General features: G+C 35.5%; 45 protein-coding genes, 1 tRNA gene and 2 pseudogenes (2 of these 48 only partly in view). 24 read left to right on the plus strand and 24 right to left on the minus strand.

Features of this window, described 5'->3' with window-relative positions:
• Positions 1–738 carry the 3' portion of an EI24 domain-containing protein gene (locus BST92_RS06965; RefSeq protein ID WP_105070795.1) on the plus strand. It extends 54 nt beyond the left edge of the window, so 738 of the gene's 792 nt are visible here — the last part of the coding sequence; the start codon falls outside the window, past its left edge; the stop codon is at positions 736–738.
• Complete coding sequence (gene hemF, locus BST92_RS06970; RefSeq protein ID WP_211292551.1) at positions 738–1,643, plus strand: oxygen-dependent coproporphyrinogen oxidase; 906 nt, start codon at positions 738–740, stop codon at positions 1,641–1,643. The genes BST92_RS06965 and hemF overlap by 1 nt, the downstream gene beginning before the upstream one ends.
• Before the next feature lie 84 nt (positions 1,644–1,727).
• Here hemF and BST92_RS06975 read toward each other — a convergent pair.
• Both BST92_RS06975 and BST92_RS06980 read right to left on the minus strand, forming a co-directional pair.
• A pseudogene (locus BST92_RS06975) lies at positions 1,728–2,176 on the minus strand (6-pyruvoyl trahydropterin synthase family protein).
• 217 nt (positions 2,177–2,393) lie between these two features.
• On the minus strand, positions 2,394–3,725 hold the full coding sequence (locus tag BST92_RS06980) for an MATE family efflux transporter (protein ID WP_105070797.1): 1,332 nt from the start codon (positions 3,723–3,725) through the stop codon (positions 2,394–2,396).
• A gap of 68 nt (positions 3,726–3,793) precedes the next feature.
• Between BST92_RS06980 and BST92_RS06985 the strand changes: the two genes are divergently transcribed.
• Positions 3,794–3,867: transfer RNA gene (locus tag BST92_RS06985), tRNA-Ala, on the plus strand.
• Positions 3,868–3,875: 8 nt separating this feature from the next.
• Here BST92_RS06985 and BST92_RS06990 read toward each other — a convergent pair.
• The 5 genes from BST92_RS06990 to BST92_RS07010 all read right to left on the minus strand — a co-directional run bounded on the left by BST92_RS06990 (position 3,876) and on the right by BST92_RS07010 (position 13,452).
• Positions 3,876–4,712, minus strand: coding sequence for an alpha/beta hydrolase family protein (locus BST92_RS06990; RefSeq protein WP_105070798.1), 837 nt, complete (start codon positions 4,710–4,712; stop codon positions 3,876–3,878).
• A gap of 1 nt (position 4,713) precedes the next feature.
• A complete protein-coding gene (locus BST92_RS06995) occupies positions 4,714–7,455 on the minus strand; it encodes a PD-(D/E)XK nuclease family protein (RefSeq protein ID WP_105070799.1) in 2,742 nt (913 codons plus the stop codon).
• 96 nt (positions 7,456–7,551) lie between these two features.
• Positions 7,552–8,925 carry an OmpA family protein gene (locus BST92_RS07000; RefSeq protein WP_105070800.1) on the minus strand — a complete coding sequence of 458 codons (1,374 nt, stop codon included), beginning with the start codon at positions 8,923–8,925 and terminating at the stop codon, positions 7,552–7,554.
• Between the two features lie 113 nt (positions 8,926–9,038).
• A complete protein-coding gene (gene kbl / locus BST92_RS07005) occupies positions 9,039–10,235 on the minus strand; it encodes a glycine C-acetyltransferase (protein WP_105070801.1) in 1,197 nt (398 codons plus the stop codon).
• A 46-nt stretch (positions 10,236–10,281) separates the two neighbouring features.
• Positions 10,282–13,452, minus strand: a complete 3,171-nt coding sequence (locus BST92_RS07010; protein WP_105070802.1) for a UvrD-helicase domain-containing protein — start codon at positions 13,450–13,452, stop codon at positions 10,282–10,284.
• Positions 13,453–13,688: 236 nt separating this feature from the next.
• On the opposite strand from BST92_RS07010, the gene BST92_RS07015 reads away from it, so the two are divergent.
• On the plus strand, positions 13,689–14,294 hold the full coding sequence (locus BST92_RS07015) for a superoxide dismutase (RefSeq protein ID WP_105070803.1): 606 nt from the start codon (positions 13,689–13,691) through the stop codon (positions 14,292–14,294).
• Positions 14,295–14,463: 169 nt separating this feature from the next.
• Here the strand turns inward: BST92_RS07015 and BST92_RS07020 are convergent, their stop codons facing one another.
• The 4 genes and pseudogenes from BST92_RS07020 to purN all read right to left on the minus strand — a co-directional run bounded on the left by BST92_RS07020 (position 14,464) and on the right by purN (position 18,535).
• Entirely contained in the window at positions 14,464–16,362 is a 1,899-nt protein-coding gene (locus BST92_RS07020; RefSeq protein WP_105070804.1) for an amidophosphoribosyltransferase, read from the minus strand.
• Positions 16,363–16,429: 67 nt separating this feature from the next.
• Complete coding sequence (locus BST92_RS07025; RefSeq protein ID WP_105070805.1) at positions 16,430–17,350, minus strand: PfkB family carbohydrate kinase; 921 nt, start codon at positions 17,348–17,350, stop codon at positions 16,430–16,432.
• 143 nt (positions 17,351–17,493) lie between these two features.
• The gene (rnhA, locus tag BST92_RS07030; RefSeq protein ID WP_036582809.1) at positions 17,494–17,973 is read right to left on the minus strand and encodes a ribonuclease HI; all 480 of its coding nucleotides are present in this window, start codon (positions 17,971–17,973) and stop codon (positions 17,494–17,496) included.
• Positions 17,973–18,535: pseudogene (gene purN / locus BST92_RS07035) on the minus strand (phosphoribosylglycinamide formyltransferase). Before purN ends, rnhA begins: the two are co-directional and overlap by 1 nt.
• Before the next feature lie 155 nt (positions 18,536–18,690).
• Here purN and BST92_RS07040 point away from each other — a divergent pair.
• The 5 genes from BST92_RS07040 to pyk all read left to right on the plus strand — a co-directional run bounded on the left by BST92_RS07040 (position 18,691) and on the right by pyk (position 23,003).
• A complete protein-coding gene (locus tag BST92_RS07040; RefSeq protein ID WP_015361896.1) occupies positions 18,691–18,927 on the plus strand; it encodes an acyl carrier protein in 237 nt (78 codons plus the stop codon).
• A 10-nt stretch (positions 18,928–18,937) separates the two neighbouring features.
• Positions 18,938–20,185: a beta-ketoacyl-ACP synthase II gene (gene fabF / locus BST92_RS07045; protein ID WP_105070806.1), complete on the plus strand. Its 1,248-nt coding sequence runs from the start codon at positions 18,938–18,940 to the stop codon at positions 20,183–20,185.
• A gap of 14 nt (positions 20,186–20,199) precedes the next feature.
• Positions 20,200–20,940 (plus strand): ribonuclease III, encoded by a 741-nt coding sequence (gene rnc, locus BST92_RS07050; RefSeq protein ID WP_105070807.1) that lies wholly within the window; start codon positions 20,200–20,202, stop codon positions 20,938–20,940.
• 144 nt (positions 20,941–21,084) lie between these two features.
• Positions 21,085–21,573: an IPExxxVDY family protein gene (locus BST92_RS07055; protein WP_105070808.1), complete on the plus strand. Its 489-nt coding sequence runs from the start codon at positions 21,085–21,087 to the stop codon at positions 21,571–21,573.
• Positions 21,573–23,003 carry a pyruvate kinase gene (gene pyk / locus BST92_RS07060; RefSeq protein WP_105070809.1) on the plus strand — a complete coding sequence of 477 codons (1,431 nt, stop codon included), beginning with the start codon at positions 21,573–21,575 and terminating at the stop codon, positions 23,001–23,003. Before BST92_RS07055 ends, pyk begins: the two co-directional genes overlap by 1 nt.
• On the opposite strand, the gene BST92_RS07065 is transcribed toward pyk, so the two are convergent.
• Together BST92_RS07065 and dinB are read right to left on the minus strand one after the other, a co-directional pair.
• Positions 23,004–23,507, minus strand: coding sequence for a PAS domain-containing protein (locus BST92_RS07065; RefSeq protein WP_105070810.1), 504 nt, complete (start codon positions 23,505–23,507; stop codon positions 23,004–23,006).
• 57 nt (positions 23,508–23,564) lie between these two features.
• Positions 23,565–24,650 (minus strand): DNA polymerase IV, encoded by a 1,086-nt coding sequence (gene dinB / locus BST92_RS07070; protein ID WP_105070811.1) that lies wholly within the window; start codon positions 24,648–24,650, stop codon positions 23,565–23,567.
• A 38-nt stretch (positions 24,651–24,688) separates the two neighbouring features.
• Between dinB and BST92_RS07075 the strand changes: the two genes are divergently transcribed.
• Entirely contained in the window at positions 24,689–25,348 is a 660-nt protein-coding gene (locus tag BST92_RS07075; protein WP_211292455.1) for an NAD-dependent epimerase/dehydratase family protein, read from the plus strand.
• A 191-nt stretch (positions 25,349–25,539) separates the two neighbouring features.
• Positions 25,540–26,004, plus strand: coding sequence for a CYTH domain-containing protein (locus tag BST92_RS07080; RefSeq protein ID WP_105070813.1), 465 nt, complete (start codon positions 25,540–25,542; stop codon positions 26,002–26,004).
• Here the strand turns inward: BST92_RS07080 and BST92_RS07085 are convergent, their stop codons facing one another.
• The 5 genes from BST92_RS07085 to BST92_RS07105 all read right to left on the minus strand — a co-directional run bounded on the left by BST92_RS07085 (position 26,005) and on the right by BST92_RS07105 (position 33,591).
• Positions 26,005–27,276, minus strand: coding sequence for an autotransporter domain-containing protein (locus tag BST92_RS07085; RefSeq protein ID WP_105070814.1), 1,272 nt, complete (start codon positions 27,274–27,276; stop codon positions 26,005–26,007).
• 87 nt (positions 27,277–27,363) lie between these two features.
• Positions 27,364–29,703 (minus strand): penicillin-binding protein 1C, encoded by a 2,340-nt coding sequence (gene pbpC, locus BST92_RS07090; RefSeq protein WP_105070815.1) that lies wholly within the window; start codon positions 29,701–29,703, stop codon positions 27,364–27,366.
• A 240-nt stretch (positions 29,704–29,943) separates the two neighbouring features.
• Positions 29,944–30,717, minus strand: a complete 774-nt coding sequence (locus tag BST92_RS07095; protein WP_105070816.1) for an NAD(P)H-binding protein — start codon at positions 30,715–30,717, stop codon at positions 29,944–29,946.
• Positions 30,710–33,115 (minus strand): M28 family peptidase, encoded by a 2,406-nt coding sequence (locus BST92_RS07100; protein ID WP_105070817.1) that lies wholly within the window; start codon positions 33,113–33,115, stop codon positions 30,710–30,712. Before BST92_RS07100 ends, BST92_RS07095 begins: the two co-directional genes overlap by 8 nt.
• Positions 33,116–33,234: 119 nt before the next feature.
• A complete protein-coding gene (locus BST92_RS07105; protein ID WP_105070818.1) occupies positions 33,235–33,591 on the minus strand; it encodes a hypothetical protein in 357 nt (118 codons plus the stop codon).
• A gap of 171 nt (positions 33,592–33,762) precedes the next feature.
• Between BST92_RS07105 and hemH the strand changes: the two genes are divergently transcribed.
• From hemH to BST92_RS07130, 5 genes are all read left to right on the plus strand, one after another.
• A complete protein-coding gene (gene hemH, locus BST92_RS07110) occupies positions 33,763–34,794 on the plus strand; it encodes a ferrochelatase (RefSeq protein ID WP_105070819.1) in 1,032 nt (343 codons plus the stop codon).
• 108 nt (positions 34,795–34,902) lie between these two features.
• Positions 34,903–36,255, plus strand: a complete 1,353-nt coding sequence (locus tag BST92_RS07115; protein ID WP_105070820.1) for an MATE family efflux transporter — start codon at positions 34,903–34,905, stop codon at positions 36,253–36,255.
• 79 nt (positions 36,256–36,334) lie between these two features.
• A complete protein-coding gene (locus tag BST92_RS07120; RefSeq protein WP_146105121.1) occupies positions 36,335–37,693 on the plus strand; it encodes a hypothetical protein in 1,359 nt (452 codons plus the stop codon).
• A gap of 104 nt (positions 37,694–37,797) precedes the next feature.
• A complete protein-coding gene (locus BST92_RS07125; RefSeq protein ID WP_105070822.1) occupies positions 37,798–38,271 on the plus strand; it encodes an acyl-CoA thioesterase in 474 nt (157 codons plus the stop codon).
• A 116-nt stretch (positions 38,272–38,387) separates the two neighbouring features.
• Positions 38,388–38,810 carry a hypothetical protein gene (locus tag BST92_RS07130; protein WP_105070823.1) on the plus strand — a complete coding sequence of 141 codons (423 nt, stop codon included), beginning with the start codon at positions 38,388–38,390 and terminating at the stop codon, positions 38,808–38,810.
• On the opposite strand, the gene BST92_RS07135 is transcribed toward BST92_RS07130, so the two are convergent.
• Both BST92_RS07135 and BST92_RS07140 read right to left on the minus strand, forming a co-directional pair.
• Positions 38,807–39,703 carry a DMT family transporter gene (locus BST92_RS07135; RefSeq protein WP_105070824.1) on the minus strand — a complete coding sequence of 299 codons (897 nt, stop codon included), beginning with the start codon at positions 39,701–39,703 and terminating at the stop codon, positions 38,807–38,809. The genes BST92_RS07130 and BST92_RS07135 overlap by 4 nt on opposite strands.
• On the minus strand, positions 39,703–40,056 hold the full coding sequence (locus BST92_RS07140; RefSeq protein ID WP_105070825.1) for an arsenate reductase family protein: 354 nt from the start codon (positions 40,054–40,056) through the stop codon (positions 39,703–39,705). Before BST92_RS07140 ends, BST92_RS07135 begins: the two co-directional genes overlap by 1 nt.
• Before the next feature lie 177 nt (positions 40,057–40,233).
• Here BST92_RS07140 and BST92_RS07145 point away from each other — a divergent pair, with 177 nt between their 5' ends.
• Entirely contained in the window at positions 40,234–41,382 is a 1,149-nt protein-coding gene (locus BST92_RS07145) for a trans-sulfuration enzyme family protein (protein ID WP_105072216.1), read from the plus strand.
• A gap of 65 nt (positions 41,383–41,447) precedes the next feature.
• Here the strand turns inward: BST92_RS07145 and BST92_RS07150 are convergent, their stop codons facing one another.
• Entirely contained in the window at positions 41,448–42,218 is a 771-nt protein-coding gene (locus tag BST92_RS07150) for a THC0290_0291 family protein (RefSeq protein ID WP_105070826.1), read from the minus strand.
• Positions 42,219–42,464: 246 nt separating this feature from the next.
• Here BST92_RS07150 and gdhA point away from each other — a divergent pair, with 246 nt between their 5' ends.
• The 6 genes from gdhA to BST92_RS07180 all read left to right on the plus strand — a co-directional run bounded on the left by gdhA (position 42,465) and on the right by BST92_RS07180 (position 50,891).
• Positions 42,465–43,796: an NADP-specific glutamate dehydrogenase gene (gene gdhA, locus BST92_RS07155; RefSeq protein WP_425437390.1), complete on the plus strand. Its 1,332-nt coding sequence runs from the start codon at positions 42,465–42,467 to the stop codon at positions 43,794–43,796.
• Positions 43,797–43,930: 134 nt separating this feature from the next.
• Positions 43,931–46,213, plus strand: coding sequence for a type IX secretion system anionic LPS delivery protein PorZ (porZ, locus tag BST92_RS07160; RefSeq protein WP_211292456.1), 2,283 nt, complete (start codon positions 43,931–43,933; stop codon positions 46,211–46,213).
• Positions 46,214–46,936: a DNA repair protein RecO gene (recO, locus tag BST92_RS07165; RefSeq protein WP_105070829.1), complete on the plus strand. Its 723-nt coding sequence runs from the start codon at positions 46,214–46,216 to the stop codon at positions 46,934–46,936.
• Positions 46,933–49,341 (plus strand): TonB-dependent receptor, encoded by a 2,409-nt coding sequence (locus BST92_RS07170; RefSeq protein ID WP_105070830.1) that lies wholly within the window; start codon positions 46,933–46,935, stop codon positions 49,339–49,341. Before recO ends, BST92_RS07170 begins: the two co-directional genes overlap by 4 nt.
• Before the next feature lie 17 nt (positions 49,342–49,358).
• The gene (gene pdeM / locus BST92_RS07175; RefSeq protein ID WP_245910882.1) at positions 49,359–49,895 is read left to right on the plus strand and encodes a ligase-associated DNA damage response endonuclease PdeM; all 537 of its coding nucleotides are present in this window, start codon (positions 49,359–49,361) and stop codon (positions 49,893–49,895) included.
• A 150-nt stretch (positions 49,896–50,045) separates the two neighbouring features.
• Positions 50,046–50,891: a hypothetical protein gene (locus tag BST92_RS07180; RefSeq protein WP_105070831.1), complete on the plus strand. Its 846-nt coding sequence runs from the start codon at positions 50,046–50,048 to the stop codon at positions 50,889–50,891.
• On the opposite strand, the gene BST92_RS07185 is transcribed toward BST92_RS07180, so the two are convergent.
• Positions 50,892–52,229 carry a dihydrolipoyl dehydrogenase family protein gene (locus BST92_RS07185; protein WP_105070832.1) on the minus strand — a complete coding sequence of 446 codons (1,338 nt, stop codon included), beginning with the start codon at positions 52,227–52,229 and terminating at the stop codon, positions 50,892–50,894.
• A 96-nt stretch (positions 52,230–52,325) separates the two neighbouring features.
• Here BST92_RS07185 and mfd point away from each other — a divergent pair, with 96 nt between their 5' ends.
• Positions 52,326–55,664: a transcription-repair coupling factor gene (mfd, locus tag BST92_RS07190; RefSeq protein WP_105070833.1), complete on the plus strand. Its 3,339-nt coding sequence runs from the start codon at positions 52,326–52,328 to the stop codon at positions 55,662–55,664.
• Positions 55,665–55,766: 102 nt separating this feature from the next.
• On the opposite strand, the gene BST92_RS07195 is transcribed toward mfd, so the two are convergent.
• Both BST92_RS07195 and BST92_RS07200 read right to left on the minus strand, forming a co-directional pair.
• Positions 55,767–56,198, minus strand: a complete 432-nt coding sequence (locus tag BST92_RS07195) for a hypothetical protein (RefSeq protein WP_105070834.1) — start codon at positions 56,196–56,198, stop codon at positions 55,767–55,769.
• A gap of 94 nt (positions 56,199–56,292) precedes the next feature.
• Positions 56,293–57,671, minus strand: the 3' portion of a protein-coding gene (locus BST92_RS07200) for a TonB-dependent receptor (protein WP_170061719.1). It continues 1,852 nt past the right edge of the window; the window shows 1,379 of its 3,231 coding nt (coding positions 1,853–3,231); the start codon falls outside the window, past its right edge — the gene reads right to left on this strand; the stop codon is at positions 56,293–56,295.

Here is a 57,671-nt window from a genome sequence, read left to right on the forward strand (position 1 = left end):
ATAGGTAAGTTAAAGCTATGGCAATTCTTTTTAGTTCCTATGGCGATTAGCTTTTTAATTGCTGGTCTAGTAGGATTAGCAGCATATGGACTGTCTGATAATTTGGCAAATCTTATATCTAAATTGTGGATATGGGAATGGGGAAAAGAAGGGTTTTATACTGTTGCAGAGTGGATAAGCGGTTTAAGCATTATTTTAATAGGTTTCATACTCTATAAACACCTTGTGATGGCATTGAGTGCTCCATTTATGTCGCCGGTTTCTGAACGTATTGAAAAACACTTTTATCCTCATGCACGTCATCATGTAAAACATCGTGATACTACTAATATGCAGCAATTATGGCGAGGTTTACGTATTAACCTACGTAATATTGCTTATGAATTTGCGATAACCATACCGTTACTTTTATTAAGTTTTATACCTGTTGTAGGTTTTGTATTTACTGTGATAGCATTTATAGTCCAGGCTTATTATGCAGGTTTTGGGAATATAGATTATACACTTGAAAGACATTTTACTTATCGGGATAGTGTCAATTTTGTAAAACGACATAGAGGTATTGCTATTGGAATAGGGATCGTATTTATGGGAATGCTTTTTATACCCATAATAGGTGTTATACTGGTCTTACCTTTTTCTGTGACAGCGGCATCTCGCGTCACCCTAGAACAAATGATTACAAAAGAGAATCTGGAACTGCCAGACACTCATAAGCCACAAATCAATGCTCAATGATTAAGACACAATTTTATAATTTTATTAAAGAACTTCAAGACACCATTACTAGTCGTCTAGAGAAAATTGATGCTAAAGCTAGTTTTCAAGAAGATCAATGGCATCGTGAGGAAGGTGGCGGTGGTTTTACAAGGGTTATTGAAAATGGATCAGTCTTTGAAAAAGGTGGAGTTAATATTAGTGAGGTTTATGGTGCTTTACCAGTTACAATGCAGTCTTACTTTAAAGTAGGTGATGTAGATTTTTATGCAACAGGATTAAGTCTGGTAATTCATCCTGTAAACCCATTTGTGCCTACCGTTCATGCAAATTTTAGGTACTTTGAGATGTATGATAAACAAGGAGTGGTTATAGATTCATGGTTCGGTGGTGGATTAGATTTGACACCCTATTATTTGTTTGAGGAGGACGCTACACACTTTCATCAAGTTTGTAAAACAGTTTGTGATCGTCATGATGTGGCAGACTATACTACTTTTAAAGATAAATGTGATCAATACTTTTATAACTCACATCGTGGAGAAGGTCGTGGTATAGGTGGTTTATTTTATGATTATTGTAAAGCTAGTGAAGAATACAGTATGGAAGATTGGCTTGTGTTTCAAAAAGATATGGCTTCTCATTTTCTAGATGCATATGTGCCTATCGTAGAAAAAAGAAAAAACATAGAGTATACTAAAGAGCAACGCGACTGGCAGGAAATACGTCGTGGGCGTTATGTAGAATTTAATTTGGTTCACGATAAAGGCACTTTGTTTGGATTAAAGACAAATGGCCGTATAGAAAGCATATTGATGAGTTTGCCACCACATGTTCAGTGGCGTTATGACTATCATCCAGAACCTAGTACACCAGAGGCAGCACTAATAGAGGTGTTGAAACAACCTAAAGATTGGGTACAGTGATAAGAGATAAGTGATGGTATATAAAAACCTCACAAATCATTGAGGTTTGTGAGGTTTTTATTTTTAAAGAAAGTCACTATATTTTTATTGATCACTAGCATGCCACTCTGCATAACTAGTCTCTGTCTCTCGTAACCTCAAAGAAAATAATTCTATGTTCTGAGGTAATCTATTTTTATTTTATCTGCAAAATCTAAAATCATCATTTCGCTAGTAGGCTGATAGTCTGCAAGAATAACTTCATGGCCACGTTCTCTTAGTTCTTGAGCGAGCTCAACGTGTGGTGTGTTTTTATTAAACACGGTCGCATGATCAAATGGATCTACAATTTCTTCCTTTACAATTTTTTTTAAATCTGTAAAGTCTATCACCATACCGTGTTTTACATTATTAGAATCGTTAATAGGCGAGCCTATAACTGTTACGGCCAATTTGTAACTATGTCCATGCACGTTGCGACATTTACCGTCATAGCCATAAAGGGCATGGCCAGTTTCAAAAGTAAATTCTTTAGTTATTCTTACTTTTTTCATCTTCTAGACTTCCATTTATTATATCCTACAACCACTAGTAGAATAATTGCTATCACTAAGAAAATCCCAGATCCACCCATGAATTGAGAGATTCTGATAAACCAATTATCTTCCATAATTAATTGAAATATTTAAAATTTATAGAGGCAAAGATATTAGAAATATTATGCTTTATGTGATTATGCTTTCGCGAAAGCGAGATATTATAAATCTCAATCTACATAGACTTTATCTTTAAATGAAACTTATATGCAAGAATGATTGCCCTACCTAGCATCCAAAGTCCAAATGCTATCCAAATTGCGTAGAGCTGAAAATCAAAATAATCTAGAATTAATAAAGCAGGAATGAAGACAAAGGCAGTAAGAAGGAATAGTAAATTGCGTAAGTAAGAAGCCTCGCCCCAACCTTTAAAGATGCCATCAAAAACAAATGCAACAGCATTAATGGGTTGCATGATTAGTACAATCCAAAATGTGCTGAGAAATAGATCAAAAACTATAGCACTATCTGTAAACTGAATTCCTATCGTGTTATAGAAAAAGCCACATAACACTACTAATATCAAGGCTACCATTACACCATATGTTGTTGTAGTTTTACCTAAATACTTGAGTCCTTGAGCGTCATTGGACCCTAATAGTTTACCACCTATTGCGTTACCAGCACTAGCAAATCCATCAATAAAAAAGGAGAAAAATAACCAAATATTCATGAGAATAGCATGCGTTGCACCATATTCATCACCATAACCTGATGCATAACGATACGATAAAAATATAGCTACGTTTATAGCTGCCGTACGTAGAAAAAAGTTAGCCGTTAGAGCAATATGTCTTTTAAGTTTGGGATGTGGATTCCATGATAATCGATGTAGTTGAAAAGGTGTTTTGTGATATAAAAAATATAGAGCTATAATAAGCATTACAATTTGTGCGGCTAGACTGGCATATGCAGCACCCATAATACCATAAGATGGGATTAAGTCACCTATTCCATAAACTAAGGTGTAATCTAGTATGACGTTTATTAAAGCGCCAGATATGCTTGCTATCATAGCCCAGGCAGTATTTTGTATTCCTCTAAAAACGCCAAATATGGCAAAGGCGCTAAGTGTAATAGGGAAACCTATAGCTCTAATCTGATAATATGAAATTGATAAAAACAGTGTCGTGCCTTTTGTGTTATATAATGTAAATATCCAAGTGGCTAAAGGTGCTGTGACTATATAGATCAATATGCCTAGAGTTATATTAATCCAAATGACTTGTGGTATAAGTGAATTAATTTTATTTAATTGATCACTTCCTAATGCATTAGATACTATACTGGATATAGACGTTTTAGTTTGTGCAAGTGTCCAAATAATAGCACTTAAAAAAGATCCAACCAGGCCTACGGCTAGTAGACCTTCTACAGCATTGTCTTTCATATTACCTATAACAGCGACATCTGTTAAACTTATAAGTGGTTCTGCAATGCCTGCTATGATAGCTGGAATGGCCAGACTTAGAATGCTTTGAGGTGTAATTGAATTTATAGCAGGCATTTTTTAAAAATAGAGCTTTGTTTTTTTATGAACGGCAATCATGTTGTTTTATATTTGAAATGAATTTTGGGGGATTAGCTCATTTGGCTAGAGCGCTTGCCTGGCAGGCAAGAGGTGACCGGTTCGAATCCGGTATTCTCCACTTTACATTTATTTTTTATAAAAGTTTATACTGCATTGAATGGCCTGCTTTAAATGTTTAGGTAAATAAATGGATGACCACGGATGTACGGCTCCTAGAGTGTGATTAGCCTCTCGTATAATATGTAATTGAGAATTTTTATTCCATTTGTGTAATTGACGTCCTTCTTGAAGGTTTACCGTCTCATCGTTTTGACCGTGAATAATCAGATGCGGTATCGTTAATTTTTGCGCAGCTATTTTAATGGTTAGTTTTTCTTCATTATAAATAAAGTCTTCAAAAAATTGATAATAATGAGGCATTTCTTGTTGAGTACGTCCATTTTTAACATAGAACACCTTATCAATTTCCCATTTATTTAAAGCTTTACCTGTAGGAAATCTAGTTTTATAATCACTAACTCCTGCTAGTGTAATTAGTTTTTTTACCTTATCATTTTGTGAAGCAACTAGGGTTGTTATTCCTCCAGCTCTCGAATGGCCTAGTAGAAATATATTGTTCACATCTATTAAATCTGACAATTGGTTTGTTGACCACTCAATTACATCGTTTAAATCTTGTACTTCCTTACTGTAATTATTATTGCCGAAAGATTCTAAATCTGGAAAATCGATAGGGTTATCTATAGTGCCGCCATTATGAGAAAAATTAAATTTGATAAAACAAAATCCCGCATTTGCAAAAGCCTGGCCCATTAAATCCCATGCGCCCCAATCTTTAAAACCTTTATAACCATGTGCAAAAATTACAACAGGTATTTTATTTGCAGGTTTTAAATGATAGTAATCTAATAAAATAGGCTTTTGAAGATTTCTATCGAGTATTTTATTTTTTACTATATTCATTTTAATGATCCTTTGTCGTTAGGACTTTATCCTTATCATAAAGCTCTAAAATTATTTGAACTAACTGTTCTTCAAATTTTTCTAATTCTTGTGTGTTTATTGGTTGTGGTATAAAAGACCTGCCTTTTTTGATAGAATAAGAAATAAAACCTTCTTTAAAATTTTTAAAGCTTATAATTCCAGCAGCACATTCTGTAAAACTGTTGTTTCTGGAGTACAAATAAGAGTACATTAATACTTGAAATGCTTTTGATTTTTCATAATCCGTAATGAGAGTTTCATAATCACCAGGTTGTAGACCAACATTTGATTTGTTCACCATTCCAGACTTGTAATCTATAATTCTTATTTGACCATTAAGTTCATCAATACGGTCTACCTCGCCATGAAGTTTTATACTTCCTATGGAATCTATTTCAATAGAGGTAGAGTAACGAGCTTCTAATTTTCTAATAATTAAAGTATTTCCTGTTTTTACTATATCCTCATCATATGCTATCATTTTACTTACGTAATGTCTGGCAACCTCATACATTATTGTATTTTTTCCTTGAGGATTATTAGCTGTGTGATAACTGTCTAGATATGCTGTGTGAATAGCATCGTTAATTTGCGCACGTATGTCTTTAAAATGATATTTATCTAGAACTTGATCTACATATGGTAGATATAAGGCTTCAAGCGTTTTATGAATCATTGTACCCATAGTGTTTGCAGCCATGTCTTCTTCTACTTCTTCTACGTCATTGATTTTTAAAATTTTAGATCTGTAAAAATCTATGGGATCATATATATAACTAGTAATACTTGATGGAGAAAAGCCTGATTTTGCGATTTGATTAAGTCTCTCAAAATAATAATCGTCTTTTTTTATAGAAAGTGGTTCTGTCTTTTCAGTGGTAATTTTATTTGCGTAAAGACGATGGTTGATCTTATGATTAGGTATATTATTAGTTTCAATTTGCATTAAGAATCTACTTTTCTCGCCGCCACCTAAACTATTTGTTTCTGAATTGTATATGAAGTTAGCATTCTTACTTCGCTGTAATAATCTATAAAAGTGATATGCGTATACACTGTCTTTATCTGTATATGTAGGTAATCCAAATTTAACCTTCATATCATATGGTATATATGATGCTGTGGATTTACCAGCAGGTAAAACGCCTTCATTTACAGAAAGCATTATGATGTTTTCATAATCTAACGCTCTAGTCTCAAGCAATCCCATAATTTGTAAACCTTTTACAGGTTCCCCTATAAAATCCAGTTTCTTTTGAGGTAAAAATTGTTTAAATAAGTATTGAATTGTTCTTAGATCTGTAATACCAGATTGTATATCAATAATGGACTTGATTTGTTCTAGAACGCTGTGAATTCCTAGCAGTTGCTCTAGTTCTAATCTTTTGTTACCACTTTGGATTAATTTTTCCTGTAGTATGTCAGATATCTCGCTTAAATAACTAATAAGATCTGATGTTGTTAGTATTTGTAATTTTAATAGATCTATGAATGAGCACTCTGATTTTTGATCGATTTCTATGAATGGTAGATAAACTAAATTTTCTTTATTTATATTATTAATTAGTTCTTTTACTGCACTGTTATCTAGTAGATTGCTAAAATGTGATTCTAAGACTGCAATAATGTTTTTATAGTAAAAACCTTGATCTGTAGCTTCTACTTTTAATTTAATTAGGTGGTTAAAAAAGCTAGCGATAGGTGTCTTATCCAGTGTTAGTCCCATAGTTATATTAAGGTGTTCTATACTTTCTGGAATTGCACTTAAAAGCGGTAACAATAAATTTTCATCTGCTAGGACTATGGCTGTAGTGTCTAGATTAGTTGTTTCTAAATTGAATTCATGAATAAGTTTTCCGGCAACTTGACACATGCCTATCGGACCAGGTGTTCCTATTATATTGATTTCTTTAGGTGAGTCAAAATTGTTGCTGGTAATGCTTAGTTTGTTGTGGTCAAAATATTTCCAATCATCTTTATATCGCCTTATAAAACGACCAGCTTCATGGTATTTGTTTTCTTGAAAATAGATGTCATTATCATAAAATATTTTTGCATGATTACTATCTAGAAATGTTTTGATAATTTCTTCTTCTGCAAGGTTAAGAGCATTAAGACCTAGGAAAATGACAGGAGTTTCTTTTGAGTAAAGAGAGGTTTGATATTCCGCTTTCGCGAAAGCGATTCTATAAGCAAGACCTTGATAAACGATACCATTTGCGGTACAATCGTCAGTAAATTGATTGTAATAAAGTTCTAATCGTTTCCAGAAATGTAGATACTTTTCAATCATATCTGTTTTGGGCTCTAGAATTGACCAGTGTCCTTGTTCTAATTCTTTGAGGTTACCTAGATAATTAAAGAAATCAGTAGGTGATACCAAGAATCGATCTATCTCATTAAAGTCTTTAAGAATTGTTGGTGCCCAGGTGATAAACTCATCTAATGAGTCTGCCGAGTTTTTATCTTCTACTTTTAAGTAGCTATTATAGAAGTCAAATAATAAGTCTACATCACTAGCTATCTCGACCTGTGCAGTATGACTAATAAAGTCTTCAACGCTATATATTATAGGTTCAAAAATGGGTTGTTCTAAAACAGTTGCAATCGTTTTATTAAGAAAAGTAGCAACTCTTCTACTAGGGACTACATAAGTAAGCTTACTAAGGTTAAGGCCTTCTTTTTGTAAATCTTGGATGATGTCTTGTAGGAATGTATTCATAAGTACAAGATATTGATAAACTATGATGTCTTAAAAAATAACGCATAAAAAAAGCGCCACTTTTAAGTGGCGCTTTTATTATAATTAAAAAATCAATTAGTTTACTAAGTTGATCTCTACACGTCTGTTTTGAGCACGACCTGCTTTAGTTTTATTGTCAGCAACTGGACGAGCTTCTCCATAACCTACTGAAGAAAGTCTGAATTCGTCAATTCCGTTAGCAACTAAGTAGTTTTTAACTTCGTTTGCACGAGAATCAGATAATCTTTGGTTCAATGTAGCAGATCCAACACTATCTGTGTGACCGTCAATTGAGAACTTTGCAGTTGGGTATTTCTTAAGGATTGCAGTGATATCAGCAAGAACTTTTGCAGACTCAGCCTTAATAGTAGCTTTACCTGTATCGAATAAGATTGTTTTTGCGTATTGATTTAATTTTTCTTGTTCTTCAACTGTAGGTGCAGCTGGCTTAGGACAACCTGCTAGAGAAGCAATACCAGGAGTATCTGGACACTTATCATCAGCATCTAGTACACCATCGTTATCTCTATCTGTAGGACAACCATTGTTAGAAGCAGGACCTTTAACTGTTTTACAGTTGTCTTTACTATCTACAACACCATCACCATCAGTATCAGGATCTGGACAACCATTGTTATAAGCTGGACCAGCTTCATTAACACAGTTATCATCTTTATCTAATGTACCATCGCCATCAGTGTCAGGACATCCCATAGACTCAGCAGGACCTGCTGCATTAGGACAGTTGTCTTTGCTATCTTCAATACCATCACCATCAGAGTCAGGACAACCCATAAATTGCTCTAATCCAGCAACAGATGGACATGCATCTTTATCATCATAGATACCATCGCCATCAGTGTCAGTACCACCCCATGTGAATTTTAAACCAGCTGTGTGCTGGAAGTGCTTTGGGTTAGCGTCTTCAAAAGCGTGTTTGTAAGTAGTTTGTAAGTTTATAGCAATACCTTCTGTAATATAAAAGTCAATTCCAGCAGTACCGTTAAAAGTACCAAATCCGTCGTTATCAACCCAGTTGTAACCACCACCAACTCCAACGAATGGAGCAATGATACCATCTTGCTTGATCATGTTACGAAAGTTGTATTCCAAACCACCATCTAATCCAAAGTATGAAATATCATCAATACTTGTGTCACCGATTTTGTCGATAGTATTTACAGAAAAAGCTCCTGTTGCTACAATACCGTCACCTACATAGTATCCTACCTGAACACGGCTAGGTGCTGGTAAAATATTATAATGATCTGTATTGAAAAAATCTTCAAAATAGTCTCCTAATCCTTGGTCAGCCTCACCAACTGGATATAGGTCAATTGCGTTTGTTCCAATTGCGATAGACCATCTGTTTCCTTCGTCTTGTGCATTAGCAGTTGATGCTCCTAAAAGAACAGCACATGCTACTAAAATTTTAAATATGTTTTTCATGTTGGGGTTTTTTATTAATCAACAGAACAAAATTACTCTGTTATTGTGCATTCACAAGACTTTAACCTATAAATTTTCGTGAAATTGCTGATTAATTGTTAATTTCTCTTAAATTATGCGATAACTCCTAGTTCAAGTCCTACTTTTTTGAAAGCATTGATAGCTTTGTCGAGGTGTTCTTTATCGTGAGCAGCACTTAATTGTACTCTAATTCTTGCTTTTTCTTTAGGTACAACAGGATAAAAGAACCCGATTACATAAATTCCTTCTTCTAAAAGTGCATCTGCCATCTGTTGTGATAATTTTGCATCGTATAGCATTACTGGCACTATTGCGCTTTCGCCATCAACAAAGTCAAAGCCTAATTCTTTCATGCCTTTTTTAAAGTAAGCTGTATTAGCTTGTACTTTATCAATTAAGTCTGTGCTAGAGTCAATAAGCTCTAAAGCTTTAATCGACGCACCTACAATGGATGGTGCTAATGAATTACTGAATAAATATGGTCTAGAGCGTTGTCTTAAAATTTCTATGATCTCTTTTTTTGCAACGGTATAACCACCCATTGCGCCACCTAAAGCTTTTCCTAAAGTACCTGTTATAATGTCTATCCTGCCTAAAACACCTTTAGCTTCTAGCGATCCACGACCAGTATCACCTAAAAATCCTGCGGCGTGACATTCATCTACCATTACTAGTGCGTCATACTTATCTGCTAGATCACAAATTTTATCTAATGGTGCTAGGATTCCATCCATAGAAAACACACCGTCAGTTACAATAACTTTAAACCTTGCTCCATCTTCATTTGCTTTGATCAATTGTTTTTCTAAATCAGTCATGTCTGCACTAGCGTATCTATATCTAGCAGCCTTACATAATCGGACTCCATCAATTATTGAAGCATGATTTAGTGAGTCAGAAATAATAGCATCTTCTTTACCCAATAAAGGTTCAAAAACGCCACCATTTGCATCAAAGCAAGCAGCGTATAGTATAGTGTCTTCACAGCCGTAAAACTCTGCAAGTTTTTGTTCTAGTTCCTTATGTATATCTTGAGTACCACAAATAAATCTTACAGAACTCATCCCAAAACCATGAGAGTCTAGGGTGTCTTTTGCAGCCTGAATTACTTCTGGGTGAGATGATAATCCTAGGTAATTATTTGCACAAAAGTTAATGACCTCACTACCATCATCTAGTGTAATTACTGCATCCTGTGGTGATGTGATAATACGCTCTTTTTTATATAATCCTTGCTCTTTAATTTCTTCAATTTCTTTTTGAAGATATTCTTTCATACTACCGTACATAGTTGCGATTTTTTTAGTGTTTCAAAGGTAATAAACTATACTTGTTTTAATTCCATATGAGTTCCTTAAGCTCATCTGTATATATAAGTACTTTTTCCTTTATTTTATAATTCATTTGCTGTAATAATACCGCATAGTAATCCAGTTGATCTCTATGCTTTTCTAGTTGGGCTCCTGTTTTATAATCTATAATAGTAACCTCTCGATCATTAATAATAAGTCTGTCTGGTATAAATTTCTTGCCATCAGGAGTGAGGATACCACGTTCATTAAGGATATTTAATTCTGGCAAATAATATTTTTCAAAATATGAAGGACTTATCATCAATTTAAGAGTGTCAATCAATTCCTGTTTTAAATGAGATGATATATAATCATCTCTTTCTATTTTGATAATTACCGCTGGTAGATCAATAATAGATTCTATTTGTGATATATAATCGTGCAGTAAATTACCTTTATTGATAGACTCTTGAACACCACTGGCCCACAACATTCCTCTACGGGTAGAGAAGTCTGCACGTGATGTTGAAGAATGCGTTTTATAATTCCCTAGTTCTTGTGCAGGTTTACCATGTGATAAAGAAGATAATTTATTAAGGGTTCCTTTTTGAAAAGATACTACTTCATCTGTATCTTGTTTATCCCATGATGTACTATTATCTAAAAATCGTTTTAATAATTGTCCATGTCTCAATGAGGATTCATCTTGATTTTTGGTCTCTGGATGGTCTATACAACAAACGTAAAGTTGTTCTACCGCACGAGTAAACGCTACATATAAACCATTAATATGGTCCATTTGTGTTTTCTGTAAGTGCGTGTTGTAAACCTCTTGAGCTTGATCTGGATAAAACAATGCATCTTTTGATAGAGACATATAAAGATTTTCAAAGCCTTCATATGCCGCTGGATTAACATTAACCCAATCAGTAGGTTTAAGTGAGGCATTCATTTTTGAATCAGAGTAAGGTACAATGACAACCGGGAATTCTAGACCTTTAGATTTATGAATAGTCATAATTTGTACTGCTTGTGGATCTGGAGTTGCCGGCACGCTTAATTTTTCTTTTTTCTTTTCCCAATGTTCTAAAAATCTTGATAGCGAAACATCTTGCCCGTTAGAAAACTCAAAAACTAATTCTAGAAAAGACTGCAATCTTAAATCTTGCTCATTAAAAAGTTCTAATGCTTGAGCTGTTTGTTCTGTGGCTTTAAATAATGGCGCTTTCGCGAAAGCAGATTCCATAGTGGCAGCATCATCACAAAATACAACTTTTAATAAATCATAAAGCGATAAATTTATGTGGCTAATGATAAACGTGTTTATTTGTTCAATGTTATGATATTGAACATATTCTAAGAGAAATCCTAGTTTAAGGGCTTGCTGATCTGGCTGATGAATCATTTTCATAAATTCAACCAATAATCTCACGCGTGGTGATGCCTCAACCAGTAGGCTGTCTCCAGAAACAACCGTGATGTCTTGTTTTACTAAATATTGAGCTAGTTCATGGCCTTGAGTATGCTTGCGTACTAAAATACAAATGTCGCCTAGTTCAAAACCTTGTGCAATGATGTTCTTAATTAACTGATGTACATGTGGTGGGTAAGGTGTAATTAAATCCTCATCATCACTTGATACAAAATCATTGTTATTTAAAAAATCAACTTGTATATAACCACCTTGTTTATGCGTCGTTTTTTGATGTAAATAATTTTGATATAAATTTTTATAGATATCGCTATGTAAATAGTCTCCATAAAATTTAAAAAACTCATTGTTAAATTCTATCACATTGTGGTAACTGCGCCAGTTAAATTCTAGTGTCTGATTGCTTTTCTCTAATTCAAATAATTGGTTTTTTTCTAATAATCCTAAAAATTGATTTGCATCACTACCACGCCATCTATAGATTGATTGCTTTGCATCTCCTACGAGCATTAGCGTACCGCTAGTGCCGTTATCATCAATGCTTTGTAAAGCGTTGCTTATTAATGGGATCATATTTTCCCATTGCATGCGTGACGTGTCTTGGAACTCATCAATAAAATAGTGACGATACTTTTCACCTAATCGCTCATAAACAAATGGAGCAGGCTGGTCTTTAATCTGGTTTCTTAAAAGACCATTAAACTCATAAATAGGAACAACCTGCTCTTCTTTTTTAATTAAATTAATTTCATGCATTAACTCGTTAAGTAGTGATAATGGGACAATACTTTTAATGATGTTTTCATGAAATTTTATATGCCCATAGGTTGCTCTATAGGCAATGCCAAAATCAGCGATGTCAACACGTAAAGCATCTATACCATCTTTAATATGTTGTTTTTGATTCTTTGCATATAAGTCGCCTGCGATAAAATCTCTTATTGAAGCTGTATTGGGTATTACCGATAGATCCTCTTGCGATGTTTTAATAATTGTATTAAATATACTGCGAGAACCACCTTTAAAATCTTTAGGTTCTAATCCTTGTTGTTTTGACTTTTCAATAAGTCCTATGGCTAGCTCTTTTAAATGTGTTTTTAGACCTCGATTTTTAAGCTTTAAATTTTGAGCTAATTTTTCAAAGTCTTCGCTAGATTTTTGTTCTAATGCTTTAAGGTATTCATAATGATTTTCATTTTTAATTAATGAAGATATTTGCATGAGATCAAAAGCGACATCCCAGCTTTTATTGTTGTCAATTTTAGATAATGAAAAATCTACTAACTTTTTAGTAAGCTTTTTATCATTGCCAGCACGAGCTAGTAAATTCTGGATTGCCTTATTGATTAAAGAATCTGTGTCTAATTCTACCTCAAATCCAGCGGGCAAATCAATATCTTTTGCAAAAGTGCGCAAGATGCGGTGATTAAATGCATCAATTGTAACTATGTCAAAAGCAGAGTAGTCATGTAAAAGGCGTTGATGGATTTTAATAGCTTTGTTTGCAAGATCTTTATCATCTAATCCAGTTATCTCTTTAATGTGATTAAAAATTCCTAGGCTATTATCTGGCACAGGTTGTTTCCCAAAATTATACAAGTGTTCGAGAACTCGTTCTTTCATTTCTGCAACTGCCTTGTTGGTAAAAGTTACTGCTAGAATCTTGCGGTAATGATTATTGAATTGCGATTGAAATAGTAGCGTGAGGTAGTCTCTCGCCAGTGTATAGGTTTTACCAGATCCAGCACTGGCGCTGTAAAATGTAGTAGGAGATGAGGTCATACTCAAAGGTATGATGAAAAACTGAAAAGCGATCGAACTACTTCTTAAATTTGAATCTAATTAAAATTTTGAAAGCGAATGTAAAATCTATTATGTATCGTCATTCGTTTTACTGATCATAGATTATTAATACTCATTAATAAGATTAAGTATATTATAACATCAATAATTTTAACATATCGCAGTTTGTGTTTAAATTTATACTTTATAAATAAAACTATTAAAACCAATATATTATGGCTTTTGAACTACCTAAATTAAACTATGCGTATGATGCGCTAGAACCACATATTGATGCTAGAACAATGGAGATTCACCATTCAAAGCACCACAACGGTTATACTAATAACTTAAACAATGCTATTGAAGGTACAGATTTAGAAGGAAAGTCTATTGAAGACATTCTTACAAATCTAGATATGGACAACAAAGCGGTTAGAAATAATGGTGGTGGATTTTACAATCACAGATTATTCTGGGAAGTAATGTCACCTAATGGTGGTGGAAAACCTACTGGAGATCTTGCTGCTGCAATTGATAAAGCTTTTGGTTCTTATGATGCATTTCAAGATAAATTTGCTACTGCGGCTAAAACTCAGTTTGGTTCTGGTTGGGCATTTTTATGTGTTAAAGATGGTGCTCTAGAAGTTTGTGGAACTCCTAATCAAGACAATCCATTAATGCCTGGTGTAGGATGTGGAGGAACTCCTATCCTAGGACTTGACGTATGGGAGCACGCATATTACCTAAACTATCAAAACCGCAGACCTGATTATGTAACTGCATTTTTTAATGTCATCAACTGGGACGCTGTGGCTGAGAAATATAACGCTGCTAAATAGTAGTTGTTATTAGTTGGTTAAAACCATCAGCTTATTTACAACTTAAAAGCCCTAAAGTATTCATTGAAAACTTTAGGGCTTTTTATATTTCACTAACTTTAATGTAAATAACTTAGTGTGAAGAGATGTAATACATTCACATCATAAAATATGCTAGATATGCTTTTAATTAATAAGCTCTCTCATCATTCTTCTCATAGAAGTTGATGTAGGCACGATTCACCACACGGTTACCTCCATCAGTAGGATAGTTGCCTGTAAAATACCAGTCGCCTAAGTTTTTAGGACAGGCTTTATGTAGATTATCCACTGTTTGATAGACTATTTTAACTTCTGCGTTTAAATCGTCATCAGACAGCAATTCACCTATTTTATCAGATATTTCTTGATCAGTAAATGGGTCGTAAAGCTCTTTTACGTAATTCACTACATCTTTATCTTTATACTCTATTTGAGCTTTACACTTCTTATAAATCTCTTCTACAATGTTATAAGTACCACGATCTTCATGTAAAGCTAGAGCAGCTCTAAAAGCAACTAACCCTTCTAGTCGTGCCATATCGATTCCATAACAATCAGGATATCTAATTTGTGGTGCACTAGAAACAACTACAATTTTCTTAGGCTTTAAACGATCCATCATTTTGAGAATGGACTTTTTAAGCGTTGTTCCTCGTACTATGGAATCATCTATAATCACAAGATTATCATTCTCTTTAACCACTCCATAAGTCACATCATATACGTGAGCCACTAAATCGTCTCGAGAAGAATCCTCTGTGATAAAGGTTCTTAACTTAGCATCTTTAATCGCAATCTTTTCAGTTCGCAGCTTTCGCGAAAGCGTATCCTCAACTTGTTGAGCGGTCAGTTTACCTTCTCCAGCAATAATAGCATCTCTTTTTTGCTCATTTAAAACGGCATGTGCCGCTTCTACCATACCATAGAATGAAGTTTCGGCAGTGTTAGGAATGTATGAAAAAACGGTATTATCGATATCATGGTCTATAAACTCCATGATTTTAGGGAATAGTAAATGTCCTAGTTTTTTACGTTCTTGATAAATCTCGGCATCGCTACCACGAGAGAAATAAATACGTTCAAAAGAACAGGCTTTACGTTCTAGTGGTTTCAGTATTTGTTCAATACTTACTTTACCATTCTTTTTAATGATAATAGCTTTACCTGGATCCAGTTCTTTTACTTCTTCAAACGGTGCGTTAAACGCAGTTTGAATTACAGGTCGTTCACTAGCTACAACAACTACTTCATCATCTTGATAGTAGTATGCAGGTCTAATACCAGATGGATCTCTTAAAAGGAAAGCGTCACCATGTCCCATAAGTCCACCCATGGCATAGCCACCATCCCAGTCTTTTGCACTTTTCTTAAGAACTTTAGCAACGTTAAGTTGTTCAGCTATTTTAGGAGAAGATTCCATTTTAGAAAGTCCTTCAGCCTTGAATTTTTTATATAATTTAGAAACCTCACGATCTTGAAAATGGCCTACCTTTTCCATAACGGTTACGGTGTCTGCCATGTCTTTAGGGTGCTGTCCTAATTCTACTAACTTGTCAAATAACTCAAACACGTTAGTCATGTTAAAATTACCAGCCATGATTAGGTTGCGATGCATCCAGTTGTTCTGACGTAAAAATGGATGTACAGATTCTATGCTGTTTTTTCCAAAAGTCCCATAACGCACGTGTCCCATCATCAACTCGCCTATGTATGGGATTTGAGCTTTTTGAGCCGCTACATCATCCTTTATTTGTGGATTTTCATCTAACTCAGCATTAATGCGTTCATTAATTTGAGCAAAAATATCTTGGATAGGTTGCGGTTCATTACTGCGTACTCTTGAAATATATCGTTGACCAGGTTTTACGTCAAGTTTAATACTTGCAAATCCAGCACCATCTTGTCCGCGATTGTGCTGTTTTTCCATCATCAGGTACATTTTATTAATACCATAAAATGCCGTGCCATATTTCTCTTTGTAATATTCAAGAGGTTTAAGAAGTCTTATAAGTGCTATACCACACTCGTGTTTTAATGGATCGCTCATGATGAATTCTAAAAGTCAAAAGTAAATAAAAAGCCCTCAAAAATTTTGAGGGCTCGATCATTTTTTATTATGCGTTTATTTCAAATTTAGTAAGCGCTTTAAACTGCTCTAAACGTGTATTGATTTCTTCTGGCGTGATGGATTGCATGCGTTCTGTTCCGAATTTTTCTACACAAAAAGAAGCAAAGTTAGATCCGTAAATTATAGCTCTTTTCATGTTTTCAAAACTATAATCTTCACTAGACGCTAAGAATCCTGCAAATCCACCTGCAAATGTGTCTCCAGCTCCAGTCGGGTCAAAAACTTCTTCTAGTGGTAATGCTGGAGCAAAAAAGATGTGTTCATCGTGGAATAATAATGCTCCGTGTTCACCTTTTTTAATGACCACATACTTAGGACCCATAGTATGAATCTTGCGTGCTGCTGCAACTAGTGAGTATTCACCAGACAATTGTCTAGCCTCTTCATCATTAATAGTAATGACATCTACCTTGGCAATGACCTCATGTAACATATCCAATGCGCTATCCATCCAAAAGTTCATGGTGTCGAGAATAATCAATTTAGCTGCAGGAGTTTGTTCTATAACACCTAATTGCACTGCTGGATGTAAGTTTCCTAGCATTACAACCTCTGCATCTTTAAAAGAATTAGGCACTACAGGATTGAAGTCTGCTAGCACATTTAATTCTGTAGCAAGAGTGTCGCGAGTATTCATGTCATTATGATACTTACCAGACCAGAAAAATGTTTTACCATCTTTAACAACATCAACACCTTCTATATTCATACCTCTATTAGAAAGCATGTCTAGGTATTCTTGTGGAAAATCACCACCTACTACACTTACTAATCCAACTTCAGTATTAAAGTGAGAAGCGCTTAGGCCTATAAAAGTGGCTGCACCACCTAATATTTTATCTGTTTTTCCAAAAGGTGTTTCGATAGCATCAAAAGCTACTGTACCTACAACTACGAGTTTGCTCATTCTTGATATTTTTTTGCAAAAGTACGGAATTAGTCAGTCCTTAAAGAAGAATAATTTTTAGTTAATTGAAGTCTGATTGTTGATATTTAATTAAGAAGTAAATAATTATTAGGTAGTCTATTATAGTTTGAATGGTGAGTAAATTAAAATAGCCCTTTCTCACTAGCTTCAAACCCTTCATCCACTAAATGATTACTTTTATTTAGAGCAGCACCTACAGCCAGTGCGTCACATCTTTCATTAATAGGGTGATCATTATGACCTTTAACCCATTGCATTTTAGGTTGTGTACGATTAAAGGCTTTGATAAAACGCTTCCATAAATCTGGGTTTTTGACATTTTTCCACTTGCGTTTGATCCAGCCAGCAATCCAGTTTTTATTAACGGCATCACTAACATATTTACTGTCTGTAAAAACGGTAATTTGCACTTGATCCATTTTAATCTTTTCTAGAGCCTCTATAACCGCGAGCAATTCCATCCTGTTATTAGTGGTGCGCCTATAGCCTTGAGAAAACTCTTTTTTATATTTTTTTCCTACCCATATCATCACAATCCCATAACCACCAGGTCCTGGATTGCCTCTTGAAGAGCCATCGGTGTATATGTGTACTTGCTCCATTAAGCAAGTAATTCTTCAATGACCATAGGAAAATGCAAATGTTCTAATTCATGAATGCGAGCCGCAAGATCATCTGCGGTATCATTTTGATAAATAGGACACGTAAACTGCTCTATAATGGCACCTTCATCATAATGTTCATTTACATAATGAATGGTAATACCACTTTTTTCTTCTTTATTTTCAATGATAGCGCGGTGCACATTCATCCCGTACATGCCTTTTCCGCCGTAATTTGGTAATAAAGCAGGATGAATGTTAATAATTTTTTTGGGAATAATTTTACGAGACTTTCTGGAATTTTCCATAAAAAGCCCGCCAGCACTATTAAATCTGGGTTTTCTGCCTTTAATAGAGATTCTACTTTTCCCGCTTTCGCGAAAGCGAATTTATTAAAACTCATCGCTGGAATATTATTTTTTTGCGCTCTTTCTAGTACATAGGCTTGTGGTTTATTAGATAAAACCAAAGAGATTACTACAGATTCATTTTTGCTAAAATGATTTATAATCGCCTGAGCATTAGTACCATTACCTGATGCTAGAATTACTATTTTTTTCATATTTTTTTATGGCAAGCTTGTTGTAAACCACCTGATAGAGTTGAACAAAATAACATTATCAAATGCGATGGCAAGTTAACTCAAATAACTAAAAAGTGGTTTTATCACAAAGTTTGTTATTTTTGCCATTCATTTAAAATTAAAATTAGAAAATTATGTCAGACATTGCATCAAGAGTAAAAGCGATAATCGTTGACAAATTAGGTGTTGACGAAAATGAAGTTGTAACAGAAGCAAGTTTCACAAACGACTTAGGCGCAGACTCACTAGATACAGTTGAGTTGATCATGGAATTCGAAAAAGAATTTGATATCCAGATACCAGATGATCAAGCAGAAAACATTGCGACTGTAGGTCAAGCTGTTTCATACATAGAAGAAGCAAAAGCTTAATTTACTTCACATGGAATTAAAGCGAGTAGTCATAACGGGAATGGGAGCTCTTACACCGATAGGTAATAATCTAGCGGAGTATTGGGATGCGTTAAAAGCAGGTAAGAGTGGTTGCGCTCCTATCACATATTTTGATACAGAACATTTCAAGACTAAGTTCGCTTGTGAAATCAAGAACTTTAACGTTACTGATTTTATAGACCGCAAGGAAGCTAGACGCATGGATCGTTTTGCCCAGTATGCACTGGTAGCAGGTGATGAGGCGATAGCAGACTCAGGATTAGATATCGACTCTATAGATAAATATAGAGTCGGTGTTATCTGGGGCGCAGGAATAGGTGGTCTAGAAACTTTTCAGGAAGAGGTTAAAGCGTTTGCTGCTGGAAATGGTATCCCACGTTTTAATCCTTTCTTTATTCCTAAAATGATTGCTGATATTGCTCCAGCTCATATTTCTATTAAATATGGGTTTATGGGACCTAACTATACTACAGTATCTGCTTGTGCCTCTAGTGCAAACGCGATGCTGGATGCAGTTAACTATATTAGATTAGGACATTGTGATGTGATTGTAACTGGTGGCTCTGAAGCAGCAGTTGCTCAAGCTGGAATGGGTGGTTTTAATGCCATGCATGCCTTATCAACACGTAATGAAAGTCCAGAAACCGCAAGTCGACCATTTGATGCGACACGTGACGGTTTTGTTCTAGGAGAAGGCGCTGGTGCGCTGGTTCTAGAAGATTATGAGTATGCAAAAGCTCGTGGAGCAAAAATCTATGCCGAGGTTATAGGTGGTGGTTTCTCTAGTGACGCATACCACATTACTGCACCAGATCCAGAAGGTCGTGGTGTTATTGCAGTAATGAAAAATACACTACAGAATGCAGGAATTAATCCTGAAGATGTTGACCATATTAATACACACGGTACATCGACACCACTAGGTGATGTGGCAGAGTTGAAGGCGATTAAAGCAGTCTTTGGCGATCATGCACCTAATATTAGTATTAATTCTACAAAATCTATGACGGGTCACCTATTAGGTGCAGCTGGAGCAATAGAGTCTATTGCAAGTGTAATGGCTATTAATGAAGGGATAATTCCTCCTACTATTAACCATACTACTGTAGATGAAAATATTGATCCATCGCTAAGACTAGTATTGAATCAACCTGAAAAACGAGAGGTAAACATAGCCTTGAGTAACACATTTGGTTTTGGTGGTCACAACTGCTGTATCGCATTTAGAAAAATCTAAGCGGTACTTTTTAAATGAATCGATTTAAAAAAATATTCACTTCTCGAATCTCTACAGATGACGAGGCACTATCGCGTGGAATAAAAAAAATCACAGGAATCACTCCTAAAAATATCGATATCTATCGCAAAGCGTTTACTCATAAATCCATGAGTTTAAAAGACGCAGATGGTAATCCTATAAGTTATGAGCGATTAGAATTTCTAGGTGATGCTATCCTAGGAAGTGTTATTGCTGAATATATTTATAACGAGGTGCCACATGGTGATGAAGGTTATTTAACTAAAATGCGGTCTAAGATTGTAAGTCGTGAGCATCTTAATGAGCTAGGAATGGATTTTGGCCTTATCGATTTTGCAAAAACCCAAGTTCCAGAACGTAATTTCGGAGCAAATGTTCATGGGAATCTTTTTGAGGCATTAGTGGGTGCTATTTATCTTGATAAGGGCTATAAGCGAACTCAAAACTTTATAAGTCGTCGTGTTATAGAGCCTTATGTGGATATAGAAAAACTAGAAGGTAAGGTAATTAGTTACAAAAGTCTTTTGATTGAATGGTGTCAGAAAAACAAGAAGACATTTAATTATCATACTTATGAAGATACAGGTGTAAATGAAATAAGACATTTCTCTGTAAAGTTATCTATTGATGATAGAGTTCTTGCCAAAGCTCGTGCAACATCTAAGAAAAAGGCTGAAGAAAAAGCGAGTAAAAGGGCCTTTTTTGCACTACAAGATAAAATGACTGTCAAATAATTACCTCAATCATCTAGTTCTACAAGCTTAAACCTACTCGTAACGCACAACGATAACCATTTCGTAGAAAATATCAATTTATTAAAGTTTTTTAAAGACTAATTTGTAGTTTGTCTTCTTAAATTTGTGGAGAAAGTTGAATATATGGCTACTTACAAATTAGATGGATGGGACTGTGATGATGAGCCCTATACTCTTGTAGGAATACATTCGACAATTGAGCCTTACAGAATGGCTTATATGGTAAATAAGTATCTAGGTTTATCTTTTAAAAGAACAGACGTAGATCAAGATGTAACCATGCCAGAATTTACAGTAAGATATCCGGTTTATAAGTATGAAGATGTTATTAATTATAATACTTATTACTTAACTCCTAATAAATTTTGGGCAACTCTCAATTCCGTTACCAGTAGTGGTGGACTTTTTGAGAGCCAAGAGCAAACAGAAATAAAAACAGTCTTAATTAAGGAATATACGAGAGTAGATTTTATAATAAAAATAGAGAAAGACCCAGAGCTTTTTCCATTAAAAAAATTAATTAACGACTTAAATAAAATACCACATGTGATAACTGCATACCAGTTAGATGATCATGTAATTAAACAAAAAGATTATTTAATTTTTGAATAATGCCAAAGACAAAAAAGACTAAAATAGTAGCTACGTTAGGACCTGCAACTTCTTCAAAAGAGGTGTTGTTAGGAATGATGAATGCTGGTGTGAATGTATTTAGAATTAATTTTTCTCATGCAGATCATGAAGATGTAAGAGAACGCGTTCAGATGATACGTGATCTTAATGAAGAGCACGGTTTTGCAACAGGGATTTTAGGAGACCTTCAAGGTCCTAAACTGCGTGTAGGCGTTATGAAAGAAGAAGTAGTTGTGCATCCTGGTGATGTTATAACTATTTCAACTGGTAAGCCTTTTAAAGGTACTGCAGAGCGTGTTTACATGAATTATGAACATTTTCCGAGAGATGTAAAAGCAGGTGAGCGCATTCTTCTTGATGATGGTAAATTGATGTTTGAAGTAATTTCAACTGATGGTGAAAAAGATGTGGTCACAAAGGTTATTCAAGGTGGTCCACTGCGTTCTAAAAAAGGAGTCAATCTACCACAAACAGATATTTCATTACCAGCTCTTACAGAAAAAGACGTGGTAGATGCCATATTTGCTTGTGAGTTACAAGTAGACTGGATGGCACTTTCTTTTGTCCGTCATAGTCGTGATTTGATGGAGTTACAAGATTTGATCAAAGAACACTCAGAGCATAAAATTCCTATTATCGCAAAAATTGAAAAGCCTGAAGCTGTCACTAACATCGATAAAATTGTAGCTTATTGCGACGGTTTAATGGTGGCTCGTGGTGATTTAGGTGTTGAGGTACCTGCACATGAAGTACCTCTTATTCAAAAACAATTAGTCTTAAAAGCAAAACAAGCACGTATTCCAGTTATCATCGCTACACAAATGATGGAAACAATGATTACTAGCCTTACACCTACACGTGCAGAGGTAAATGACGTTGCAAATTCTGTGATGGATGGTGCAGATGCGGTAATGCTATCTGGTGAAACATCAGTAGGTCAGTATCCTATTCAAGTAATAGAAAAAATGACCAGCATTTGTTTATCTGTTGAAAACAGTGACTTGATTAATGTGCCACATAGCGCACCGCATATCAAAACAAAGAGATATATCACTAAATCAATATGTTATCATGCGGCAAAAATGGCTGACGAGATCGATGCAAAAGCCATCACGACAATGACTAATAGTGGTTATACAGCGTTTCAAATAAGCGCATGGAGACCAGATGCACACATTTTAACATTCACTAGTAACAAACGTATCCTTACACAATTGAGTTTATTATGGGGTGTTAAAGCCTTTTTATATGATCGTTTTGTAAGTACTGATGAAACCATTGAAGATGTGAATCAATTTGCAAAAGACAAAAAATTTGTCAAAAAAGGAGATTTCTTAATCAATCTTGCAGCAATGCCTGTTACAGATAAGGGAATGGTTAATACTTTAAGAGTATCTGAAATTGAATAACTAAACAAAATATTCCTTTTCAAAAGCAATGAAGTGAGATACTTCTAGCTTGCTATTGAAGATAGGAAAGGCATGGATTTCACAACCGTATATCTCACCATTTTTACGGTAATTAACTAGACGAGTATTAAAAGGCAATTCATTTTGAGTTGCCTTTTTTATAAGCATTTTTGAATTCTTATCTGTCTTAATACCTTGTAATAAAGCAGGTGTGTGACCTATCAATTCACGACTTTCATATCCAGTCATTTTAAAAATATTCTCAGAGCAACACTGGATTTTAAAATTATGATCTGTAATGACTATAGTATATCCATTATAGTGTGAAAAGCGATCTAGAAAATAATTAAAATGCCAGTTATGTTCATTTGCTAGACCATTCATTTGTTCTAATATATCTTTGTCCAGATCCCATAAAAGCTTCTTAATCAATTCCCATGATAACATAGGTAAGGATTTAATGTGGCTGTTGATAACAGTATATTGGGAGTTTTCTAAAGTCATATACTAACAAAATTATAAGAAAAAAGGCTTATATTCCTACAACTACTAGTTAATATTTTAGAACATAAATTTTAATTGAACTTCAACAAAATCATCTTCTTCAACATCAGTATTGAGATTAGATAGGGTGATACCTAGCAAGCGTACACTTTCACGGAAACCTTCTTGTTCCATTAATTCAATCGCAGTGGCCAGTATTAAATCTTTAGTTCTTATAAAATGAGATAGGGTTTTGCTACGTGTTTGCGTTTTAAAATCGCTGTATTTTATTTTTAAAGTAACCGTTTTACCAGCAACATCATTTTTTGCGAGTCGTTTTTCAATTTCCTCAGCGATTTGAGTAAGACGCTCTTTCATAAATATCTCGCTCGATATATTTTCGGCAAAAGTACGCTCTGCACCTAGGGATTTTCTAATACGATCTGGTTTTACCGGACTGTGGTGTATACCTCGCACAATGTTATAATAGTGAGCGCCACTTTTACCAAAATGCTCTTGTAAAAACTCTAGACTGCGTTCTTTTAAATGAGCTCCTGTAAATATGCCTTGCAAGTACATTTTCTCTGCAGTGACTTTTCCTATACCGTGAAACTTTCTAATCTCTAATTCTTCTAGAAACGGAATCACCTCTTCAGGTGTTATTGTTTTTTGTCCGTTAGGTTTGTTATAATCACTAGCAATTTTTGCAACAAATTTATTGATAGAAATCCCTGCGCTGGCAGTTAATCCAGTAGTTTCATAAATGCGTCTTCTTATATCATATGCAATAACAGTAGCACTAGGATAGTTCAACTTATTCTCTGTGACATCTAGGTAAGCCTCATCTAGTGATAAAGGCTCTACGAGGTCTGTATAGTCTAAGAATATATCTCTAATTTGTTGAGATACCTCTCGGTATTTATCAAATCTATGTTTCACAAAAATCAGATCTGGACATAGTTTTTTGGCCGTGACACTAGGCATGGCACTACGCACACCATATTTGCGCGCTTCATAACTTGCCGCTGCTACTACACCGCGATTATTTCCACCACCTACGGCAATAGGTTTTCCTTTTAATTCTGGAAAATCACGTTGCTCGACGCTCGCATAAAATGCGTCCATGTCTACATGTATAATTTTGCGATCATCCAATTCGTGCATGGTGCAAAATTACTACCTTTAACTCTAGAAATATGTTAATGAAATATACAGCTGTTGTTATCGGTGCCACAGGACTTACGGGAAGTAGGTTAGTGAATTTATTATTTGATAATGAACAATATGAGCGTGTGATTACGCTTTCGCGAAAGCGTACTAAACTCAACCACCGCAAACACGAATCACATATCGTGGATTTATTTGATCCGGCTACTTATACTGATTTCTTAAAAGCTGATCACTTATTTATATGTACTGGAACAACCCAAGCCAAAACACCAGATAAGGAGGAATACTATCGAATCGAACATGATTTACCAGTACAGGTTGCCGAGGTCGCTTTGCATAACGGCGTGCAAAAAGTCATTGCCATATCTGCACTAGGAGCAAATCCTGACAGTAAGTTTATGTACAATCGAGGCAAAGGAGAAATGGAACGTGATATTGAGAAACTAGCTTTTAAAGAAGCATACTTTGTCCAGCCGGCATTAATAGGTGGCGAGCGAGAAGAGCAACGCAAATTTGAAAGTGCCTGGAAAAAATTTCAAAAGCTTATTGATCCTTTACTCATAGGTTTTCTTAAAAAATATCGCACTATAGAACCAGAAACGATTGCTCAATCTATGATTTATGTAGCCATTAATGGTTATGAAAAATCTAGAATAGAAAGTGATGAGTTAAAGGTGATAGCGTCGCTTTAGGATATAGTCTCAATTTCAGTCTAATGGTTCGAAACGAAAAGCTGTAGTATGTCAGTTCGAGCGAGAGTCGAGAACGGTTTTAGTTTTTTACTTAAACTTAAACTTAAACTTAAACACTGAAATTCCAATCATAAGGATCAAATCATATACTTGTAACTAATTACTTATTATTACCTTTTCAATAAATAACCATGCTAGAAATAGAACGCAAGTACATAGTCAAAAATACAGATTTTTTAAAAGATCTCAAAGGAAAACGCATCACCCAAGGCTATCTTTCTACAGATCCAGCTCGTACCGTGCGAGTGCGTATTAAAGGAGCTCAAGGATTTATAACTATAAAAGGACAGTCTACAGACAGCGGCCTTACCCGATATGAATGGGAAAAAGAAATTACCATTGTAGAGGCAGAAGATTTACTAGAACTAGCACTACCAGGTGTAATTGATAAAACCAGATATGAAATTGCCATAGAAAAGCACACTTGGGAAGTAGATGTTTTTCATGGAACAAATAAGGGATTAATAATAGCCGAAATCGAACTTGAAACCGAAGATGAGCCGTTCTCTAAACCTGTTTGGATTACTCAAGAAGTCACAGGAGATCAACGTTATTACAATTCTTATTTGAGTGAGCGGCCTTTTGGTGAGTGGTAGTTAAAACTTAATACCAACTCCTATGCGTAACACGTTTCGTTTTCCATTTGTAAAACCTAGGAAGTCACTACCTATTTGTTCTGACAGACCTATTCCATATCGCGCCTCAATAAAGAAATCCTTTGGTAAATCATATTGTAAACCAAAATCTACGCCTAAACCTACGTTTCTTGTGACACTTGTTGTTTCATTGGTCACAAGTTGAGCTTTAGGTCCACCAAAAGCCCAAAAGTTATTTCCAACTTTTCTTTTAAATAATACAGGGATCTCTAAGAATAAAAATTCATCTGTAAATGAAAAGGTAGCTTCGTTTTGAAGATTCCAGTTTTCACTGATTCTAGTATCAATGAATAAACCACCATAAAGCTCTGTGCCAGCGTAACCACTATCTGCTCCAGATAGCTCATCTATCCCAGTAACATTTGAAAAGTTCACACCCATTTTATAACCGAATCTACTGCTGCCTATATTTTCATTGCGTTCTTTCTTCTCTTTAATGATTTTTTCTTTCTTTTCTTTTTTATCGGGATTTCCATTTCCAAATGGGAAAAAAGCTAAAGACACACCAGCTTGATGACCGTCAAATTCATACTCGCCATTTTGAGACTCGCCATTAATCTCATTTACATAGGTATACTCACCGAAATATTGTGGTGTAAAGGAATGGCTGTAAAAAGCTTGAGCTCTCACTGGAAGTGCTCCAAGTTTAAAATTGTAATTTAAGCCTAATAATAATGAAGGTCTCAATATTCTATTGCGCTCCGTATATTCATAACTTATGCTTTCTCCATCATTCCCTATTGTTAAACTTGAAAACCCAACATCATTGAAGGACCTAAAATTGATTTGTGGTGCAATGGCAATCCCTAAACTGTTTTTATCATTACCTAATAATTCATATTGGAAGGGAGCAGATATTATAAGATCAATATAGGAATTTGAAGAACTTTTAAGACCAAATGAGCTATCTAGTCCACTGTCGGAATTGATATAGGTCTCAGTTATTGATCTTATCCAGTCAATCTCAGCACTCGGAGATAATGTCCATTTCTCAGAAAGATTAAAATCGTAACCTAATCCTAGCCTGAAAGTGGCATTGGTAGGTACGTAGAATTCGTAACCTGTTACATTTAAATCTGATGAATAACTAAAGTTATCTGCATAACCTACTTTGACATGTAGGTTTTGATACCAATGAGAATTGTTTTCTTGAGCAGATAAAAATCCAACGCTTAATAAAGCGATGATTAAATTGAGTTTTAAGGACTTCATAAAAGTTGATTAGTGTAATAGCCCTAACTTTATTTCATTCCGATTGTTATTATACCTGAATATAATTAACAAAAATTTAACACGAAGTTACTTAAATCTCAAACTCAACTTCACATCATTGCCATCCTCATCAACTGCGGTAATGACATGTAAGCCAGCACTGGCACTTAGCGCTATTTCATGAAATTCTTTTGTACTGGTGATGTAGTCTTCATCGAGATACCAATAGACTGTCGTATTAGGAATTTTGTGGGCTAGTTCAAAAACCGTTTCATTCACTTTACCTTCTACATTTTTAGTGAGTGTAATGGTAGTTCGAGCATTAGGCCTTATAAAAGTCATGGCTTTTTCTACAGGTGATTCACAATCTGCTCGATAGGGTGGAAGTGGTTCATAATCGGGATATGTTCTACGGTAGTACCAGGCCATTACTGGTGGTAGGGTGAAATAAGATTTTGCAACCATGTTAGAAACTGGTTCACAGTCTGCATTTACCTGATAGGATTGTGCAGCGTCTAGCTGTATTATTTTGTGATAGGGACAAGAGTCATAGCGTTCTCCTACGGCTGGAATCCATTGTTTCTCGATCTCACATTCAGGTGTGGCGAGATAACCTGATTTTTTACAGATATCTATTTCAACCATATCATCATACGGTGGTGCAAACCATTCTTGTTGAGGTAGTCTATTGAACAAATCAAAAAGCACTGGTGCAGCACTTTTGATTCCAGTCATTTCAGCGCGTCCTTCACCATCGGCATTTCCAGTCCATACGCCTATGACATATCGTGGTGTGACGCCTATCGCCCAGGCATCTCGATTTCCATAGCTGGTTCCTGTTTTCCATGCCATATTATGGTTGGGATTAAAAAAGTGCCATATCTCCTCACCTTCGGGTCGGTTGACATTTTTCATAGCCTCAAAAGTGTGGTAAATACTTCCTGCACCATAGATATGAGGTGTTGTTTTTAAGTCCGCTTTCGCGAAAGCGTCTCCATCATCAGCCACATAGTGTAAACCATCCATGACGTTGTGATTATACTCACTACTCGTTTGAGTGTAGTCTTTTAAAATAGTAGCCATAGATAGATAAGCACGACTCATGTCCCATAAACTGCTTTCGCCACCACCTATAATCAAGCTCAATCCATAAGTTCCCGCACCACGATTGATGTGTGATTGACCTAAATCTTGCAATTTGTCATAGAATCGAGTAACACCATGATCGCGTAGCATGCGCACAGCAGGTACATTGAGTGATCGCGATAAGGCTTGTGAAGCCGGAACGGCACCACTGTAAGTCTTATCAAAATTTTGCGTGTTATAACCATTGATAACCGTAGGGATATCTTTTATTAAGCTATGTGGAAGTAGCTCACCATTATCGAGCATGGTCGCATATAAAAACGGTTTGAGGACACTACCAGTACTACGTGGAGCGGTAATAATGTCCACGTCTTTCTGGTGTTCTCTGGTAGTAGGAGCATTTCCCACATAAGCAGATACCGATTGGTTTTCAATGTCCAGAACTAACATGGCGAGGTTGTTAATACCGTTTTGCTTCAGGATATGATGATGATTTTGTACGATGCGATTGACCGTTTCTTGCATTTGATAATCAATTGTGGTTCTGATTTTTTGAGTGCCGTATTGCTTATTTGCTCTATTCAATAAATGTGGAGCCAGTTGCGGTACTCTAAAATCTCGAGTAGGAACAGATTCTGATATGGCGAGTTCATAATCCATATCATCTATAATTTTTTCTTGCTTTAATTTTAGCAGTAACGCATCCCTTTTTTCTCTAAGTTTACTTTCTCGTTTACCAGGATAAATTAATCCAGGAGCATTGGGCAATACTGCTAACGTAGCACTTTCTGCCCAACTGAGCTCGTGTGGTTTTCTTCCAAAATACCGCCACGACGCCATATCGAGTCCTATCACATTACCACCATAAGGTGCATGAGAAGCGTAGAGTTCTAAAATTTCTTCCTTGGAAAGTCTCAACTCTAGCCTTGTCGCCCAAATAAGTTCTATGAATTTCTCATAGTATTTTCGATCCTGTTTTCGCGCAAGCCGAATCACCTGCTGGGTAATGGTACTACCACCGCGAACTACTTTGCCAGCGCTTATATTTTCTTTAAAGGCTTTGGCTATAGAGACCGGATTAAATCCAGGATGACTATAAAAATGAGCGTCTTCAAACTGCAACAAGCATTTTTTATATTTATAGGGAACGCTATCTACCGCAGGAAATCGCCACTGGTCATCTCGAGCAATATGTGCATCAAGCAAACGACCATCCCTACTTTCTATAACCGTCGAGTACGGAACATCAAATAATTGCTCTGGCAAACAGAAGGCATACCAAACGAGCAGTATGAAAGTGATGCTTAATTTGATTTTATGTTTGAACAAGAATTTTTTCACTGTTGAAAGCTAAGGAATAGTTTGATAAATAAGTTGATCGCTCTTTATCAATTTGAAATTGTCATTCTGAATTTATTTCAGAATCTGCCCGTGATCGAAATCGATGATGGTTTTATCAAAATATTTGTAAAGTTTCCGTTCCCCAGCCATAAAGAGTGCGGAAACCGATAGCTTTAATACTTTTTAACCTGTCATTGCGAGTAGCGACAGCAACGAAGCAATCTGCAATTGATGGAAAGCCTAACGGTATAAGGACTCAATCCTTTTCCCAACCGACTTCTTACTTTCATCAAAATCAGGTGATTCGATATCAAATTCTAGGGCTTTTTGACAATAGTAAGTTTTTCTAGATTCATGTGGTTCGCTAATTGCGTGAACTATAGAAGTTTTTAATTCTTGAGTTATGAGCTTCTTTACTATATCAATTACATGTTGTCTATGAACAAGGTTTATGGGTGCAGCTGGATTTGAAACGCCCTTACGACCAGCGAGCATTTTTATAGGATGCCTATCGTCGCCTATTAAACCACATGGTCTTAAAATAGTCGTGTTGGCAAAGAAGTCTTGAACTAGCAACTCTGCTGCATAGATTTTTTTGCCATTACTACTCGTGCTGTTAGGTCTGCTGTTTTCATCATAAACTGGAATGTCTTGCACATCTTCAAAGACAGAAGTGCTCGACACAAAAATGACCTGTTCAACAGTTGCCGTATTTACAAATGTCATGAGCAATTTCATGCGCTGGGCAAAATCACTTTCTGGATTTTTACGCAATCCAGGTGGAATGTTGATGAATAGCACATCTATATTTCTTAGAAAATCGGCCACATCACCGTAGAGTTTATCTTCTTTTAAATCAAGGATATAACCATCTATTTCAACTTCTTTTAAGTTGGCTAGTTTATCTTTATGACGTACGGTTCCTTTTACGGGAAATCCTTCTAAAACAAGTTGTTTTCCTAACTCTAGACCGAGCCATCCACAAGCTAAGATACCGATTGTTTTCTTATTCATTTGACGGTATTGAATCGGTTACTATGGTAGGTCTATTAAGTGTTACATAGCGTTTTCTTAAAATAGCATCGTTAAGAACAAACGGCATACTCATTTGCTCTAATGGTCTAGGTTTTACATCTAGCGCCTTGGTTTTAAGTAAGTCAAATGACGCTGCATAGAACTGAAATTCAGGCTCGACATCAGCTTTAAAAGTAAGTTCTAGTTCTAGTGGTTCATTGTTAGTCACATAGTAGCTCAACATACGATTTCCCCATCGGTTGGGTAGCGCTTTTTTAGAGACTTTGGCCTTATAAACTTCTCTACCGTTTACTTTTCCGTCTTCAAATACATAAGTCGTATCGCAAAACACTTCTAGACGCTGGATGACAGATTCACTGTAGATTTTCATTTTTACTGTTCTTAAATCTGCGTGTAAACTATCAATTAATGTTTCTACCATTACAGGAGCTAATTCTTTATAAGGAGCTGTTGCTGCATAGCTGAAACCGGTTCCGTATTTTGAATCGATGGTGTTTTTATTAAGCTCGCTGGCTGCTGCTGGCGATTCTCCCAGTTTTGCTTTGGTCCAGTCTGTCAGGACTTCGTCGTATGTGGCCCATTGTGCGGTCTGGTCGTCTTGGTTTTGTATGTAGACTAGACTAGTTGATTGTGGTTGTGATGGTGTAAATTCCGCTTTCGCGAAAGCGTATCCCACACAAACTAACGTTGCTATCAATCCTATGAAGGATAGTAGGTCTTTCCTGCGATAATGCCCAATAATAGGAATCAATAAACCTATCAATAGTGTGGTGAGAATAGCGGCTACAAATAAAATCCCCATACCTAGTGCCACTGGAAATGCTTTTACAAAAGGTGTGAAAATGAACAAGGCAGGTAACGCGAGAATAACGAGTAAAATGTAACTAGGTCTGCGCTGGTTGATATTGAGCCATACCATAAGCAATCCTGCTATGAGCGGTACTAGAAAGAATCCGGCACCTGGTAAAAATACACCTGGTATTAAACCACCATCACCTACAGGGAATGCAATTAATAAACAAACCAGCCATAAAATAAATAATGGTGCGATACTTAAACTTGCTACATTATCCTTCTTATAATATTTATGATACAAAAAGAAACACAAGGTTGCTGCTGTCATTGCTGCTGCTGCGATAAGCCAGTAACCGTTGTAAGGAAAGCCATGTTGCTGATCGACATAAAAAGTACCACTTTTAATTCCTACCCAACCATAGTTACTTAATAAATAGCCTATGATCAAACTACCTAAAAACGGGACAAATCCTGCCATGATCTGACCAAAAGAAATGCGTCTTTTTTTAATACCATAAACAATGAGTACTACTAATAATAGACCGCTACCTATAATTAAAAATGGTAACCATTTAAATGGGAAACTTACCATTTTAATGATGGGCATAGGGAAATAAACGTAGTCATCACCTTCAGGAACTTTGAGCTCATCACTAAGGTCGATGTTTGATAAATGATTCATCAAAGGCATTAAATAGGCACCTTGATGAGCTAGCGTATTACGATCTAAGCGCTCATAATTATCTAATTCTGTATGGTAGTCATAATGATCACCTATAAAGGCAAAATTAAGTCCGTTGATATCGCCGTCTTTTCTAAAAACGGTGAGGTCAGTATCATTAGGAATCATTTTATAGATACTATAGGCGAGCGAATTTGCAACTGGATATTCTACTCCAGCAGCAGAGAATTCCTCGATAATTTTGCGATTTCCACCATTAGTTTCTACAAGCATATAACTAGGTCCACCGCTGCCGCGAGCTTCAAAATTTAGAACCATCGCAACATCTTGTGCCCATGGATGTTCATTCACAAAAAGTTCTGCACCGTTAAGGCCTAGTTCTTCGGCATCAGTGATACAGATTATAATGTCATTAATAGGTTGTTTATTTTGAGCAAGAAACGTGCGCACTCCTTCTAAAATGGTAGAGACACCACTAGCAGCATCGCTGGCACCTTTACTAGAATGTGGATCACTGTCATAATGACTTAAGACTAATAGGGCTTTGCTATTTTCTTGAGAACCTTTAATACGTGCTAGAATATTTTCTGGATTTGCTAGGTTTCCCCATGGATCCATGGTGTAGCCTTTTTGGGTAGTAACTTGCAATCCCATTGCTTGCAGTTGAGTAACAATATAGTCTCTTACATCATCATGGGCTGCACTACCAACATGGTGAGGCTGTACTGATATGGCTTTAACATGTTCTAGCGCTCTTGCCGTAGACCACTCAGTAGCTGGTAAATTATCCTCTACTGCTGCAGATGGTGTCTGACTATAGAATACATACCATATAATAGCAATAATTGTTAGAAACGATAATGCTGATGATAAATGGGATTTAGGTTTGAAGGATCTCATTTTTTATAATTTGGTGGTTTGTTGTATCTCACACTTTAAAAAGATAATGGATAAAGATACTTATATGGTTTTCAATTGAATAATCGCTGATACTTACTTAATGACGATGGTATAAAAAATCAAGTCTCTCTTTTCACAATTAAAAAGGTGTCATCATCCATAGGTAAGTAACCTTGATCATAAACAAAGTAATACACTGTACCTTTCTTTGTGGTGTAAATACTAGTAAATAAGGTGAAGTCAAAACCGTTTGCTAGTAACTTGTTGCGTGTAGTTTTAGTCTTGTCTTTAGGGTTAAGTTCACTGAGAATCCGCCAGTTTTTACGCAATCTATTGTTAATATTGCGCATAAGTGCATTACTGTCTCTGTTGAGTTTATTGTTTGCCACGTTACGGCAATAATCACTACAAAAGCGCTTGTCTGCACGACCTCTTATCTCTTCATCGCATTCAGGACATTTTCTTTGAGATGTCATAAAAATGGTTTTGTTAAAGGTACTAAATGTTTACAAATGGATAGTATGAGGTAGTTTTATAAGCTTGCAAACAGAGTTACTATCAATATCCTTTATTTTATTATTATAATTAGGTAATTATCTAACAGGTTTAACGACTATAAAACTTCTATTTTTGCACAAAGCAGTACTATGAAAAAAGGAGTTTTAATGGTAAATCTGGGATCGCCAGATAGTCCTAACCCTAAAGACGTTAAAAAATATCTAGACGAGTTCTTAATGGATGAACGTGTTATAGATCTACCATTTATTTTAAGAGCCATACTAGTTAAAGGAATTATCTTAAATACACGACCTAAAAAAAGTGCTGAGGCTTATGGTAAAATCTGGTGGGATGAAGGAAGTCCTTTAATTGTGCTATCAGAAAGGTTACAAGAAAAAATAGACGAGTTTACTAGTGTGCCTATTGCTTTAGGTATGCGCTATGGATCTATGTCTATAGAAAAAGGTCTGAAAGAGTTAAATGATAAAGGTGTGGATGAGGTTTTGATAATTCCATTATATCCTCAATTTGCTATGGCCACCACAGAAACTATATTGGTACTTGCCGAGGAATTGCGTCAACAACAATTTCCTCATATGTCTTTTACGACTATGCCACCTTTTTATAATCACCCAGATTATATAAGAGTACTGTCTGAATCTATCAAAGAGTCATTAGAAGGAAAGGATTATGAGCATTTATTGTTCTCATATCACGGTGTTCCTAAAAGACATATCAGAAAAAGCGACATTACAAAAAGCCATTGTAAAATGGATGGTAAATGTTGTTCAACTCCTTCACCAGCTCATCAATATTGTTATAGCCATCAATGTAAAGAAGTCACTCGATTAGTAGGTGAGTATCTAGGAATGGAGGATGGAACATATTCTACTAGTTTTCAATCGAGGTTAGGTTTTGATCCATGGTTAACACCTTATACAGACCGAACTATTGAAAAAATGGGTCTGGGCGGAACTAAAAAAATGGCTATTGTAACTCCAGCTTTTGTAAGTGATTGTCTTGAAACATTAGAAGAAATTGCTATGGAAGGTGAGGAGATTTTTCACGAGGTAAATGGAGAACAATTTCACGTTATCCCATGTTTGAACACGAGAGAAGATTGGGTTAAAGTTTTATCGCGATGGATTGATGAATGGGCGATGAGTGAAGCGATTGTGTAGGTATTTAATCTCGCTTTCGCGAAAGCGTGTCTTACATATTAATTGAAAAATTATTAAAAAAAGACCTTTAAAAATAAAGGTCTTTTTTTTGCCATACATTTACCCAATATGAATTCTAATCAACCTACAAAATCTCAAATATTAGGGACAGATTCTATACCAGCATTACTTATCCGTCAAGCTTTACCAGCTTCAATAGGTATTCTAGTGATGTCGTTAAACATATTAGTAGATACCATATTTGTAGGTAACTGGATAGGTTCTATCGCAATTGCTGCTATAAATGTGGTCTTGCCTGTTTCCTTTTTTATAGCAGCATTAGGAATGGCTATAGGTATAGGTGGTTCAAGTATTATATCTAGAGCTTTAGGGGCAAATAATTATGAGAAAGCGCGCAAGGTATTTGGCAATCAGATAGCGATTACTCAAGTTATTACTATTCTTTGTGTTGTGTTTGGGTTATGGTTTATGGATTCTTTAGTGTTTTCTTTTGGAGGTAAAGGAGCGATTTTTGAGCCAGCAAAAATTTACTATCGCATTGTACTATACGGCGTTCCTGTTTTAGCCTTGTGCATGATGGGTAATACGGTTATACGTGCCGAAGGTGCTCCTACACATGCAATGATTGCTATGTTGATACCTTCAGTGGGTAATTTACTATTAGATTATATACTTATCAATCAACTGGGTATGGGAATGGAAGGTGCTGCATGGGCAACGACGATAAGTTATGGGTTGTGCTTTGCTTATGTTGCATGGTTCTTTATTTCAGGTAAAAGTGAATTAGTAGGTAAATTAAAAGACCTTTTACCAGACTGGTATATATTAAAAGAAATAGGTGGACTGGGCTTTGTGACTTTGTCTAGACAAGCCATGAGTAGTGTTCTATATCTTATTTTAAATAATGTATTGTTTGAATTAGGTGGAGAAGAGAGTGTTTCAGTATTTGGGATCATTGGCAGGATGATGATGTTTGCATTGTTTCCTGTAATGGGTATAACACAAGGTTTCTTACCTATTGCAGGTTATAATTATGGAGCTCAAAAATGGGAACGTGTTCGAGAAGTGATTTTTACATCTATTAAATTTGCTTGTGGTTTAGGAGTACTCATATTTTTAGGTCTTTTCTTCTTTACGCGTGAAATCGCTGGTATTTTTACAGACAATACTGTGGTCATTGAGGAAACCTCGTTTGCACTGAAATTAGTGTTTATAGCGGTACCTATAATTTCTATTCAACTTATAGGAGCAGCATATTATCAGGCAATAGGGAAAGTGATTCCTGCATTACTACTTACACTGTTGCGCATGGGCTTTATTTTAATTCCGTTGATTTTAATTTTGCCTAATATCTATGGAGAATTAGGAGTTTGGATTAGTTTTCCAATTGCAGATATTCTATCCACTATTATCACAGCATGGTATTTATGGGTTGCAATGAAAAAGCTTAAGAACTCATAAAGTTGCAGATTGTTAGTTATTTACGCTTTTGGTCGATGAATTGTGAATAATTATATTAATTGATGTTAAAAACTACATATTGTCAATTATTCTTACTTTTTTTGCTCAAAATAATTTCCCTATGTTAAGAGCCTTATTTTGCCTACTAATGACTTCTGCCTTAAGCTTTGCACAAGTCGGAATTCAAACTAATGATCCACAGGCAGCTTTAGATATTGCTTCTTCAGATGCTGGTCTACTAGTGCCTAGAGTTGAATTAATAGATACCACGGATATTACAACAGTTACAAATCCAGATGGTAGTTCTTTAGTAAAATCTACTTTAGTTTATAACACGATAACTAGAAATGATGTGCTGCCGGCATTTTATTATTGGAATGGTGTCAACAAATGGTTAAGATTATTAGTAGCAGATGATAATGAGGATATCTGGAAAGCAAATCCAGCAAATGGACGTGTAGAAATAGATAAATTAAGTGATGGTGTCACCGACCGTCCTAATAATAATGTATACATCACAGATGAAAGCCAATTGATTATTGATCAGGTAACGACAAATAACGATAATGGTGGTTCTCGTAAAATACAAGTGTATAACGGTGATATAGCAAATTACTCAAATATTGATAATGGTGCTGCCTTTGGATACTTAGGGCATAAGTCTCGTGGTAGCATAAGCACGCCTACAACGGTACAGCCAAGTGATGCAGTAACAGCTTATTATTCATTGCCGCATAATGGTACAGGTTATGTTTTATCATCTTACTTTTTACAAGGTGTAGATCCATCTTGGGATGGTGTAGATTCACGAATTCCTGGTTACTTTTCCTGGCATACTACATCTCCAGGTATAGAAGGTGAGAAAATGAGACTTACTTCAAATGGTTTATTAGGTGTTAATACTTCTTCTCCTTCAGAAGTATTAGAGGTTCATGGTAATGCAGGAAACAATTGGGATGGAGATTTTGACGTTTACAGTTATAGTACAAATATTTCGTCATTTCATGTACGTAGTGCAAGTGGTAGCCGCTATGCACCTGGTAGTATGAATGGAAAGTCAAATGCAAATATCTATAACATGGAAGCCCAAGGCTATAATGGTAGTAATTATATAACCGCTAGTGCAATAAGATTAGGAGTTACCGCAACAGCAAATGTAACTGCTAGTGCCATGCCAGGAAGAATGGACTTTTTAACTACTGAAAGAGGTACCAATTCTTTGCGTAATAGAATGACCATTGATGATAATGGTAACATAGGGATCAACACGACAGCTGCTCTTACAGAAAAATTAGAGGTGAATGGTACCATTAAAGCTACGGATATAAACTTCACAGGATTACCTGTGTTTGCTAGTGATGCAGATGCTTCTGCAAATGCTTCCTTAGAAGTAGGATCTGTTTACATTGTAGGGAATACTTTGAAAATTAAAATGTAAAAGTTTTAATATTCGCTTTCGCGGAAGCGAAACGATTAAAGTTTCTTTAAACTTGTTTTTTGCTATGCGTGCATACAATATCTTTACTTTAAATAAAGATAGCAATGTATACTAAAGAATTTGACGTGCGCTGGAGTGATCTAGACGCAAATAGACATATGGCAAATAGTGCTTACCAAAACTTTATGAGTCATACACGTATGGCATTTCTAATAGATAATGATTTTGGACAGCGAGAAATGGCTCAGTATGAAACTGGACCTGTAATCTTCAATGAAAATATATTCTATTTTAAAGAAATTCATCAAGGGAAGCCTATCACTGTTAGTTGTGAAGTAACAGGTATGAGCGAGGATGGCAGTCTTTTCAGTTTTAGACACAACTTTTATGATTATAAAGGGCGTAATGTAGCGCGTGGTCTAATGACTGGTGCATGGATGAACTTGAGAGAGCGTAAAATCACCTCACTGCATCCAGAATTACATGAGAAGATTAAAAACTTTCCCATGGCAGCAGATTTTAAGGTACTCAGTAAATTAGATACAAGAGCACACGGAGAATTCCCTCAAGATCGATAATGCTATAGGACTCACAACAGTAGGTAAGTAATATTGAATTTAAAGCAGATGGTCGATTTTAAATAATTATTTTTTAAGTTAAATCCTTAGAGAACAATTATTTATTATCTTTAAGTATGAATTCAATTAGAGAATCTGTTTTCTATCCAGAGGTATTAAAGGAAATAAATATGCATTATGGCAATTTTTATTTCTTTGATGGTTTTATTGTCTCTGAGGTGTTCAAAAATGTAGTTTTTGGATGGGAAGAGGCTAAACCTATCATTAATGCAGCAACATCCTTTTATAATACAGATGGTAGCAAGTTGGTTTATATCTCAAATAGAATTAATAAATACTCTGTTAAACCAGTAGACTGGTTTCACTTTGCAAATTATTCTTTTAAATTGTTGGGGTATGGCGTAGTCAATTATACTGATCCAGGCTTAATAAATTCAAAGTTAGAATCCTTATTTGTTAAATCTAAGTTTAAGTCTTTCACAAATTTAATGGATGCCTTACAATGGGCTGCCGCATTAAAGAACACGATAAGAAGTTAACCGGCTTTTTTAGGTATACTGGTTATAAAAACTCCAGTAAAAATAAGTCCGCCTGCAATAAGTTTGTATAAAGTAATTTGATCCTTATCTAACCCTATTGCTATAAGTGTTGCGAGTAATGGTTGTAAATAAACAAAAACTGCAACGACACTAGGTTTAAGCGTTCTTATCGCTATAATATTAAGCATATAAGTGCCAAAAGTAGCAAAAAGTACTACATAGCCTATGTACCACAAAGTATCTGTATTTGCGGTGCCAAAGTCAAACGCTAGCCCTTCCATAATACCAAAAGGTGTAATAAATAACACGCCAAACAAGTACAACCACTTCATTAAGGTAAAAACATGATAGCGTGTGGTCAGTTTTTTTGCTAGAATGATGTAAAAAGAATATGAAACTGCGTTAATAAAAACCAAGAAATTACCTAATGCTGGATCTGTGGCATTTTCACTACTACCGTTATTTGATAAGAATATCAATAATGCCGCACCGCTAAAACCTATTAAAATTCCTAAAATACGACTTGCATACAATCGCTCTTTCAAAAAAATGGCGCTTAATACTAATACTATTATAGGAGTAGTTACCATAAGTACAGATGCACTTATAGGAGAGGTGAGAGATAAACCTTTCATAAAAGTCACCATGTTAAAACCTACTCCACAAAATGCTGCTAGAGCTAGTAATGGCAGTTCTTTTATAGGCACTTTTTCTTTAGGACCTACAAAGGTCGCAATTAACCAGAATATAGCGCACGTGACGAGAACCCTATACCAGGCAAGACCAAATGGTCCCACAAACTCTGGTGTAACTTCTTTTGCTGCCGTAAAATTATAAGCATAAAATAAAGCTACTAAAAAGCCACAAATGATGGCGACCGTTCTTTTGCTCATTATGAAATAGCTTCTTTAGCTGCGGCAATCACTTTTTTAGAATTACCAATAAATGCCTGATCAGTATAAATAAGAATAGGTCGTTTTATAAAAGTATAATGATCTAACAATAATTCTTTATAATCGTTTTCTGTGAGTTCTTTTTCATGCAAGCCGCGACCACGATAAAGCTGTGCACGTCTATTAAATAAAGCTTCATAAGAACCAGCTTGATCTTTTAAAAACTCTATTTGCTCCAGTGTGATCGGTTTCTCTTTTGTGTTCTGTAGCTCTACTGTTTCTGGTAGATTAAGTTCACTTTTAATACGTTGACAAGTGTTACAGCTGTCTAAATAGATAAATAGATTTTTCATATCACAAAATTACGATAGCTTTTTTGATAAGGAATATCTTTAGACTTATAATTAGCAGCTTTGTTTCGCTTTCGCGAAAGCGTATTCAAATAATCATCCATATTTTAAATAAACATGTGGATAAATATTTTAATTATCGCATCACAGGTTTATCTTTATTTAATGGAAAAGAAGCAATTGAATTTTAATACTAAGGCTATTCATGGTGGTCAAGAAAATATAGATCCAGCATATAACTCAGTAATGCCACCTATTTATCAAACCACCACATTTAAACAAAGCACACCACACGGGCATAAAGGCTTTGAATACTCACGTAGTGGTAATCCTACACGTGATGCTTTAGAAAAGTCTATGGCTAGTCTTGAGAATGGTGCTTATGGAATTGCATTCGGTTCTGGTCTAGCTGCTATTGATGCCGTACTTAAGTTGTTGAAGTCTGGTGATGAGGTGATTTCTACCAGCGATTTATATGGTGGTTCTTATCGCTTATTTACGCAGATTTTTCAAGATTTCGGTATTAAATTTCACTTTGTAGGAATGGAAAATGCGGGAAATATTGAGAACCTCATCAATGAGAATACAAAACTTATTTGGGTAGAAACGCCTACTAACCCTATGATGAATATTATTGATATAGAGGCAGTCTCAAAAATTTCTAAAAAGCATCAATTACTTCTAGCAGTAGATAATACGTTTGCTACTCCTTATTTGCAGCGACCTTTAGATTTAGGAGCAGATATTGTCATGCATAGTGCAACTAAATATTTAGGTGGTCATAGTGATGTCGTTATGGGCTCTTTAGTAGTTAAGGATGAAAATCTAGCTAACAGATTATACTTTATTCAAAATGCTAGTGGAGCAGTTCCAGGACCACAGGATTGTTTTTTAGTATTGAGAGGAATTAAGACGCTACATGTGCGCATGCAACGGCATTGTGAGAATGGTAAAGCTGTAGCTCATGCCTTAAGAAATAATGAATTAGTAGGTAAGGTATATTGGCCTGGTTTTGAAGACCACCCCAATCATGATATTGCGACTAGACAAATGAGTGATTACGGTGGTATGGTTTCATTTACTACAAAGGCAGGTACTCTCGAGAGCGCGGTTAGAGTAGTAGAAAATTTAAAAGTATTCACTCTAGGAGAATCTTTAGGTGGAGTAGAGTCTCTTGCAGGTCATCCAGCAAGTATGACCCATGCTAGTATACCTAAAATTGATCGTGAGAAAACGGGTGTGGTAGATTCATTAATCCGGTTAAGTATAGGTATTGAAGATGTTGATGACCTAATTGAAGATTTAAAACAAGCACTCGCTTCATCTTAAAAACCATTTATATAAAAAAAGGCAACCTAATGGCTGCCTTTTTTTATAAGTATTAAAACTATTACTTATAAATAATAAATATAGCCAACATTGAACCACCATATAAAATCAAAAGAGCGGTTGTTGACATTGCGAGGACTTAATCCATCTACATAATTGCTATCATAATAATGCCATGCGCTAGAAACTAAAAGGTCACTTAATTCACTTACCTTATATCTAAAACCTATATCACCTACTAATGCAAACGTACTACCTTGCGAGGTGTCTATACGATCGATAAATGTAGGATAAGTGGTCACTGGATTATTAAGTGGTCCTAAGGTAGAAGTAGCTTCTGGTCTAAAATTCACATAATGAGCTCCTATACCAAAATAAGGTGCAAACTTAGGTTGGCCTTCTTGAAAATCTCTAATACTTAAAGGAAACCATTCTAGGTGAGTTCCTATTTCAAAAACTTTTGCTTTACCAGTCATCGATCTTAATTGAAGACCAGCTAGACTAGGTCTGTCAGCGAGTTCACTTAAGTGCTCAAGACTGGTAACATGGTAAGCTAATTGATTTCTAATTTTAAAATGATCATTCCAGTATGTGTCTTGTGTATAACAATTACAATCTGCTCTATATGCAAAGTTAATATAATGCACTAGACCTATACCAGTTCCTACATTACCTTTATTAGTAGGCCAGTCATAACGCTCTCCATAATCTGATTGAAAAGCAACCGGTCCAGCAATTACACCTATTTCATGAGAGATACCTAACTGTGCATCTACCGTTTGTACAGTACAAATAACTGCTATTAAAAATCCAATAAAGCGTAGGGTCTTAATCATGATTATGGCATTGATAAAGCGACAAATATAATAAAATGTTAAGGATACTAATGATAGTATAACCTCTTTAAAACATGAAGTTTATATTAAACTCATTTTATATATAACGTAATATCAAAGCTACTATTCTTTAACTACTTAAATAAATGACAAAATTTATATCACTATTGTACATTAATATATATTTGCATTATCAACGAAAACGTTTTCTTTAAACGTAATTATTATTATAATAATGGAAAAAACATTGAAAGTTTTATCGATTTGATAAAAAGTAAGAACCCTAACGAGCCAGAATTCATTCAGGCAGTTAGTGAAGTGGCAGAAGCTGTAATACCTTTTATCGAGAACAATCCTCAATATGCTAGCGATAAATTGCTAGAGCGCATGGCAGAGCCAGAACGTGTAACTATGTTCCGTGTGCCATGGACAGATGATAATGGGGAAGTTCAAGTAAACCGCGGTTACCGTATACAAATGAACAGTGCCATAGGTCCTTACAAAGGTGGATTAAGATTTCACCCATCTGTAAATTTAAGTATACTTAAATTTCTTGCTTTTGAACAAGTGTTTAAAAACAGCTTAACAACACTGCCTATGGGTGGTGGTAAAGGTGGTGCTGACTTTAACCCTAAAGGTAAGTCTGATCGCGAGGTTATGCGTTTCTGTCAATCATTCATGGTTGAACTACAACGTGTTATCGGTGCAGATACGGATGTGCCTGCTGGTGATATAGGAGTAGGTGGCCGCGAGATAGGTTACTTATTTGGTTATTATAAAAAATTAAGAAATGAATTTACAGGTATTCTTACTGGTAAAGGACGTTCTTATGGAGGTTCTTTAATACGTCCAGAAGCAACAGGATACGGTAACGTATACTTTGCAGAAAATATGTTGAAGACCCGTGGAGAATCCATCAGTGGTAAAACAACAGTTATTTCAGGATCTGGAAATGTAGCACAGTATGCTGCAGAAAAGATTCTGCAACTAGGTGGTAAAGTAGTAACGATGTCAGATTCTGGTGGATACATTCACGATGCAGATGGTATTGATACAGATAAGCTAGCCTTTATTATGGATCTTAAAAATAATAAGCGTGGTCGTATTTCAGAATATGTATCACAATATCCTAGTGCAACATATCATGAAGGTGAACGTCCATGGTCCGTTAAATGTGATATAGCGCTACCATGTGCTACTCAAAATGAGTTGAACGGTGATGAGGCAAAAACCTTAGTTTCTAATGGCTGTATGTGTGTAAGTGAAGGGGCAAACATGCCTAGTACTCCAGAAGCAATTGAGCACTTTATCGATAATAAGATTTTATTTGCTCCAGGAAAAGCTTCTAATGCTGGTGGTGTAGCAACATCTGGTCTTGAAATGTCTCAAAACTCTATGCGATATAGCTGGACTGCAGAAGAGGTAGACAATAAATTACACGGTATCATGAACGATATTCACGAGGCATGTGTAGAATACGGTAAGGATAGTGATGGATTTGTAGACTATGTAAAAGGTGCAAACATTGCTGGATTTGTTAAAGTAGCAGATGCTATGCTAGCACAAGGAATTGTTTAGTATTGCTTTCGCGAAAGCGTAACCATAATTTTAAACCTCTGAATTAGATTTCAGGGGTTTTTTTATGACTCATTATTAAAGGTTATTTTTGACCTTAACGTATATTATATATCTTTAAAAGACGTTTGCTTTATATGAAGCGATTATTTCTAATATTATTAGTGTTATCCCAATGGTCATGGGCCCAAGATTTTTCTAATCAATGGGAAGCTTTTTTCTCATATTCAAATATTATTGATCTAGAGCAAAATGGTGACTTAATTTATGCCGCTAGTGATAATTCCATTTTTGTTTATGATACCTTGTTGGGGTCGTTTGAGACCATAACTACCGTTAATGGGCTAAGTGGTGAATCCATATCTCAGATTCATTATAGTGAAGCAAAGAATTTATTAATAATAGCCTTTAATAATGGTTTGATACAGGTAGTGCCAGAGACTGGTGATGTCATAAATGTGGTCGCTATAAGAGATAAGCAAACCATATCACCTGTGGAGAAAGGTGTTAACGAATTTCTTGAAAGAGGTGATTTATTATATATGGCAACTGATTTTGGTATCGCTATCTATAACTTAGAATTGCTAGAATTTGATGATACTTATTTTATAGGTGATAATGGAGCTCAACTTGCTATTAACTCTATTGATGTATCTGGCGGATTTATCTATGCCGCAACCAGTAATGGTGGTATGAGAAGAGCAAGTATATCTAATCCATTTTTACTGGATTTCATGAATTGGACTCAAATTAATAATGATAGTTGGGATGAAGTAACCACTTTTAATAACAGCGTGTATGCAGTTACTCAAGGAAGATTTGTGGGAACGCCTAATGGTTCTGGTTCTTTTAGCGGAATTGGGTTACAGTTGCCTGCAAGGTCTACAGATGCTCACGTAAATCAGGATTTTATTACATATGCCACTACAGATTTTGTTTTAGTATATGATACAAATTTTAATGAGATTTTCAGAGTAGATGATATTAATGGAGAGAGCTATAATTATACCAGTGCTATTTTATTTAATGACAATTTGTTTATAGGAACAGAGACTGCGGGAATGCTGCGAGTTAAGATCTCAAATCCTATTGACAATGAATTTATCATAGCAGATGGTCCAGCCTTTAACTCTGTTTTCTCTGTTCAAACATTGCCTAATGAACTATGGGTTACTTATGGTTCACATGATGTTTTTTATACTCCAGACAATGCTATTAGAGGTATAAGTCATCTTGTTGAAGAAGGATGGATCAATTATTCAAATACAGAAGTAAGTGGTCTACGCAGCATACCTAAGGTAACTATTAATCCAGACAACCCTAACGATCTAGTTGTTCATTCTATGAATAATGGATTGATAGATTTTATTGACGGTGTAGCCGGAACGCAATATGGTATTAATAACAGTACATTAGAGAGTATATTACCACCATCAGAGTTTTTTGTGAGAATTCCTGATGGCGCTTATGACTCTCAGGGAAATTTATGGGTAATACAGTCACAGGTAGATAATGCTTTACATAGAAGAAGTCCTTCTGGTCAATGGACCTCTTTTGATGTAGGATCAGTATATGAAGAGGTTTCTAGCAGCTCAAGTACTACTAAAATTCTGGTAACTAGAGATGATAAGATAATCTTTGGCTCTACAGATGGTGGACTTATAGGATATGATCCAGCTTTAGATCAATACTCTAGGCTTACAGAAGGTCTTCAAGAAGGTGATTTGATTAATAATTATATTAGTACGATAAGAATAGACCAGCGTGATCAATTGTGGATAGGATCTAATCTAGGATTAAGAGTTCTTACTAGTGTAAATAGTTTGTTCTCAGATGATATTCAAGATACTAGAGCTATCATTATAGAAGATGTAGATGATATCCCTAGAGAATTATTGAGAGATGAAGCTGTACTGGATATTGAAGTGGATGGAAATAATAATAAATGGGTAGCCACAGGAAGTTCTGGTGTTTTTCTTTTTAGCCCTAGCGGTAGTGAAACTATTTTTCAGTTTACAAAAAATAATTCTCCATTACCAGATAATGAAGTTAGGGACATCGCTATAGATGAGACAACTGGATTAATATACTTTGCCACTAAAAATGGATTAGTAGCCTTTAAAGGAGATAGAGCAAGTAAACCACAAGAAAATCTCGAGAATGTTTATGCTTTTCCTAATCCAGTGCGACCAGGATTTGATGGTAATGTAACTATTGATGGATTAACAAATAGAGCACGTGTGAAAATTACCGATATAGAAGGTAACTTAGTATTTGAAAAAGTTTCCCAAGGAGGAAGTATTCAATGGGATACACGTAGTTTTTCTGGGAATAAGGTCGCTAGTGGCGTATACATGTTATTTATTTCTACTGATGATAACATAGAGACCACGGTTTCTAAATTAATGATAGTTAGATAAATGCTTACTCGCACACCGGCTATAGTATTGTCTACTATTAAGTATGGCGAGGCAGATTTAATCGCTCGATTATATACTAGAGAGTTAGGAACTCAATCATACATGCTTAAAGGTGTGCGTAAATCACGCAAGGGAAAATTGCGCATATCTTATTTTCAGCCCTTAATACAATTAGATATTGTAACCCAACATAAAGGAAAAGGATCGCTAGAGTATATTAAAGAGGCTCATGTTACACCTGCCTATGATACCATTTATACGGATATTATAAAAAGTAGTGTAGTAATGTTTTTCTCTGAAATGTTAACGCAATTATTGACTGAGCAGCAACCAGACGCAAATCTATATGATTACCTCTCGAGCATATTTCAATTTTTAGATCAATCAGATGCCGTAGCAAATTTTTCTATTAAAACATTATTAGATCTTACGGCCCATATGGGCTTCCAGCCAGATGTGGAAACAATTGATTTTCCATATTTTAATTTATTAGATGGATCATTTGATAATAACGGTGTTTTACCACACCATGCCACTATAGAAGAAAGTAACTTAATTAAACTGTTTCTGGGCACGAATTTTGCAGCCATAAATGAGATTAAAATGAATCGAGAAGAGCGCAATAGCCTGTTAAATTTGGTCATTGATTATTTTCAGATACATTTGCACGTCTTTAAAAAACCTACGTCATTAACGATTTTAAAACAGCTATTCGATTCGTGAAAAAGCTACTATTGATATTTATAATATTAACTACTTTTCCTTCTATCGCACAAGTGGTTACGGTTGTAGATTCAGATACTAATGAGCCATTAGTTAATGTGGCTGTTTATAATAAATCAAAGTCTAAGTCTGCAGTGTCAGATATTGAAGGTCAGGTAGATTTAAAAACCTTTACAAATCAAGAGTATATTTATTTTCAAAGCATTTCATATGCTACTTTAAAAATTTTAAAAAGAAATCTTTCTAAAGATAAATTCATAAGATTACAACAGCAGTCAGACTTTTTTAATCCTATCATTTTATCTGCCTCAAAATTTGAACAAAGAGCTCAAGATATACCACAAAAAATATTTGCAGTAAATAAAGAAGAAATAGCGTTTAACAACCCACAAACCAGTGCAGATCTACTGCAACAATCTGGTCAGGTATTTGTTCAAAAATCTCAACAAGGTGGCGGTAGTCCTATGATTAGAGGTTTCTCTACAAATAGATTGTTGATTACCGTTGATGGTGTGCGTATGAATACGGCTATCTTCCGTAGTGGGAATTTACAAAATGTTATATCTATCGATCCTTTAAGTGTCGACCGCAGTGAAGTTATTCTAGGTCCAGGAAGTGTCGTTTATGGTAGTGATGCTATAGGTGGTGTTATGAATTTTTATACACTTAAGCCTCATTTTCAGAAAGATTCAGTACAAATTTCTGGTAGTGGTTTGTTGAGATATGCAACCGCAAATAATGAAAACACAGGACATTTAAATTTTAATATCGGCGGTGAGAAATGGGCATCGGCTACTAGCGTTAGTGTTAATTTCTTTGATGATTTGCGCATGGGTTCTCATGGTCCAGATGATTATTTAAGAGATAGTTATGTGATTCGTCGTGATAATCAGGATCTATTAGTTACAAATGATAACCCTTTATTACAGCGTCCTATGGGATATGATCAACTTAATATTCTTCAAAAATTTAGATACCAACCTACGCAAGATTTTGAATTCGGTCTAGGTCTTATTTATTCTAGTACTAGTGATTTTCCCAGATATGATTCTTTAGATCGCTTTCGCGAAAGCGGCGAACCTAGAAATGCAGAGTGGTTCTATGGTCCACAAAACTGGTTAATGACTAACTTTAATATTACACACCGCGGTAATGGTAAGTGGTATGATAAGGCAGTTTTAACACAAGCATATCAACTTTTTAAAGAAAGCAGACATACGAGAGATTTTCAGAATCCAGATCGTTTTGTGAATGAAGAACAAGTAGATGCGATATCAACTTCATTAGATTTTGAAAGACGTGATAGAGAATCTAACGCATTATTTTATGGTGGTGAATTTATTCATAATCGTGTTCGTTCTACCGGTTATATACAAGATATAGATACTAACGCTTTTACCGCAAATGCGACTAGATATCCAGATGGTTCCTCATGGCGATCACTTGCTGCTTATGCAAGTTATCAATGGAAAGTATCTTCTCAAATGATTGTCAATACTGGTTTAAGGTATAATCATATATGGATTGATGCAGACTTTGCCGCAAATAATGCTTTTTTTAATTTTCCGTTTGATGAAGCTACCGTTAATACTGGAGCACTTACTGGTGGTATAGGAGCAACTTATGTAACAGATAACATGTGGGAATTAAGAAGCAATCTTAGTACAGCTTTTCGCGCTCCTAATATTGATGATCTAGGGAAACTTTTTGATCCTAGTCCTGGCACTGTTATCGTACCCAATCCAGATCTCGAGGCAGAATACTCTTACAACGGTGAGATAGGTATTAAGAAAACATGGAATGATAAATTTACCTTAGACGCAAGTGTCTATTATACGTATTTGAAAGATGCTCTCGTAGCTCAAAATGATGAACTTAATGGGCAATCTATTATAGAGTTTCAGGGAGAACAAAGTCAAGTACAATCCATACAAAATGGTGAAAAAGCAAATATTTATGGACTAGAATTAGGACTCAATTATAAACTTAATGATCAATTCTCTTTGATTGGACATTATAATATTACAAAAGGAGAACAAACAGAAATAGATGGTAATAAAATACCAGTAAGACATGTAGCTCCAGCTTTTGGCGATTTGCAATTGAACTATGAAAAAGAGTCTTTGAAACTTGGTTTGTTCGCTCAATTTAACGGTCAATTTGATTTTGAAGATTTAGATCCTAGTCAACAAAGTCGTCCTTACTTATATGCTTTAGACTCAAATGGCAATCCATATGCACCATCATGGTACACTCTTAACATAAGGTCTAGATACAGCCTCAATGAGGCACTTTCTCTAAATGTGACATTAGAAAATATGACAGATCAACGATATAGAACATATTCATCTGGTGTAAGCGCTGCTGGTAGAAATTTAATTCTAGGTGCTAGATATTTATTTTAAAAACTGATCATTATAAAGTGTCTCTAACGATTTCTCTTGCTCAACAAACTTTTCAACTACACGCCAGTGGAGCAGCATATTGGGTAGAACAGGATACCGTACTATTAGCAGATGTTCATTTAGGTAAAAGCGCTCATTTCCGTAAAAACGGAATGGCTATACCTGCCAGTGCAGATGATATGGAGTATGATAAACTCACTGAGGTCATTAAGTTATTTAACCCATCGCGATTATGGTTTCTAGGTGATCTGTTTCATTCCTATATTAACGCAGAGTGGCATTTTTTTGAGCAATGGGTCCGTTCTCAAACTATAGAATTAGCTTTGATTATGGGTAATCACGATGTGATAGGTAGAGAGGCCTTTGAAAAAATAGGTGTAAAAACCTATGATCAACTCAACATGGGACATGTGATTTTAACGCATCATCCACAACAGGTGGATGGAAAGTTTAATATCGCTGGACATGTACATCCATCGATTAAAATGAATGGTGCTGGAAAACAAAGAGTCAAACTACCTTGTTTTTTAATAATGAATACGGACTTATTCTAGCAGCTTTTGGTGATTTTACTGGAACATACACTATAAAACCCAAAAAGGGGCACAGAGTTTTTGCTATTGTAGAACAAGAGGTCATAGAGCTGCGGTAGTTTTATAAAACTCTTAATGTTATTATTTTGAATTGTCTATTATCTTTAGAACATGAAAAAACTTATAGCAGTACTCAATCTAATTAGTATTATTTTTCTAATTGCATGGAATGGCTATGCAAACACAGGTAATTATAACGGTAAAACAGTAGGTGAGTTAAGTGCTGAATATAATAACCTATTCACACCAGCTAGTTATGCTTTTTCTATATGGGGTTTAATTTTCTTAATGCTATTAGTGTTTGGTATTTATGGTGTTTATATCGCTTTCGCGAAAGCGAAACAATCACAACCTACAGATTATAGAGTAGACTTCCTGAAGACAACAGCACCATGGTTTTTACTCGCAAATATATTTTGTAGTGCTTGGGTAGCATTTTGGTTAGATGAAATGGTAGGTTTTTCTGTAATATGTATGTTGGGGATTTTAGTAAGTTTAGTGATCTGTGTAAAAAAGTTAGACATGGAGATATGGGATGCACCTTTTCCTATTATCGCATTTGTATGGTGGCCATTATGTCTTTATGTGGGATGGATTAGCGTTGCGACTATAGCAAATATAGCAGCATGGTTGAATGGTAACTTTGACTTTGCAATAACTACTCAGGTATATGCAACTATGGTCATGATTGTTATAGCATTTGTTGTTAATATGGCGATGGTCGTTTATCGCAATATGCGAGAGTTTGCACTAGTAGGTGTATGGGCGCTGGTTGCAATTTTTATGAGATTTAACGAGCCTATGGATGGTCTGAGTAAACTGGCAACTAGTCAGATAGCTTATCTAGCACTAGGACTAGCATGTGTACTAACTATCGCAATAGCAATACATGGTTCTAGAAATAAAAAGACGAATCCATATAGAAAGTGTATAGAATGGCGTGACTCTAAAAAGTAATTAAAAGCTTTTAATATCATTTCCCCATGTAGGATAATTAAATATCACGTCCTTCAATTCTTCAAAGGTCATGTTTGCTTTCATGGCTATAGCAAACATGTTAATTTGCTCTGCAGCTTCAGGTCCTACTATGTGTGCTCCTAATATTTTGTTACTGTCGTTTTCTAAAATAATTTTATAGCCATAAAGCGGTGCGTTAATACGCTGGTTGTTGAACCATTCACTAGCGTCGCTTTCAATTGTATGATATAATTTCTTTGCTTCAATTGCTTGATTCTCTGTAAGCCCTATGCCAGAGCATTGTGGTATGGTGAATACGGAGCTAGGAATTGCAGGGATACTTAATTCTCTGTTTTTACCATTCAGATTATCCGCAACAACTTTTGCCTCTATACTGCTCAATGGCGTTAATGGTAGGCTTTTATTAGATATATCTCCACAAGCATAAATATGCGATTGAGAGGTGCTTTGTAATTTACTATTTACTAGTATTCCATTATGATTAGTTACCACATTTGCTTGTGCAAGATTTAAATTATCAATTGAAGGTACACGTCCTGCTGTATTAAATACGCAATCTGTAGTTATCTGGTGAATACTATCATTTAGTGAGTAATGCACCAAATAGCGATTGTTAACTTTTTCAATACTAGAAACTTGAGAGTTTTTAATGATTTGAATTCCCATTTTAAGCGATTCTTCTTCTAATAAGCTAGAGGTAAATGTCTCAAAAGGGCTTAAAATGTGCTCTCCTTTATCGATTATTGTCACTTTGGATCCAGCTCTACAAAGTAAATGCCCAAACTCCATGCCTATATAACCACCACCTATGAAGACGACTTTTTCAGGAATATCCTTAAGATTGAAAAAATCTCCTGAAGTCAAAGCATATTTCTCACCTGGTATGCCTAAACTTAATGCTTGCATTCCTGTTGCAATAACAAAATAATCTGATTTTATTTCTTTTTCATCTAGTATGATGGTGTGAGAATCTTTAAATTTAGCTTTGCCGTGATAACAAATAACGCCACGTTCTTTAAGATCCTTTTCTGTGTTTGAAGGAATATCATTAGTAAAACGTCTTGCATAATTATAAGCTTCTCGCCAGTTAATCTTCAATTCTCCAGCAAGCCCGTCGGTCTTCATGTTCTTTGATAATTCAAAAGCTTCACTAGAGGCCAGGAGTAGTTTTTTAGGGTCACAACCACGTTGAGAGCAAACACCGCCGTATTCTCTAATGTCTATGATCCCTACTTTTTTACCAGCGGCAGTACATTCTTTAGCGACCAGTTGACCAGCTGTACCGGTTCCAAATATAAATACATCAAATTTATCCATGTTATAAAGGTATCTTGTATGCAACAGTTTCTATATTAAAGTATTCTCAATATTCTTGAGCATGGTCCTTTCTAGGCTTATCTTTGTGATACTATTATGAGTTTTAACAAGATTCTTAAGCAATATGCACAAGCCTCACAAACGCAAAGTTTGAGAGAAGTCGTGTCCCTATCTCAAGGTCGTACACATTTAAGTGGTTTACAAGGCAGTGCTTTTACTATAGCCGCAAGTTCAATTTTTGATGAGGTTGAAAAACCTTTTATGATCATTGCAAATGATAAAGAGCAAGCCGCCTACTTGCTTAATGATTTTGAAAAAATGCTAGGTGACGACCGTGTTCTTTTCTATCCAGGTAGTTACAGGCGTCCTTATCAAATTGAAAAGACAGATAATGCTAATGTGCTTTTACGTGCCGAAGTACTTAATCGAATCAACTCTCGTAAAAAGCCTGCGGTAATTGTTACCTATCCCAATGCATTATTTGAAAAGGTAGTTACTCGTAAAGAACTTGAAAAAAATACTCTTAAAATTACAGTAGGTGATCAGATTTCTATTGATTTTGCAAATGAGGTTCTATTTGAATATGAATTTAAAAGAGTAGATTTTGTTACAGAGCCTGGAGAGTTCTCAGTACGTGGTGGAATTTTAGATGTATTCTCTTTTTCTCACGATGAGCCTTATCGCATAGAGTTTTTTGGTAACGAGATTGATACCATAAGGGTTTTTGATGTAGAGACTCAATTATCTAAAGAGCAAATTAAAAAAATCTCAATTATACCTAACGTTGAGCATAAAAAGCTTGAGGAAAATAGAGAAAGTTTTTTACAATACTTATCTAATACGACGGTCATTTTTGTAGAGAATGTAGAGCTGCTCTATAGTAGTTTAGATACTCTTTTTGCAAAGGCAGAACAAGCTTATAGTGAACTTCAAGGTGAGGTTAGACAACTAGTGCCTGCAGAGATTTTTTGTGACTCTAGCGTTATTAAAAAGCAGTTAGTAAATTATAACCTAATAGAGTTAACTACTCAATCCGGTAATATTGAATACCGCACAGTTCCACAGCCAGCTTTCAATAAACAATTTGATTTATTAGTCGAGAATCTTAAGGAAAATGAGGAGAATGGCTATACCTCATACCTTTTTTGCGGTACAGCGCAACAGGCAAAAAGATTTAAAGACATTTTTGATGATATGGGAGCACAAGTACAGTATGAGACTGTAGTTATGACGCTCTTTAAGGGATTTATTGATCACGACTTAAAAATAGCCTGTTACACAGATCATCAAATTTTTGATAGGTATCATAAGTTTAAATTGAAAAATGGATATGCTAAAAAGCAAGCCATAACTTTAAAAGAACTTAATACTTTAGAAATAGGTGATTATGTCACACACATTGATCATGGAATCGGAAAATTTGGTGGGTTACAGAAAATAGATGTCAATGGTACTCAACAAGAGGCGATAAAACTTGTTTATGGAGAACGTGATATTTTATATGTGTCAATTCATTCTTTACACAAAATAACTCGCTATTCTAGTAAAGATGGAAAAACACCCAAAGTATATAAACTAGGAAGCCCAGCCTGGAAAAAACTTAAGGCCAAAACAAAGACCAAGGTTAAGCAAATTGCATTTGACCTGATACAATTGTATGCTAAACGACGTGCCAAAAAAGGATTTCGATTTGAACCAGATGGGTATCTTCAAAATGAATTGGAGGCGAGCTTTATTTATGAAGATACACCAGATCAAAGTGCCGCTACCGTAGACGTAAAAGCTGATATGGAAAGTGATCGACCTATGGATCGATTAGTTTGTGGTGATGTTGGTTTTGGGAAGACAGAAGTGGCAATTAGAGCTGCATTTAAGGCAGCTGTCAGTGGTAAACAGGTCGCTGTGTTAGTACCTACTACAATTCTTGCTTTTCAACATGCTAAAACTTTTAAAGAGCGATTAGGTAATCTACCAGTGACGGTTGATTACTTAAATAGATTTAGGACCGCAAAAGAACGCAAAGGCGTACTAGAAGGTCTAGCAAATGGTCAGGTGGATATTGTAATAGGAACACATCAATTAGTAAGCAAATCTATACAGTTTAAGGACCTAGGATTGCTTATTATAGATGAGGAACAAAAGTTTGGCGTTGGTGTTAAGGATAAACTTAAAACGCTTAAAGAAAATATAGATACGCTCACACTAACTGCAACACCTATTCCACGTACGTTACAGTTTTCTTTAATGGCGGCTCGTGATTTAAGTGTGATTAAAACAGCTCCACCTAACAGGCATCCGATTGAATCTAGAGTGATTCGGTTTTCAGAAGAAACCATTAGAGATGCTGTGAGTTATGAGATATCTCGTGGTGGTCAGGTATTTTTTGTGCATAACCGTATTGAGAATATTAAAGAAGTGGCTGGTATGATACAGCGCTCAGTGCCAGACGCTAGAGTAGGTATAGGACATGGTCAGATGGATGGTAAAAAACTTGAAGATCTGATGTTGTCGTTTATGAATGGCGACTTTGATGTTCTTGTTGCGACAACGATTATAGAAAGTGGATTAGATGTACCTAATGCAAATACTATTTTTATAAATAATGCAAATAATTTTGGACTGTCGGACTTGCATCAAATGCGTGGTCGTGTAGGTCGTAGTAATAAAAAAGCCTTTTGTTATTTTATCACACCACCATATGATATGATGACTGATGACGCTCGCAAACGTATTCAGGCAGTAGAGACCTTCTCAGAACTAGGCAGTGGTTTTAATATTGCTATGAAAGATCTTGAAATACGTGGTGCAGGAGATATTTTAGGTGGTGAGCAAAGTGGATTTATGAATGAAATAGGCTTTGATACCTATCAAAAAATATTAAATGAAGCCATTGAAGAGCTTAAGGAGAATGAGTTTAAAGATCTCTATGAAGAAGAAAAGGTAGAGAAAATTCATGTTAGTGACGTTACGATAGATACAGAGTTTGAATTGCTTTTCCCTGATGACTATATTAATTCTATTACAGAGAGATTAGCTTTATATTCTAAGCTTAATGAACTCAATAATGAGACTGAACTAGAAAACTTTAGAAAAGATTTACAAGACCGATTTGGTGAGTTGCCATATCAAGCAGAAGATTTGTTAACCAGTATAAAATTAAAATGGATTGCAGCTAGAATGGGACTTGAAAAAGTCATCATGAAGCAAGATAAACTGATAGGTTATTTCATATCTGATCAACAAAGCAGTTTTTATCAAAGCGCAACCTTTTCAAAAATACTGCAAGCGGTACAACAGCAGCCGCGTGTGCTGCGCATGAAAGAAAAGCAAACTAGAGCAGGACTTAGATTATTACTTACAGTAGATAAAGTAAAAACTGTAGATCGCGCTTTTGAAGTGCTAAATTCTATTTTGCCACCTGTAGGAAAGGTATAAATGACTGTTTGTTGAGATTAAAAAAGCCTTGTTCTTATTTATAGAACAAGGCTTTTTAATGATTTAATGTTAACGCTTTCGCGAAAGCGTAATTTCAATTTTCTAGAACCAATGACTCCACGGTAGTCTAGTTAAAACAAGTATAAACGCTAGTGTGTAAAATATAGCGAGCACTTTAAGCTTTCCATTGCTTACAATTTTCTTTTTGTGCTTTGAATATCCTATTGTTAAAAGAGTAATAGCAATAATCATTGTTAATGGATGCTCTACTAACATAAGACGAGCCTCAGAGTTACCCATCACTTCTTTCATCCCACCAGACCATGCGTTAAACCAAGGAGAGGTAAAGTATAGCACAAGGCCTATCAATAATTGAATGTGTGTTACTATAAGGCCTCCTAGTGCTAGACTAAAGTCTCTATTACCAAATTCTTTTTTAGTAAAATAACCAATAAGAGAATTGATGGTAGCAAGTCCTAATACGATTACTACTATATATGCCCAACCAGAGTGTGCGTGTTTTATAATTTCCATAGTGATGCAATTTAAATTCAAAAATAACTATAAACAAGAAACCCTACTCAATTGAGTAGGGTTTCTTTATGAAATGTATGTATTAAGATCTTTCTTAGTTGAAGATATATCTTAAACCTACTTGCATTTGCCATCTTGAAGATTGCGTTCCCGCATCGTCAATTCTTTCAAAGCTTTCTGCAAAGTCTGGATTGAAAGAGAATTCTGGATCAACACCATTACTCTCAACTTCAACGATACCTACGTTACCAAAACTACTGTTTACAAATGATTGCTCACCCCAGTTTTTGTTTACTAAGTTTAGGAAGTTAAAGATGTCTAGAGAAACTTGGAAAGTGTGTTTTTTCTCGTTGAAGTTTAAACTAAAGTCCTGTAGAAGCTTTAAGTCTACCATGTGATTCCATGGTCCGCGATCTCCACCACGTTCAGCATACTGACCGCGACGTCCGTCTAGATAGTCATTACTTTCAATAAAAGCATCTAGAGCAGCCCATTGGTCTGCAGCAGATACACCATTGTTGTCCACTAAATTGATCTCGCTTGCATTTCTAGGAACATAGAATAAAGCGTTATCACTAGAGTCATCATTAAGTAAATCTCTACCTTGGTAGATGTAACTTAAAGCACCACCTTGTTGTCCATTATAGAATACACCTAAAGTAGTTTTTAAATTGTCATTCCATTTATACTCATAAGAAGCATTTGCAGAAATTCTGTGACCTACTGCAAATGCAGAGTTACCGATTTGTGCCGTATTCTTACCATTTACAGTTACAACATTTCTCCATTGAGAACTGTTTTGAGAAGAAGTACCTTCAAAGATAGATTTACCTTGTCCATAAGAATAAGATACCTGTCCAGAGAATCCATTGTCATATGGCTTAGTAATGCTTAATGTTCCATTGTAAGACCATCCTTCATTAGTGTTAGTTCCTAAAATGATTCTTGTGTAAGTGTCATCAATTTCATCACCACGATCATAGAATGGACGACCGTCTGCATTATTAAGAGATAATGTTGGGTCTTTTAGGTTTAGGTTTTGATAGAATACATTGTTGATGGTCTCGTTGTATAAGAAATCTGCACTTACAATAAGTCCCCAAACGTTAGTCTTTTGATCGATACCAATATTGTATTTCATTACCTGTGGTAATTTAAAGTCTGGAGAGAAGATATCAATCTGTCCACCGTTTGCACCACTACCTGGAGCTGGCGCGCCGTTTAATGGCTGGTTGAAAGGATCTGCAACAAAGTTTTGACTACCGAAAGCAGCAGTTCCACCTACAGCAATACCGTTATTGTTGTAAGCACCACCTGGCCATACTAAAGGAACTCTAGAGGTAAAGATTCCTAATCCACCACGTACTTGTGTTTTTCTATCACCATTTACGTCCCAGTTAAAACCTGCACGTGGAGAAACGTGAATTTGGCTTTTTATTTTCTTACCTACTCTTGCACCTTGAAGATCTTTAC

This window comes from Nonlabens arenilitoris, assembly GCF_002954765.1.
Classification (GTDB): Bacteria; Bacteroidota; Bacteroidia; order Flavobacteriales; family Flavobacteriaceae; genus Nonlabens; species Nonlabens arenilitoris.

Coding starts and splice junctions, on each gene's coding strand:
- BST92_RS06990 (WP_105070798.1), bottom strand. CDS start 4,712: ATGAATATAGTAAAAAATAAAATACTCGATAGAAATCTTCAAAAGCCT.
- BST92_RS07150 (WP_105070826.1), bottom strand. CDS start 42,218: ATGATTAAGACCCTACGCTTTATTGGATTTTTAATAGCAGTTATTTGT.
- BST92_RS06995 (WP_105070799.1), bottom strand. CDS start 7,455: ATGAATACATTCCTACAAGACATCATCCAAGATTTACAAAAAGAAGGC.
- BST92_RS07075 (WP_211292455.1), top strand. CDS start 24,689: ATGAAATATACAGCTGTTGTTATCGGTGCCACAGGACTTACGGGAAGT.
- BST92_RS07020 (WP_105070804.1), bottom strand. CDS start 16,362: ATGAGCGATCCATTAAAACACGAGTGTGGTATAGCACTTATAAGACTT.
- BST92_RS07055 (WP_105070808.1), top strand. CDS start 21,085: ATGGCTACTTACAAATTAGATGGATGGGACTGTGATGATGAGCCCTAT.
- rnhA (WP_036582809.1), bottom strand. CDS start 17,973: ATGGAGCAAGTACACATATACACCGATGGCTCTTCAAGAGGCAATCCA.
- fabF (WP_105070806.1), top strand. CDS start 18,938: ATGGAATTAAAGCGAGTAGTCATAACGGGAATGGGAGCTCTTACACCG.
- BST92_RS07180 (WP_105070831.1), top strand. CDS start 50,046: ATGAAAAAACTTATAGCAGTACTCAATCTAATTAGTATTATTTTTCTA.
- porZ (WP_211292456.1), top strand. CDS start 43,931: ATGAAGCGATTATTTCTAATATTATTAGTGTTATCCCAATGGTCATGG.
- BST92_RS07105 (WP_105070818.1), bottom strand. CDS start 33,591: ATGACATCTCAAAGAAAATGTCCTGAATGCGATGAAGAGATAAGAGGT.
- BST92_RS07040 (WP_015361896.1), top strand. CDS start 18,691: ATGTCAGACATTGCATCAAGAGTAAAAGCGATAATCGTTGACAAATTA.
- BST92_RS07115 (WP_105070820.1), top strand. CDS start 34,903: ATGAATTCTAATCAACCTACAAAATCTCAAATATTAGGGACAGATTCT.
- BST92_RS07140 (WP_105070825.1), bottom strand. CDS start 40,056: ATGAAAAATCTATTTATCTATTTAGACAGCTGTAACACTTGTCAACGT.
- hemH (WP_105070819.1), top strand. CDS start 33,763: ATGAAAAAAGGAGTTTTAATGGTAAATCTGGGATCGCCAGATAGTCCT.
- BST92_RS07015 (WP_105070803.1), top strand. CDS start 13,689: ATGGCTTTTGAACTACCTAAATTAAACTATGCGTATGATGCGCTAGAA.
- BST92_RS07010 (WP_105070802.1), bottom strand. CDS start 13,452: ATGACCTCATCTCCTACTACATTTTACAGCGCCAGTGCTGGATCTGGT.
- mfd (WP_105070833.1), top strand. CDS start 52,326: ATGAGTTTTAACAAGATTCTTAAGCAATATGCACAAGCCTCACAAACG.
- BST92_RS07025 (WP_105070805.1), bottom strand. CDS start 17,350: ATGAGCAAACTCGTAGTTGTAGGTACAGTAGCTTTTGATGCTATCGAA.
- BST92_RS07065 (WP_105070810.1), bottom strand. CDS start 23,507: ATGACTTTAGAAAACTCCCAATATACTGTTATCAACAGCCACATTAAA.
- recO (WP_105070829.1), top strand. CDS start 46,214: ATGCTTACTCGCACACCGGCTATAGTATTGTCTACTATTAAGTATGGC.
- BST92_RS07195 (WP_105070834.1), bottom strand. CDS start 56,198: ATGGAAATTATAAAACACGCACACTCTGGTTGGGCATATATAGTAGTA.
- BST92_RS07185 (WP_105070832.1), bottom strand. CDS start 52,229: ATGGATAAATTTGATGTATTTATATTTGGAACCGGTACAGCTGGTCAA.
- rnc (WP_105070807.1), top strand. CDS start 20,200: ATGAATCGATTTAAAAAAATATTCACTTCTCGAATCTCTACAGATGAC.
- BST92_RS07085 (WP_105070814.1), bottom strand. CDS start 27,276: ATGAAGTCCTTAAAACTCAATTTAATCATCGCTTTATTAAGCGTTGGA.
- dinB (WP_105070811.1), bottom strand. CDS start 24,650: ATGCACGAATTGGATGATCGCAAAATTATACATGTAGACATGGACGCA.
- BST92_RS07000 (WP_105070800.1), bottom strand. CDS start 8,925: ATGAAAAACATATTTAAAATTTTAGTAGCATGTGCTGTTCTTTTAGGA.
- BST92_RS07125 (WP_105070822.1), top strand. CDS start 37,798: ATGTATACTAAAGAATTTGACGTGCGCTGGAGTGATCTAGACGCAAAT.
- BST92_RS07135 (WP_105070824.1), bottom strand. CDS start 39,703: ATGAGCAAAAGAACGGTCGCCATCATTTGTGGCTTTTTAGTAGCTTTA.
- BST92_RS06980 (WP_105070797.1), bottom strand. CDS start 3,725: ATGCCTGCTATAAATTCAATTACACCTCAAAGCATTCTAAGTCTGGCC.
- BST92_RS07095 (WP_105070816.1), bottom strand. CDS start 30,717: ATGAATAAGAAAACAATCGGTATCTTAGCTTGTGGATGGCTCGGTCTA.
- kbl (WP_105070801.1), bottom strand. CDS start 10,235: ATGTACGGTAGTATGAAAGAATATCTTCAAAAAGAAATTGAAGAAATT.
- BST92_RS07080 (WP_105070813.1), top strand. CDS start 25,540: ATGCTAGAAATAGAACGCAAGTACATAGTCAAAAATACAGATTTTTTA.
- BST92_RS07130 (WP_105070823.1), top strand. CDS start 38,388: ATGAATTCAATTAGAGAATCTGTTTTCTATCCAGAGGTATTAAAGGAA.
- pyk (WP_105070809.1), top strand. CDS start 21,573: ATGCCAAAGACAAAAAAGACTAAAATAGTAGCTACGTTAGGACCTGCA.
- BST92_RS07100 (WP_105070817.1), bottom strand. CDS start 33,115: ATGAGATCCTTCAAACCTAAATCCCATTTATCATCAGCATTATCGTTT.